Origin of the sequence: Listeria aquatica FSL S10-1188 (assembly GCF_000525795.1) — a bacterium.
Lineage (GTDB): Bacteria > Bacillota > Bacilli > Lactobacillales > Listeriaceae > Listeria > Listeria aquatica.
The window spans coordinates 1-57262 of record NZ_AOCG01000011.1; the positions used below are offsets into that span (position 1 = coordinate 1).

The following is a 57262-nucleotide window of genomic DNA, read 5'->3' on the forward strand; positions in this document are numbered from 1 at the left end:
GGCACGCCGCCAGCGTTCGTCCTGAGCCAGGATCAAACTCTCTTTAAAATAAATGGAATTTGAATACTTATCCAACACCGTGAATAAGTCTCCTTAGCGTCAAAATTGACTTTGCTAGCTTTCTTGCTTGTTTTTTGGAAATCGCTCTCGATTTCCTGTCCTGCGAATTGATTGGTGAAACATATTGTCTCATCGCTTTTTCGTCTTCTTTTTGTTCAGTTTTCAAAGGTCGATTTTTTGAGTTGGCGTTGCGTGTTTAGCGCATCAGCAACGTTTATTAATATACCAATTTTTAAGCCTCTCGTCAATAGATTTTATAATTTTTTTTGAATAAAAATCTTCTTCATTCATATATGACTCCACAAACCCTCACTTTTCAGCCTTTAAGCAGACTTAAGCACATATTATGTTAAATAGATATAAACGCCTTTTTCTTCAAATTGCTTCAGTAAAACTTGATCAAGCTCCTTTCCAGTAACAATACAGGAAATTTCATCCAAATCAGCATATTTAAAGAGAGAAATTCTTCCAAACTTTGTATGATCTGTAATCAAGATGACTTCATCAGCTGAATGCAAGATTCCTTTTTTCACAGAAACCAAATATTCATCATAATGCATCAATCCCTTGTCTACATCTAATGCTGGCGTCGTAACAAACGCTTTATGCACATGAATATTTTGAATCGTTTCATCCGCAATCATACCGTTTAGAATATAAGTTTCTGGATAGATAACTCCACCAGTTACGATGATTTTCGATTTTGAAAAACGTAAAATTGAAGCAGCACGAATGTCATTTGTGATAATCGTCAGCCCTTGTCGTTCTTTCAATGCTTCCGCAATATACCCTGTTGTCGTTCCTGCATCTAGTAAAATCGTATCTCCATCTTCTACCATTTCAGCCGCATAGGTAGCAATGCGGCGCTTTTCTTCATAACGAACTTCACTGCGTTTACTCCAGTCTGGCTCAGAAACCACTTTTTCTTCAAGCATAACTCCGCCGTGTGTGCGTTTTAACTTTTTGTCTTTTTCTAAAGCCGTTAAGTCACGTCGAATCGTCGCCTCATGTACATCAAAATGCTTAGCGAGCTCAGAAACAGTAGCCACTTTCCTTGATTTCACATAGCGCACAATCGCTCTTTTTCGCTCTATTGATAGCATAAAGTTCCCATCTCCTTTCAAAGAAAAAAGCCCTCAAAAAATTGAAGGCTTTGTATCTCTTGTTTTTAGTCGTTCAACCGTTTTTCAAGCTCAGCTTTTTTATCTTCAAACCCTGGTTTTCCAAGAAGCGCAAACATATTAGCTTTATACGCTTCAACACCTGGTTGATCAAATGGATTTACACCGTTCAGATAGCCACTGATACCAACAGCCTTTTCAAAGAAGTATACTAAGTAGCCGAATGTATAAGGATCAAGTGACGGGACTTCTACGACAAAGTTTGGAACTTCTCCATCTGTATGCGCAAGAAGTGTTCCCTCAAATGCTTTTGTGTTTACAAAGTCAACGGTTTCGCCTGCTAAATAGTTAAGGCCATCTAGGTCGACTTCTTCTTTATTAATAGTCAAGTCATGCCGCGGGTTTTTCACCTTCACAACGGTTTCGAATAAGTTACGACGTCCATCTTGGATATATTGTCCAAGTGAATGCAAATCTGTCGAAAAACTTGCACTTGATGGGTAAATGCCTTTTTTGTCTTTTCCTTCGCTTTCTCCGAATAATTGTTTCCACCATTCGTTGAAATATTGAAGACCTGGCTCATAACTGATCAAAAGTTCCGTTACTTTTCCTTTGCGGTAAAGTACGTTACGAGCTGCTGCATATTGGTAAGCAATATTTTCTTTCAAAGAAGGTTTTGCAAAGTCTTTGCTTGCAACTTCTGCGCCGTCCATCATTTTTTTAATGTCTACACCACTCGCAGCGATCGGAAGTAAACCAACAGCTGTAAGCACAGAAAAACGTCCACCAACATCATCAGGCACAACAAAGGTTTCATAGCCTTCACTGTCTGCAAGGGTTTTTAGCGCGCCTTTCGCTTTATCAGTCGTTGCATAAATACGAGATTTCGCGCCTTCTTTCCCATATTTTTTCTCAAGCATTTCTTTAAATACTCGGAAAGCAATCGCCGGTTCTGTTGTTGTTCCTGATTTCGAAATAACGTTCACAGAGAAATCACGGTCACCAACTACTTCAATTAAATCATGAAGATACGAAGAACTAATGCTATTCCCCGCAAAAAACACTTGTGGCGTTTTGCGATCTTTTTTATCCAATACATTGTAGAAAGAATGGTTTAGCGTTTCGATAGCTGCGCGAGCTCCAAGATAAGAACCGCCGATTCCAATAACGATTAACACCTCAGAATCACTTTGAATTTTCTTGCTTGCTTTCAAAATGCGATCAAATTCTTCTTTGTCATAGTCGCTCGGCAAGTTCACCCAACCTAAATAGTCGCTTCCCGCACCAGTTCCATTATGTAGCATATCATGCGCGACTTTAACAGCAGGTTCTAGATAGTCTAGCTCGTGCTCGTCAAAAAAAACGCAACGCTTTGGAATAATCAAAATTAATATGAGTCATTTTATTCCCTCCAAAAATTAAAAAAGATTCTGCATTAACTTTATATCATATACCCAACTTTCGCAAGGATAGTCACTGATTTGCTGGAAACTCGTTACAATGATCATAATGTGCTCCTGTGGCATCTAGTAAAAAGCTAAGCGAGGAATATTCGAGAGGCAGCATATCATCTGCTAGAGCAACAGATAGCCATTTTACACGAAAAGCAATTTCTTCCGTCTTTGGAACTACAAAATCACCTTTTGGAAAAGCACGAAAAACAAATGTGCAAACATGCTCCCACGCTGTTCTTCTTTCCCAGCAGTGCAACAAATTGGCCACAGAAATATCAATATTGGTTTCTTGTTTTATCGCACGTATCAATGCTTCTTCCATTGTTTCATCGGGTTCTACTTCACCACTTGGAAGTCCCCAAGATAAATCTCGTTTTCGTACTGCAAGAATTTCATCCCTTTTTCTATTATAAATAAAACCCTCCACTTTTATTGTCTTTTTCATGGCGCACTCCCTTTCCACTCAAATTCATTCATTTTCTTCTTAATAGCCTAACTAGAATAAATAGTCTAAAAATTTACTTTAAAAAAATCTTTTAATCTTAGACTCAAAGTATTAATTAAAAATAGAATTGTCAGACATCTTAAGTGAAGCACGGATTCTCGCTTCGTCTCATACAACGACCTAATTTAATATTCATTTAAACGATTAAGTGCTATTATAAGAAACCTTGCAAGAAAATTGTTTTATACTTTTTAAAAAAATACTATTTACCTGCGATAGACTCTTTCGTCTAACTGGTTCATTAAAGTATTGTTTTTATCATACCGCTGTCTGTTCATTTACGCAACTACTACTCCTTATCTATTTGTTCCCCTCCCAAAAAAAGAGAAGATATAGTTTAAAAGTGATTACTTTTAATTGCAAAAGCTTACCTATAGTTTCTCAATAGACACTATCCCTTCCTATGAAATAATATTACTTCCCAATTCCAAACTACATGGCGTTATGAATAAGAATGCCATAAATACACCTTCAAAAGAAGAATTTTAATGTAAAATAAAAAGAACAGAATCGCTAAGAAGCTATCTTGTAAATAGTTTCGTTTAACGGTTTCTGTCCTCTTTTTTCGGAATTGACCACACTTTCTTACGTTTTTACAAAAGGCACTATGTTACCTTATATGAATACGGACAAAGAAACAATTGAAATAGGTATAGGTATTATTTATTAAAAACCCAGCGATTCTCTTTCACCCTTTATAAAGATGCCTTTTAATAGTAACCGTATCTGATATTTGATAGAGACCTCAACTTCTTAAGTTTATTCGATTGAGTTTGTGTTAAAGAAATTTCACCTTTTCTAATCACACCAGAAATATCTATATTCATTCGACTCAAAATCAAAGGCACAGCAGACTCTTTTCTTTCTAACTCGCTTTTGTAATGATCTAATATCTTTAATAAAGATGCATTTTTTGGATTGCTGCTTAATTCACTCAACAGCTCAACAATAAAAACTATCACTTGATCACTTCGCTCATCTCCGCCTGAATACCATTTTAATTTCCCCATGATACTCCACTCCTTAAATTATTTTATTGTAGCCATTACTTTATTCTCAAATCAATAATTCAGCTATATACTGCAGGTTCTTCCATTGTCCAGATTAAAGATAGTATCACATTACGGTATTATCAGCCTTATACGCCTCACAGTTTATACCTAGTTTTTCAAAACCGTTGACCATTCCTAAAGCACCAGTTCCTTCTTGATCAGTATCTGTTATATCCCTCAAAGTTTCTATCGAAACCCTTGATTTATAATTATTTAATATCATCTGCATACATGCGATTTCGCAATCCACTTCATTACACTGTGTTATTAATTTTTGTCTCAAAAGATCACCTATAAAAAAATACCCCTCCATAAATACTATGGTCGGGCATTCTCATTAATTTTTATTTGTTCCAACCAGCAGCTCCACCAGTCGCCAAATTGGCCGCAGAATTATTACCAATAATTCCAATGGTTTTTCCCCAATCTACTGAACACTTCTTTTTATTACAGGACACCCCATTACCATAGTATTTCCCGCCAATCGTTTTTGCCATCTCTGTAGAATCTAATCTCGTCATGTTTTTCATAAAACATCACTCCAATCATGTAGTAGCATGTGAAAAGTTTTTTATTTAAAAAAAAATAAAAAACTTTTCGCATAATTACAATATCACTCTATCAACTGAAATGCAATTTTTGCAACATACATCATAATTGATAGAAATCTAATTATAAAAAAATAAACTCCCCCATGATTAATAGGGAAGCGTTTTTCAGGAAATCAAAGCCTCAATTCAACTGAGGAAAAGAAATCCCAACTTGGGGGAAAATCCTGTTTATCACTTGTTTAGCGATCTGCTTTTTTTGATCCACTCTTCTAGCTTATCACGAAGCGTGTTAAAGCCCTCGTCTGCATTTTGTGATTCTTTTTTAGATGTCGTTTTTTTGTGCTGGTTTTGTTTTTTCAAGGGCACGCATTGATAAACTAATTTTGTTTCGCTCTGAATCAATTTCGAGTATTTTGACTTGCACTTCTTGACCAATTTCAAGAAAATCATGAATGTCTTTAACAAAGCCATGCGTAATTTCGGAAATATGAACAAGACCTTGTGTTTTGTCATCGAGCGCAACAAAGGCTCCATAACCTTGGATGCCAACAACTTTGCCAGTCACAACATCTCCAGCTTGAAAATTACTCATCTGAACAACACCTACTTTCTCATTTAATGGATAAAAATTATTATAACACTCGTTCGCCTTTCCTGCCATCTTCTTCTCTTTTTTCGGTTCATTCTTTTCTTGCAAAAAACGCGGGTATGTTACAATGAGAAAGGAGAATTTCGATAAATAAGGGAGGATTTAACATGAGTCAATTTGATGAGGTTATATCGCGTCTCGGCACAAATTCTGCAAAATGGGATGGCGCAAAGGAATTGTTTGGTCGTGAGGGAGTAATCCCAATGTGGGTTGCTGATATGGATTTTAGAGCTCCAATGCCAGTTTTAGATGCTTTTAGAAGTCGAATTGATCACGGGGTGTTCGGTTATACAAATTCTGTAGAACCAATGCTTGATGCACTCATTGATTGGAATAAAAAGCGGCACGGGTTTAAAATTGACCGTTCGGATGTGCTTTTTAATGAGGCTGTCGTTCCTTCCATATCGCTCGCAATTCGTTCACTTACTGAAAAGGGAGATAAAGTTTTAATGCACTCGCCGATTTATCCGCCATTTTTCCGAGTAGCTGGCGAAGAGCTTGAGCGCGAGGTTATCACAACTCCATTAGAATTTCGTAATCACCGTTTTGAAATTGATTTTTCAGATATGGAAGCTAAATTAAAAAATCAAGATATCAAACTTTTTCTACTATGTAATCCACAAAACCCAGGTGGGCGAGTCTGGCATCCTGATGAGCTAGAAAAAATGGTAGAGCTTTGCAAGCGTCATGGGGTCCTGATTGTTTCGGATGAAATCCACTCCGACCTTGTGATGGAGCCTTTCATACATACACCACTCATGAAAGCTTGTCCCGAATATCAAGAACAAATCATCACGCTTATGGCACCAACAAAAACCTTTAATCTCGCAGGTTTAAAAGTCTCTTATTTGATTGTTCCAAATAAAAAATATCGCGAGAAAATCGAAGCTTGGCAGAAATACGTCCATGCTGCAGGAATCAACGAGTTTGGTCAAATCGCACTTTGTGCGGCTTATCGCGAAGGTGAGGCTTGGCTTGATGAATTGCGAGCTTACGTACTTGAAAACTACCACTACGTCAAAGATCAATTTGAGCGCTATGCGCCAGAAGTGGAAGTTGCTAATTTAGAAGCTACCTATTTAATGTGGCTAGATGTCCGAAAAGTCGCTAAGTCTGACGAGAAGATTTATCAAGATATCATTGACGCTGGTTGCGGTATTCAAATGGGATCTGATTTTGGTGAAAATGGAAAAGGATTTATCCGCCTAAACATTGCCTGCCCAAGATCTACCTTAGAAAACGGGATCACGTGCTTGATTAAAGGGATCCAAAAATAAAATATTCAATCACACGGTTTCCCGATGAACAAAACGGGAAACCGTTTTATGTTATCAAGCGATTGCACTACTTTTTCTAAGCATTCCTTGTTATACTTTAAAGTGAACATTTTTACAAAAACTGGAAGCTAGATTGCCGATTTTCAATTTAAAGGAGTGAATTTTTTATGCGTTTAGGACTTCTCGAGATGCGATACTCGAAACTCCGCTACATACTTGTAACTGGAATCATGGTTTTAATTATGCTTTTATCGCTTATCTTATCAGGACTTGCAAACGGACTCGCTTATGATAATGCTTCGTCTGTATCAGATAACAATGTCCCTTACTACGCCATCGCAAAAGATGCACAAGGGAAAGTTTCTCGTTCTTTATTTGAAGAAAGCAAACTTTCAAAAGTTAAGGAACAAGAAAACGTGGCTGATGCTGCTGTACTTGGACAATCCATGCAAACTTTAAAACGGGAAAAAGATGATAAAAAATTCAGTATCGCTTTTTTCGCCATTCAACCAGGGAGTTTTCTCGACCCTAAGATTTCATCAGGAAAAGGACTTGAAGTCAGCAAACCAGATGAAATCGTCGTCGATACTTCGTTAAAAAAAGAAGGCATTAAACTTGGCGACGTGCTCATGGATGACATCTTAAACCGAGAACTTACAATTGTTGGTTTTACGGAAAACCAAAAAATATAGTCATGCGCCAGTTGTTTACATCAACATGCCCACTTGGCAAGCTATTAATCCTATTTTATATCACCAAAAAACGCCGGAAGTAAGTGCCATCCTGATTAAGCCTGAAAATAGCGACAAAAAAAGTTTCGCTTTCCGGATTGTCACTTGAAGTGCTTGATCAAAAGGCTTTCCTAGATCAAATCCCCGGATACTCTGCTGAACAAATGACGCTTAACATGATGATTTACTTCTTGATTGTCATCGGCGGCTTTATTCTTACAGCATTTTTCTATGTTATGACGCTACAGAAAACAACGCAGTTTGGAATCCTCAAGGCGCTTGGAACGAAAGCTAGTTATATCGCGATGAGCATTGTTGCACAAGTGGTCGTTATTTCACTAATCAGCATCATTATCAGCGTGGGTATCACATTGCTATTACCAAGCGTTCTTCCAGATGCGATGCCATTCGAGCTTTCTCTTAGCACCATCGTCACTTACAGCTTGATTTTCTTTATTGTCGCTTTGATTGGGTCACTACTTTCGATGTGGCGCATCAATAAAGTAGATCCACTAGATGCTATTCGCGGAGGTGATGAGTAATGTCGACTATTTTAAAATTTGAAGCTGTTGCTAAGAATTATAAGTCTGGCCCAGATACTGTGCACGCTTTGCATGCAACTGATTTCGAGGCAAATCAAGGAGAATTAATTGCGATAGTCGGCCCCAGCGGTTCTGGCAAAAGTACTTTTCTTTCGCTTGCCGGGGCGCTTCTTTCACCGAGTTCTGGAAAAATTTTCTTGAACGGAAAAGATATTTCAGGTCTTTCAAAAAAAGAGCAAACGGCACTTCGCCTGCGAGAAATCGGATTTATTTTTCAAGCCGCTCATCTCGTCCCTTATCTAAAAGTGAAGGACCAAGTTAGCTTTTCTGCTGAACGGGCTGGAACTTCTAAAGAGAAAGCGGGCAAGAAAGCGTTGGAATTGCTTCACGAACTTGGTCTTGATTCACGTTCCAAGTTTTACCCGAAAGATTTATCGGGCGGTGAAAAACAGCGAGTGGCTATCGCACGTGCGCTCATTAACTCGCCTGCTATCATCCTTGCTGATGAACCCACTGCAAGCTTAGACAGCGAACGCAGCCGAGAAGTTGTAGAGTTGCTACGAAAAGAAGTAGAAGGAACGGAACGCGCTGCCATCATGGTTACTCATGACGAGCGAATGCTTGATTTGTGCGATCATGTTTACCGAATTGAGGACGGTCAATTACGAAAGGATCGTTAACTTTGTCAAAAAGCGAAGCCACTGCCTTTTGGGAGTGGCTTTTTCGAATAAAAAAACTAGCAAATTGAGCATTTGCTAGTTTCATTATTATTGCTTAGAAATCTATTTCTTATTGATGTTCATCCATCAATTTCACAGCTTGACTATAAACCGCATCGCCATTCATTGTACCGTAATCTTGCATGTTGATAACATCAACCGGAATACGACCATCAACAGCTTTTTTCACGTTGCCTTCTTCATAGCGAATTTGTGGGCCAATAAGAACAATATCTGCATCTTTAATTTTTTCATTGAGCTCGGAAATGGAATAAGCATCGATATCCGCTTCATCACCTTTTTTCTCTGCTGCTTCTCTCATTTTTGTGACCAGTAAACTTGTAGACATACCAGCTGAACAGAATAAAACGATCTTTTTCATTTTTATCTTCCTTTCAAATTGAAACGCTTAATGATTACCTTTTCATTATACATTATTCTAGCATCATTTCTCAAGCAAAAGAACTTAAAAAGTATATACTTTTTCAAAACGATTTCATTATTTTCCAAGAAGTTGATTTATTCAAACAAAAGAAATTGCACTTTTGTGAAAAAAGGGACATAATAAAAAAAGAACTATTGCGAACAGGAGTGAAGACATGAAAGTAGTAAAATTTGGTGGGAGTTCGCTAGCTTCAGCCGCTAATTTTGAACAAATTTTCCAAATCATCACTGCAGATTCTAGCCGAAAAATTGTGGTTGTTTCAGCGCCAGGCAAACGTTTTAAAGAAGACGTCAAAGTAACGGATTTACTGATTGATCTTGCTACAAAAGCATTACTGAAAGAAGAAACTGCGGAATTATTTGAGCAAATCGTTGCCCGCTATCAGGAAATCGCTTCAAATACTGGAACCGAGCTCGCGGTTATCAAGTCGATCCGTTCTGATCTCCAGGCGATTCTTGCAAGTGACAAATCGAATCCTGATCGGTTCATGGACCGAATAAAAGCAAGTGGTGAAGACAACAACGCCAAATTAGTTGCTGCTTTTTTTAATGCGCGAGGTATACCAGCACGCTATCACAACCCGAAGGAAGCTGGGCTATTTGTAACGGCGGAACATGCGAATGCTCAGGTTTTGCAAGAATCTTACGAGAACCTTTACAACTTACGTGAAGCAAACGAACTCGTTGTTTTTCCTGGTTTTTTTGGCTATACAAAATCTGGAGAAATCAGCACATTTTCTCGCAGTGGGTCAGATATTACAGGCGCGATTCTTGCAAACGGGGTGAAAGCTTCTCTTTATGAAAATTTCACTGATGTTGATGCCGTTTTCACCGTAAATCCTGCGTTTGTCCATAATCCTCAAGAAATTCACGAATTAACTTACAGGGAAATGCGCGAGCTATCTTATGCGGGTTTTTCCATTTTCCATGAAGAGGCGCTCCTTCCAGCCTTCGAAGCGGGCATTCCTGTTCATATCAAAAATACGAACAACCCTACTTGTTGTGGTACGAAAATTGTCAACGCACATGAACAGGTTGCGCGCCCAGTCGTCGGAATTGCAAGCGATAACGGCTTTAGCCAAATTTATATTAGCAAATACTTAATGAACCGAGAAATCGGATTTGGACGACGCGTGTTATCTATTTTGGAAAAATATCAACTTACTTTCGAGCACATGCCCTCAGGTATTGATGATCTCACGGTTATTTTGCGTGATAACCAACTAAATCCAGACCTTGAACAAACTTTAATCAAGAATCTCACAGAGGAGCTTCAGGCTGATTATGTTAATATTGAGCGTGATATCACGCTTCTTATGATCGTTGGCGAATCGATGCGGCACAACATCGGAACGACTTATCGTGCTAGTCGGGCGCTTGCTAACGCAGGGGTCAATATCGAAATGATCAACCAAGGTTCTTCTGAGGTGAGTATTATGTTCGGCATCAAAAAAGAATTTGAAAAAACAGCAATCCGTGCACTTTACGAAGAATTTTTCAAGTCTCATTAAAGAAAAAAGGCACACCGACTGCGGTGCGCCTTTTCGCTATTATTCTTGAATGTTGATTTTTTCAATCACAACATCGTGCACAGGTTTGTCTTGAGCCGCCGTTTGAACGGAAGCGATGTTATCTACAACATCCATGCCTTCAATCACATGTCCAAACACCGTATGACGACCGTCAAGCCAAGGAGTTCCCCCATCTTTATAGGCTTCAATGATTTCAGTTGGGAATCCAGCTTCTTCCATTTGACCAATCATTTCTTCAGGCATATCCGGCTTTTGAACAATGAAAAATTGGCTTCCGTTTGTATTTGGACCAGCATTCGCCATTGATAAAGCGCCACGTAAGTTAAAAGCATGACGTGAGAATTCATCTTCAAACGGTTCGCCCCAGATGCTTTCACCGCCTGTTCCGTTTCCATTTGGGTCTCCGCCTTGAATCATGAATTCAGGGATAACACGGTGGAAAATCAAACCGTCGTAATAGCCATTTTTAGCATGAGTTACAAAGTTTTCAACCGTTTTTGGTGCGACTTCTGGGAAAAGTTTAGCTTTCAACGTTCCGCGATTTGTTACAATTTCCGCGAGGATTTCATTCTCTGCGATTTCTTTCGATAATTGAGGGTATGTCATAATTATGCTCCTTTGTCTATTTTTAATTTCCAAACCAGATGATAAGCAAGTTGATAAATACAGCAACCATGTATAAAACAAGCAACGTTGCCACAATCCAAATGATAATTTTTTTAACCATGAGTGCTCCTTTTTCCGCAGTCCATGCTGCTCTGATTTTTCAATTCCTACTTAATTCTAATATGAATCGGCTAGTTTTTAAACTAAAAAGAATGGAGTGAACAATTTTGTCGACTGAAAAACGTAATTTATATATTTTAATGCTCGCAAACTTATTGATGTCGGCGAGCACCACGATGATCATGCCATTTCTATCCCTTTACATTGAAACCTTTGGTAAACACTCACCCGCTTACATACAAAAATGGGCGGGGCTGATCTTCGGAGTAACCTTTCTTATCGCCTTTATTTTCTCACCGATTTGGGGAAGAATTGGCGATAAATATGGGTACAAGAAAATTTTGGTTTTTACTTCATTCGGAATGTCCGTTAGCATCTTCCTGATGGGATTTGCCCAATCTGTTGGCTACTTATTGATCCTCAGGATCTTCATGGGGATTGTAACTGGATTTATCGGTATCTCGAATGCCTTTATCGCTCGGCAAACGTCAAAACAAGAAGCTGGAAAAATCCTCGGAACGCTCCAACTGGGCGGTGTTACTGGGATGCTATTTGGTCCACTTTTTGGCGGTGCTATGGCTGATGCTTTTGGTTTTACAAATACATTCACCATAACTGGTATCGCCATTCTACTTTCTTCCATCATTGTAACCTTGGGCTTAAAAGAGAATCGCGATGCACAAACCGGAACGAACACCATGATTTATTCTCGGCGAGCCGTTTTAAAACGAATGTTTAACATGCGGGTTTTACTTACAGTGATGATTATTACTGCGCTCATTCAAATTGCTAATTTTAGTGTCCAACCGCTTCTCGCCCTTTATGTTGGAAAAATGACGCATTCAAGCAATATTGCTTTCATGTCTGGACTTGCCTTTTCAGCCACTGGATTCGGGAACCTTGTGATGACAAGAAAATGGGGTAAACTTGGTGATCAGTATGGCTATGAGAAAATTTTAAATATCCTATTGATTCTTGCAGCATTATTTGTCATTCCCCAAGCCTTCACAACAGAACTTTGGCTCTTCATTTTATTCCGTTTCCTATTTGGAATTGCACTTGGTGGCATGGTTCCTTGCATCACTGCTTATATTCGTCTCGCAGCACCAGGTGCCATGCAGGGCGAAATGTTAGGTTACAATCAAAGTGCACGCTTCCTTGGCAATGTGATCGGCCCTATCCTCGGCGGAAGCCTTTCTGGCTTCATCGGCATCAATAATGTATTTCTCTTTATGAGTGCCATGTTTTTTTGTCGCTTTTTTCATTTTGCTTTACGCGCTACACTCCGACCGAAAGCGCCACCTCAATGTGGACTAAGTCACAGTACTTGCAGAGAATTCCTTTAAGATATTGAGTTCTCTGCATTTTTTCTTGCAAAAAAATATGCTATACTTATACTAGTATTTTTTTTTAACACGAAAAATGTAAGTACTTGCTTTAAAAAATAACGATTCTCGTTAATTGATATAAAAAGGAGGAACTGCTATTGTCTTTACTTCACGTTGCAATTCTTTTGCCCTTTGTTGCGGCACTCCTTATTCCGCTTTTCTACCGGTGGACTAAGAAACTACATACGGGATGGCTTGCGCTTCCGATTCCCGTGGCTCTCTTTATTTATTTTCTAACTTTCATTCCAAAAACGGCTCAGACAGCAACAACAGCGACACTTGAATGGATTCCACGCTACGGTATCAATTTCACAGTCGTGCTTGACGGGCTAAGCCTCTTATTTGCACTCCTCATCACTGGGATTGGTTCACTCGTTGTCTTTTACTCCATTTTTTATTTAGGAAAAAACAAAGAGCGATTAAATAATTTTTATGCCTTTTTACTCATCTTTATGACTGCCATGCTCGGCGTTGTTTTGAGCGATAATTTAATTGTCCTTTATTTATTCTGGGAGTTAACATCGATCAGTTCATTCCTACTTATTGGCTACTGGTACCACCGCGAACGCTCTCGTTATGGGGCAAGAAAATCAATGATGATTACAGTTTTCGGTGGCTTGATGATGCTTGGTGGCTTCTTGATGCTCCACATCATGACTGATAGCTTTTCAATTCGTGAGATTCTAGGCAGTGCTTCGTCAATTTCTGAAAATGTCTTCTTCATCCCTGCGATGATTTTGATCCTTCTAGGAGCGTTCACAAAGTCCGCTCAGGTTCCCTTTCACATTTGGCTGCCTGATGCAATGGAAGCTCCTACGCCTGTCAGTGCCTATCTTCATTCCGCTACCATGGTTAAAGCTGGTCTTTATATTGTCGCTCGGTTTACGCCTCTTTTTGCCGTTTCGGGAGTTTGGTTCAGCGTAATTTCCATCGTCGGGATCACAACGATGTTATGGGGCTCCATTAACGCAACGAAGAAAACCGATTTGAAAGCTATTTTGGCTTATTCTACGATCAGTCAACTTGGAATGATTATGACACTTCTTGGAATTGGATCAGCGAGTCTTCATTTCGATTCAATGAACGATAATATCTATGTTGCAGCAATTGTTGCTGCTATGTTCCATTTGTTCAATCATGCGACCTTTAAAGGGAGTCTCTTCATGGTTGCGGGGATTGTCGATCACGAAACGGGAACTCGGGATATCCGCAGACTTGGTGGCTTGATGCGAATCATGCCGATTACAGCAACGATTGCTTTTATCGGAACGTTCGCTATGGCCGGAATCCCGCCTTTTAACGGCTTTTTAAGTAAAGAAATGTTTTTTGAAAGTTTAACTGAAATTATCCATCTTAATCTTTTCAACTTAGAAAGTTGGGGCATCATTTTACCAGTTGTTGCTTGGATTGCGAGCGTGTTTACGTTTGTTTATAGCATGATGATTTTCTTCCGCACTTTCACGGGCAAAACAAAGCCGTATTTGCTGCCTAAGAAACCACATGAAGCGCCGCTTGGTTTGTTAGTCCCACCGAGTATTCTTGCCTTATTTGTTGTTGGGGTTGGACTTTTCCCTAATCTAATCGCTGCACCGCTCTTAGAGCCCGCGGTTAAAGCTATCTTGCCAACGCTTTCTCACGCAAGTAGCTTCCACATCCATATTAGTTTCTGGCACGGCTTCACGCCAGCGTTACTCATGACTATTGGTGTTATTGTGTTTGGGATCCTTTTGTACAAGACACAGCGCAGTTGGAAACCGTTTATCTCAAGCAAAGTTCCAAAGGCGCTCCGCATTGGGAAAGCCTATGATAATGGCATGTTTTATCTGGAACAAGGCTCTTATCGCTTAACGATGTATGTGATGACGGGCTGGCTTAGAACCTATCTAAACTACATGCTATTTGCCTTCATTGTGCTTGTACTAGGAACGCTTTTCATCACTGATTCGCTAAACTTTGACTTTGCCAACTTAACTCAAATTACACTGGTTGACGGTGTTCTCGCAGCTGTTATTTTTGTCACCTTGATTGGGATTGTGTTTTCAAGGTCGCGAATAACGTCGATTATTCTACTTGGGGCAATGGGATACACGATTAGTATTTTCTTTGTCATCGCAAGTGCGCCAGACTTAGCGCTTACGCAACTTGTGATCGAGACTATTTCGGTTGTTCTGTATCTGCTCGTGTTTTATCACTTGCCACAGTTCAGTAATATCGAGGAAAAACCAAAGCTGTTTTCTACAAAAACATTGCTCAGCATTGGCGTTGGGGTCACTGTAACACTTATCGCTTTGTCGGCTTATGACACTACTTTTTATGACTCGATTTCGAAGTATTATATTGATAATGTTTACAAAGAAGCCGCTGGAAAAAATATCGTAAATGTCATTCTAGTCGACTTCCGTGGTTTTGATACCCTCTTTGAAACAGCAGTACTCGCCATTGCCTCGATTGGTATCTTCGGTATGATCAAACTAAGATTAACGAAAAGGAGGAAGAAAAATGAAAACGAATGACGTTCTGCTCAGAAATGTCACGAAAGTAGCAGCCTTCATTATCTTTTTATTTTCACTGCATTTGTTTTTCGCTGGACACTATAATCCTGGCGGCGGTTTCGTAGCCGGACTTACAAGTGCAGGGGCGATTACGCTTACCCTCCTTGCATATGATATTAAAACGGTGAAGAGCATGCTCAATATCAATACACTTATTATTACTGGAGTTGGTTTGCTGTTCGCTGTTGGGACGGGCTTTATCGGTATTTTTCTTGGCAAGCCGTTTCTAATGCATGTTTATACGTATGTACATTTACCTGTGCTTGGAAAGGTTTCTTTGCATACAGCTACTTTGTTTGACTTAGGCGTTTATCTTGTCGTCGTTGGCGTAACGCTTACAATCATTCAGTCGATTGGGGAGAGTGATTAATATGGAATTACTAATGTCTATCCTGATCGGATTCATGTTCGCAGCGGCGGTTTACTTGATTTTATCGAAAAGCTTACTACGAATCATTATTGGAACTGCTATTCTCAGTCATGGCGTCAATTTATTCGTTTTGACGATGGGTGGGATCAAACGTGGAAATGTCCCGATTCTTGGGATCAAAGCCACTTCACTTTATAATGATCCTTTGCCGCAGGCGCTTATCTTAACAGCTATCGTCATCAGTTTCGGCGTCACCGCCTTCTTTTTAGTCCTTGCATATCGAGCTTATCAGGAGCTTGACAGTGAGAGCATATCCAAAACGAGAGGACATGAAGCCGATGATGAATAATATTGTTTTAGCACCTATTTTAATTCCATTTTTGTTTGCAATTTTCTTGATGCTTTTACCGAAGAAAATTATTTTGCAACGAATTGTCGCCCTTACTGGTAGTCTTATCCTGATTGTTGCTGCCGGGTTCTTAGTTTTCCATGTGCGTACAAATGGAATTACAACGGTTAACGTTAGTAATTGGAAGGCTCCATTTGGAATTACCATCGTAGGTGACATGTTCGCGAGTTTGCTTGTCTTAACGACGAGCATCATTCTTGCTTGCGTCATTGTTTATTCGTTTTACTCAATCGGTAAAGCACGTGAGAAATTTCTTTATTACCCGGCCGTTTTGTTTATGATCGTCGGGGTAAATGGCTCCTTCCTCACAGGTGATATTTTCAACTTATTTGTATTCTTCGAAGTGATGCTAATGGCTTCTTACGTCCTGCTTGTTATCGGCGGAACAAAAATCCAGCTTAAAGCAACGATCAAATATTTATTGATTAACGTTGTTGGGTCAGGCTTTTTCGTTGTCGCAATCGGCATGCTTTACTCGATGATTGGTACACTCAACATGGCGGACATTTCACAAAAAATTGACGCTCTCCACGGTCAGAACACCGGGATGTTAAGTGTTGTTGCTGTGCTTTTCCTATTTGTTTTTGGACTGAAGGCTGGACTATTTCCACTTTATTTCTGGTTACCTGGTTCTTATTTTGCACCGCCGATTCCAGTTCTCGCTCTATTTGGAGGCTTGTTAACAAAAGTTGGAGTTTATGCCATCGTTCGGACATTTAGCTTGTTTTTCACCAAAGAAACTACTTTCGTGATGCCACTACTTGGTATACTGGCCCTGATTACGATTGTGCTCGGGGTGATTGGTGCCATTAGCTATTACGATTTAAAAACGATTGTCATTTACAATATCTTGATTGCCATTGGTGTGATTCTATTCAGCATCTCGATCATGTCTCGTGAATCCGTGATGGGCGCCGTCTATTATTTGATACACGATATGTTGATTAAGGCTGTTTTATTCCTAATCGTTGGCATCATTATGGCAATTACTGGCACGTCATCCGTTAAGAAATTTAGTGGACTAATGACCGAGAAACCCGGGCTTGGATGGGCATTCTTTATTGCCATCATAGCACTTACTGGGATTCCTCCACTAAGCGGCTTCTTTGGGAAACTGTTGATCGTAGAAAGTGCTTTTAGTGCGCATGAAATCGTAGGGGGCATCTTGATCTTACTTTCAAGCCTGTTCGTGTTGATGTCGCTCATCAAAGTCTTCACCCGCGGGTTCTGGGGAGAAAAATCGGGGACCTTTACGCTTACGATCCCTTACCGAAAAATGATGCTTCCGGTCATTATTCTACTTTCGCTTTCGGTGCTTTACGGTTTGTTCTCCAACGCGGTATTCCCGTTCATTGAAGATGCTGTTAATCCAATTGTTGATCCAAAAGTCTATATCGATGCCGTGATAAAGGAGTGATGAAATGGCATTTCAGTTAATTATCAATGTAATTCTAGCTTGCCTCTGGATGTTTCTTGAATCGTCGTTTACATTCGGAACCTTTGTGATCGGCTTTTTCATCGGAATTGTATTATTATTCTTCATGCGGCGCTTTCTTGGATCTACATTTTATATCTTTCGACTTCTAGCGCTCGTGAAATTGCTTTATAATTTTTTCCACGATTTGGTGCTTTCAACGGTTCATGTCAGCCGGATCGTGCTTAAAAAGGATATGAATATTCGGCCAGGAATCTTCCGTTATGATACGCTTCTTGAGACAGACTGGGAAGTTACGATGCTGGCACTTATGATCACACTTACGCCTGGTACGCTTTCGATTGATATTTCAGATGACTATAAATCGATTTATGTCCACTCTCTTCACGTACCGAATATTGAAGAAGAAATTGCTACCATTCGAAAATCGTATGAAGGTGCAATCATGGAGGTGTTCCACGGATGATTATCAAAATTGCCTTATCAATTGGTCTTTTGCTTTATTCGATCTCCACTTTTCTCTACTTGTATCGAATTTTAAAAGGGCCAACAACTTCCGATAAAGTTATCGCTCTTGATTCCATTGGGATGAACTTAGTGGCCATCGTAGCGCTACTTTCGATGTTTTACAGGACCAATGCCTATCTCGATGTCATTCTTTTGATCGCGCTACTTGCTTTCATCGGAACAGTTTCATTCTCCAAGTTCATTGAGAAAGGAAAGGTGATCGATCGTGAACGTGATAATTGAGATCATTGTAGCCATCATGATCCTACTTGGTGGACTCCTAAGCATTCTAGCAGCAATTGGCGTTATCCGCTTACCTGATGTTTACACACGAACACACGCAGCTGGTATTAGCAACACGTTTGGCGTCAGCCTGATTTTATTTGCGACGGTCGGCTTTTTCCTTCATTCAGGCGAAGGTTTCCATCCGCGTGTTCTGCTTGCTATTCTCTTTATCTATCTCACTACACCCGTTGCTTCACACTTAATCAATCGTGCCGCGTATGACACTGGGGTCCCGCTTGCCATTCGAATTCGTGACCAGTTACGTTCTGTTAAGAAAGACGATATCAAAAAACGTCGTAACTTGATTATTCGCCAAGAGCAAATCGAGAAAGCACGCCAAGAAAAAGAAGAACTTGAAGACCGGCTCGACTGGGAACTTCGCGAGGAACAAATTGATCAGCGCGAGCGAGATGAAGATCAAGAGCGTGAACAAGATGAAACCGCAATTAACGAGGAATCAGATGACTCAGAAAACCAAATCATTGAAGAAGATGACGAGAAAAGTAAGAAAGATGATGAATAAAAAAAGCTGGATGCGGCTCCCCCGCTCCAGCTTTTGTTTTATCATTTTGTGCGTTTTGTGCGAACAGCGATCGTGCAGCGACTAATGCAGATAAGTTCTTCCGCATCATTTGTAATCCGAACTTGCCAGACTTGTGTAGAACGTCCAATATGTATCGGCGTCGCTTCCACATGAATGAAGCCTTGTTCCACACTTTTTATATGATTCGCATTGATTTCTTGTCCGAAAACCAACTGGTTTTTTGCAACATTTTCTCCTGCTCCAAGACTGGCTGCGTGTTCTGCAAGCGCAACAGAAACACCACCATGCAAGTAGCCAAAGGGTTGTTTGACCTGATCTGTTATTTCAAGCGCCAGTTCCACTCGTTCTTTTGAAACAGTTACTTCGTTAATTCCAATATGTTCTCCAAAATCCATGTTTTCACCTCTTTGTTTCTATTATATCCGAAAACTCGGTTTTTTGCGGGCTTTTATGTGGTAATATAAGAAGAGAATATATGTAGTAGACTGGGGCGATTTTGATGGTGTTTGAAAATGTGCCACTCGTGGCGTCGATCGTAGCAATTTTATTTGCGCAATTTGTGAAAGTACCAATTCGGCTAATGATTTCACGTAAAGTAGAATGGGGCTTGATGTTCTCAACCGGCGGAATGCCAAGTTCTCACTCAGCAGCAGTAACAGCTCTTATGACAACCCTTGCGATCGAACACGGATTTGATTCTCCGTACTTTGCCATCGCGGTCGTGTTTGGCATTATTGTAATGTTTGATGCGACTGGTGTAAGACGACAAGCCGGCGAGCAAGCGGCTGTCCTCAATAAACTTGTTTCTGACTTCCAAGAATTTGTGGAACATGCAAAGGGCCTCACTGCTCCTGAACAAGCAGAAAAAACAAAAAACATTTGAAAGAACTTCTCGGCCATAAACCGATGGAAGTGTTTTTTGGTGCTATTACAGGGATTGGCATCGGGCTCTTAGTAGCTTGGTTAATGGGCAGCTTTTAATTTATTATTCACCAAACTGTCACACACTTTGTTTTCCGAACATGCTACAATAGTTTTATAAACGAAAAGGAAGTGAATCTTGTGACATTCGTTATTCGTTTTTTAGAAGAACATTCAGACGAACTCATTAATTACTGGTTTAGCACTTATTATGTTAAATCAAAAGAATATCAGGAGCGAAAATACATTCCCGGCTATTTGGATGCGCAATACTCTGAAGCTAAGCGTTTATTCGTTCAATCTCTAAAAAAATGTTCTACTGAAGATATCACCGCCTCCGTCCGGAATATTGGTGAAGACAGGCGCGACATGAATATTGATTTCGAAGATATGCTAGTAAGTCACTTTGATTTTTATACAGCTCTAATGGAATTCATTACGATTCATCACGATAAGAAAAATTTGAATTGTTCTGTAAAAGAAATTTTTACAACCTTACTCGAACTGCGGAGAATCGAAACTTCATCTGCGCTTGAGCTCTACAAAGGATATACGCTTGAACCAAGTTCTACACGTTTTTAATGCTTATTTTTATTGAAACACTTTCCTTTATTGGAAAGTGTTTTTGTTTCTAGATAGAGTTTAGTGGTTAAAATCGACTTGGCTCACTTTCCAATGATATTCATACACCGTACTTTCTATGCTACAATTAACATATGTGAGAAAGGGAGATAGCCTATGAAAATACCAGTTTATGTTGCCAGTGCATTTAGCAAAGGTAAAAAAGGGGGAAATAAAGCGGGTGTTGTGTTTGTTGAGGATTCATATACACTGTCTATCCCTCAAAAAATGGCAATAGCCAAACAGCTAGGTTATGCAGAAACTGCTTTTATATCAGAATCTAAAATAGCTGATTATAAATTGGAGTTTTTCACCCCAAAAGAAGAAGTCGATCTTTGCGGTCACGCCACAATCGGCTCTTTCGCAATACTCCTTCATTTCAATAAGCTTTCGAGAACTCATTATACAATGGAAACAAATAGCGGTGTTCTTACTATCACGATAAAAGAGGATATTTTATTTATGGAGCAAAATAAGCCAGCTTTCTATGAAACTATATCCAAAAATAGTTTCAGCGAGTGTATGGATATTGAATCTATCGATGATAAACACCCTATTCAAATTGTTTCTACTGGATTAAAAGACATTTTAATTCCTATAAAAAACGTTGCACAGTTAGAAGCATTACAACCTAATTTTGAAAAAAATAAAAAGAAATTAGTCAGCATTATGACGTTGTCGGTATGCATTTATATACATTCGGTGACAACCGAATTATAACTAGAAATTTCGCCCCACTATATGATATCAATGAAGAAGCAGCCACTGGAACTTCAAATGGTGCATTAGCCTGTTATCTTTACAAGCATCGCTACTTGCGACAAGAATCCTATGTATTTGAACAAGGATATGCTTTAAATTCGCCTTCTGAGATACTAGTTAAATTGGCTATTACAGCTGAAAAGGAAATAGAAAAAGTGTATGTCGGCGGAAGAGGTTACTATTGCGAAACGAAATATTTAAATATAGACTCCATTTGAATGACCATAAGAACCATTCTGACAAAAAGCTTTCATTTTTTTATTTCCGCATCTTATTCAAAACTAGACAAAAAAAACACCTTGTTCGATTGAACAAGGTGTTTTTTTCAAGTGTTTATTTATAGAATTTGAATTTCCCTTTACTCATCATTGTACCCATGCCACCGATCAATAGTAACGCACGGTCATCAATGACTTTCTTCATGAAGGAAGCTGGATAGCCTTTAATATTTTTGCCAAAGACTACACCAATTGCATCATTATCACCTAACGAGCAAACTGTTCCTTTTTCATGATATTCGAAATCAACAAGATCGCTTTCACCTTTGATAAGTTTAGCCAAATTAATTGCAGCAACATCTGCTTGTTGCATCGCAATTTGTGCTGTTGTCGGATACGGACGATCATTTGCCGGATTAATAATTAGTGAACAGTCACCAATGATTAAAATTTCTTCATTTCCAGGAACCGTTAAGTTGTGGTTTACTTTAACGCGTCCACGACCTGCTTCAAAACCAGAAGCATCAATTACACTGCTACCACGAACACCTGCAGCCCAAATAATAGTTCCTGCTTTGATTTCTTTTTCTTCAGTTTCACTTTCTGCGTAACGAACACCATCTGGAGTAGCTTCCTTAACAGGTTTACCCACAAGGAATTCCACGCCGCGATCTTCAAGCACGCCAACACCATAATCTACAAGAGTTTGGTCAAATTGTGGCAATACTTTTGGTGCAGCTTCTAAACAAATAATCCGAACTTTTTCACGCGGAACATCGTATTTTTTAACGAGTTCAGGAATCCGATTGGTTAATTCACCTAGGAACTCAATACCAGTAAAACCTGCGCCACCAACAATGATTGTAAGCAGTTCATCTTTTTGTTCTGTTTTCCATTTTGAAAATTGTTCTTCGATATGCGCACGAATTTCTTTAACAGATGGAATGCTTGTAATCGTAAGTGCATATTCTTTTAAACCTTTGATACCGAAAGTCTCAGCTTCTGAACCAAGTCCCACTAAAAGATAATCATAAGAAATATCTCCTTGGTTTTTCAGTGTTACGGTTTTTTCATCTTTATTAATCTTAACTACTTCATCTTGAATGAAAGTTGTTTTATTGGAATCTACAACTTTTGAAATTGGATAAACCAATTTTTCTGGTTCTAGTGTTCCTGCTGCTGCCTCGTGTAGCCAAGTTGTTTCTTGGTGATAGTCATTTTTGTTCACAAGAACGATTTCAGCTTCAGCATTTGCCTGCTGTAGTTTTCTAAGCGTCTTTAGTCCACCATAACCTGCGCCTAAAATGACAACTTTTGGTTTACTCATCTGTAATCACATCTACTTTCCCTTTATATTTTTTTCACAAACTACTATGCAAATGATTCCTTTTGGACAGTAAGCGTAGAGTCCTGCGCTGATACATCTACCCTGCGTGAAAAATACCACTTATAACTATAATGATAGACGTTTTTCAGATAGATTTCAAGCCATAAAACACTATAATTCAAAGGAATTTTAATGGTCTGGTTTTTTTGTGAGTAGAAAAGCCGCTAACTGATCATTTCGACTATTTTGTTACATTTTTAACAAATAGTTAATCTATACACAAAACTCTTTCTTTGTTATTTTATAAAAAGATTGTGAAAACAATAACTTATTTTCTTGCTAATTTTAAGATAAACTATCATCTTTTCAAAAGAGTTTGTGCTAGAATAGATGTATTATGTTGGTGCATAATATCCTTTGCAATTGGAGGGGAACATAGTTGGATAAAAATACTAAAATTTACGATATCACGATCGTCGGAGGCGGTCCAGTTGGACTTTTTGCGGCGTTTTATGGTGGCATGAGAAACGTCAGCGTTAAAATCATTGAAAGTCTACCACAGCTTGGGGGACAGCTCTCCACACTCTACCCCGAAAAGTATATTTATGATATTCCTGGCTTCCCAAAAGTTCGGGCGCAGGAACTGGTGAATAATTTAATTGAACAAATGAATCCATTTTCACCAGAAATCTGTCTTGGAGAAACCGTTACTTCGATTGAAAAAGAGGCAGATGGGACTTTTGAGATTTCAACGGATCGAGATACTCATTACAGTAAAACGATTATCATTACCGCCGGAAACGGTGCCTTCGAACCACGTAAACTGCAACTAGATGACGCTGTACAATATGAAGAGCAAAACTTGCATTACTTTATCAACGATTTAAATCGCTTTAAGGGACGTAATGTTGCCGTATGTGGTGGTGGCGACTCCGCTGTTGATTGGGCTTTAATGCTTGAACCGATTGCAAACTCAGTTGCGATTGTTCATAGACGAGCGGCTTTTCGCGCTCATGAACATAGCGTTGAACGCTTGCAAAATTCAAGTGTTGAAATTTTGACTCCTTTCATTCCCACCGCGTTAGTTGGAAATGACGCAGGTATTGAAAAGGTCATCTTAAATGAAGTAAAAGGCGAGCAAGAAAAAGAACTGGCTATTGATGATTTTATTGTCAATTATGGTTTTGTTTCCTCTCTTGGTCCAATTAAAAACTGGAACCTTGAAATAGAACGAAATTCGATTGTCGTCAATTCAAAAATGGAAAGTTCGATACCCGGTATTTACTGTGCAGGTGACATTTGTACGTATGACGGGAAAGTCAAACTTATTGCAACTGGTTTTGGTGAAGCTCCAACCGCTGTAAACAACGCAGTAGCTTTTATTGATCCTGGTACAAGAGCACAGCCGATGCATTCTACATCCCTATTTTCTTAACACAACTTAAAAAGGACTTGGCAGGTGCCAAGTCCTTTTTTTTCCGTAAAAGACTCTATCATGGTTTGGTTTTGCTTTTCATCTATTCTCTGGCTTTATTAAGCGTCTCTCTTTATCACTGTAAATCTGTTGTTGAATGCGGTGCATCCGGGCTCTAAGTTCTTGCAATTCCCGTTCAAGTGAAGCATTCTCTTCTTTTTGCTTCTTGTTTTGAAGTAACCCTTGCTTGATCCTCCTTAGCATCTCTTCATCACCTCATCTATTTATCTATCTCTCTATAACTAGATATTATCACAATTTGTGGTAGTATAACGAAAAATGTCGTAAAAAGTCCATTCTAGGTCATAAACGACTTTTGTAAGCGCTTTATTTATATTTTTAGAATAGTAATCGAAATAATCTGTTATTTTTTACGTTTTTAAATAAAAAAATTCGGGAAAAGTATATTATTCCTTATACGAAGGAAGGAGGAAAAAAATGAAAGTATTAGTTATCGGTGCTAACGGACAAATTGGTAAAAAAATCGTCCGTTTGCTTAGTCCAACTAATTTTGTACGAGCCATGGTGAGAAAAGCTGAACAAATGCCGAAATTAGAAAGCTTAGGTGGATATCCTATTATCGGGGACTTGGAAAAAGATTTCAGCTATGCTTATGATGAAATTGATGCGGTTATATTTGCAGCAGGATCTGGCGGTCATACCGGGGCAGATAAAACTATTGCAGTTGATCAATTTGGCGCGATAAAGGCGATAGAAACTGCAAAAGAATATGGTGTAAAACGATTTGTACTCATTAGCTCTCTTTTTGCTGGCGAGCCTGAAAAGGGACCAAAATCGCTTGAAACTTATCTTGAGGCAAAAGGACGAGCAGATGATGCTCTCATAAACAGTGGACTCGAATACACCATCTTGCGTCCGACTACACTTTCAGATGATGACCCTACCGGGAAAGTTTCTGATGTTACCGCTTTTGGCAAGTCGAGCGTTACCCGTTCTGATGTTGCTGCTTTTGTTGCTGCTGTTTTACCAGAAGAAAAGACCTATAAAAGAATCTATACATTTGCTAATGGCGATATTCCGATTAAAGATTATCTCTAGTAGCGCTTAAAAAGCATCCTTTAATAATTTGGAGGATGCTTTTTGTTTATTCTAACAGTAATGGTCCAAAAAGGTTAAGATTTCAATAGCCCTTTGTTTATAGGTCGCAGATAACTTCTGCACCTTTTCATACCCTTTTTGTCTAATTATTTCAACGATATCTGATCGCTTAGAATAAAAATCAATTTTAGCAAGCAACTCTTCTGTATCTGAAAAGAAATCAGCTTCTTCTCCTTCAATAAACAGTTCTTTATGTTCAACAGTCCGTTCGGCTAAGAGGAATCCTCCACTGGCTGGAATCTCAAAAGTACGCGCTGTGTGTTGTTCATCAGATAGGTGGGTTAAAAAGCCTAGTGAAATTTGACTTGCTCCGAATACTCTCGCCATATTTTGCATATATACCCCTTCATAGGTACAAAAATCTCGCAAAAAATTATCTTTAGGTAATCTATTCCAATTTGTTCCCCAAACTTTGACATCATACCCTTTTTTCGCAATTTCCTCAAGCCACTCCGATCGTTTCTTCTCCATTCTACCAACAAACGTTAACAGTGATCCATAATGTTGTTGTTCAACTTGGCTCATTTTAATAGGATGATGAATAAGCGGATCAAATGCATATTGAATTTGCATTACATGAGCACAGCCATGTTTTTTATATTTTATAACTTCTGTTATTTTAGGTGTAACAACTAGATCATATTGAGTAATGGCATCATTTAATACCTTTGATGTATGGTAATGATCATCAAATAGAAAATCCGGATGAAAATGAATAGTTTTAACACCCAATTTTTTGGCATAATCAATCGTTTCTGAATTCACCCACAGCCCTTTCGCTACAAAAAGAATGGAAGGAGTTACTTTCTTTAACGCATCCATAATTCTTTCATTAAATTGTTGATATTTCCACGAATAAGGTTTATTCATCATTCTCATGTACGCTCGTTCTGCATAAGTATAATTATAAAAATAATAATCCGTTGAAATAGTGATTACTTGAAAGCCAAGCGCTCGAAAGCCATCGAAAAAAGATTGACTATTAGCACCTGGAAAGGTAGCCCCTACACATAATATGGTTCTTTGATTCATGATTCACCTCTTATAACATGATTAAATTTTGAATAAAGTTTTTTATAGTAGTCAGACTGATAATGTGCAACAGAATGTCCAAATGGATAGCGAGCATCTCCAATGTAAGGTTCTCCCCGCATACTGATCACATTGGCTTTCGGAAATATTTTTTAAAAAAGTGCTGGTCTAGTTCCAACCATAGTTGATTGTACTTCATAAGCTGTGGAAGGTTTTTATAGGCCACTTTTTCTCCCCTTGCATCAAAGTAACTTGTTGTTAGCTCAGCTTGATTTAAAATAAGTTGTTCCTCAGCTAAATAAGGCGAAATTCTTTCTTTAAATAGCTGTACCGCACGAATCCATTCCTCTAAAAATTGTTGCCAGTTTTCTTGGCTCACTAATTTTTCGATGGCCAAATCCTGTCGAATTCGGCTTTGCTCAATAATTGGCGAAATGGTTACTGCTTGGTTAGCCTTTATAAACGCTATTTTTTTAAGCGCATCCGTGTATAAATCTATAATTAAAAAGTCTGGTGTCTTTTGTTTTAATTCTTGAAAAAAATGCTTTTCAAAATCGGCCACAACAAACTTCTTTTTTTCAGGTGGAATATCTTCATAGTGATCAATATTAAAGAAAAAAAGGTTCGGTTATAAGTGTAATCATGGAAGAATGAAACTGTGTAAAGGAGACGGAATAATGTTTTTTATATTCAGGATTAAAATAATCACTCGAATTTAAGAAGTTCCGACTGAAGCAAGTGCCTAATACTGCGATTTTTTGAACCATAATGCGTTTCACTCCTTTGTTAACTTTTTTTAGGCTTCTCTGTAAAAACGGCGGGAAATAAGTGGCAACTTCTTGATGTCTTAAATACTCATGTTCGTCTAAAATCAGAGGATAGCCACCTGCTTTTAAATCTTTAATCAAATCTGCAATATGTTCTTTATACGTATGCTCCTTCGTTGAGAAATGGACATAGAATTGTGTCTGACATCCCTTTTTCTCATAAATTTTATCCTTGAGCAATCGGTTTAAATCGGAAACGGAGTAAGTCGTGCCTTTCCCCACCATCCCTTCAAATGTCTCTTTTTTTTCAGGGATATCCGTTAAGTAATTTCCTAAAAAATATTGTGGGGCTCCAGAGATAATCGCATTTGCTCCTATTTTCAAGCCAAAATACATCGCCGCATAGCCACCTTTGCTCGTTCCAACGCAGATAATTTGCTGATAGTTTTTTTTTTGCTCGTATCTTATTTATGAGCTCGGTGACTATTTTCTCAGGATTATTGGAACCTTCGTGAAATAAATAATAGCCACCTTGCTTATTATGCCCAAAATCATCTAAAATAAAGAGCCGATCAGCCGCAACATCTTTTGTAGTAGCCATATAATTATAGGTTGCAGGGATCCCAGGACGTGAAAATGCACTAAAGACGATAATCAATTGGTCGTGTTTTCGCCTCTTTTTGAATGTGTATTGGACAATATTATCTTTTGAGCGATATTTTCTACTAATCATTTTAAAATATAGACTAATAAATTTTTTCTTCATATTCCTCTTCCTTCCCCCTCAAATTCAGATGAATGATTGCTAGAGCTATCCCAATGCCAAGCCATACGACACGCATTTCAAAAATGCTACTGCTGCCAATTGAAATAGCAATAAAAGCCATAAGAATACATAAAGGTACCCCTGCAAGCAACCCCTTTTTGCTTACAAACAATTTAACTGCAAAAAAGAATAACCATGAGAAGAAAAATAACACACAACATAAACCTAGGATTCCTACATCCGCTAAAGTGGCTAGCCAAAAATTATGGGCACTCATCGTCTGCTGCATTTGGATAGGAATATTAACCGTTCCGTAGAGCGCTTGGAAGATATAGTTTGGAACGACACCAATGCCTACTCCAAGAAAGTGACTGTCCTTTGCTACGTTTAAAGCCGTTTCATAAATAAGCATCCGCTGATCTGTTGATGTCTCTTTTCCAACTAAATAACTAAATTCCTGTTTTTCAATAAGTTTCATGAAAAGTAGATAGATACCTATTAAATTCATGCTAATAAATAGCAGAATACCTACGATTTGCTTTGAAAACAGCTTGATGACGATCAAAAGCAGCGTAACTCCACATGCCAAAAAGTCCTGTTCGTGATTCACTTGCCACCACCAAAGAAAATAAGACAGCTGCACTACTTAAAACAATTAGCCAACGCCACCATGAATTTTTTTTTAAGTAGTAAATAAACAAAAATTGGGAAGTAGATGGACAAGTAAGAACTAAAATCATTCGTATTGGTAAGAAGCCCAGTCGGACGGTAATCTGGGTACCCATTTTCGCTCAAACTCGAGTACCATAAATGATTTCCTGTCAACATTTCATAACACCCTACTCCAATGGATAAGAGAAATGGTGGCATAATCCAAAAAAAACAATTTTTCCAAATTTTTCACTTGCCTCACGTAGTACACAATAATAAAAATTAGATACAAACTTTCCAGTTGAAAATAAATAGCTCGTAAACTTAATTGCATATCCTGGCTCCAAATCAATGTGATTATAGAAAACAAGATCCATAAACTAAATGCAAGAAACGGAACCTTAAGTTTCGAAAGCCATGCCCAATCTTTCTTTTCAAATAAGAAAAGAACAAAATGGAGAAGAAGTGCTACTCGAAATAAAAACAATCCTCCAAACCCTGGAATACTCAAATAGGGACCAAATATGGCAGCAATAACGACGATGACAAATAAAAATCGAGTGATGCGTCTTAGTTGAACATCCATAATAAAAATGCAAAGTCCAATCAGAAGAACCGGCAAAATAATAAGTGGATAAATCGCACAAATGATGCTTATTAAAATAAATAAAGCTCCAAATAAAGTTTTTTTAATAGCCATAGTAATCATATTTCTTTTTATTATATTTAACGTTATTTAATACAGCTCCAACGGCTTTAACTCCTGAGTTATCTAATAATTTTTTCGCGTTAGAAAGTTCTTCTTCTCTAGTTTTATTACTATTGACAACTAGGATGCCTAAATCACATGAAGAAGCGACAAGCCTAGAATCTGTAAACAAATTAATTGGTGGACAATCGAAGATGATACATTCATAGTCAGTCTCTAATGCTTCCTGTATAACACTTTCCACACCTTGGACCCGTAGTAATTCAAGTGGATTCGGTGGAATCGTACCAATCGCTAAAACATCCAAGTACTCTGTAGCATGATAAATTGCATCATGAAAGTTTGAACGCCCTGTCAAAACATTAGAAAGTCCGGCTCTTCCTCTTAGTCTAAATTGTTTTGTCAGACTTGGAGAATAAAAATCTGCATCAATTAATAATACTTTTTGCTTGAAGTTAGCAGTCGTTTTGGCAAAATTTATACTAAAAAAAAGTTTTTCCTTCTCCTTTGTTCGAAGAAGTGATGGCAATGGTCCGAAATATATCATCTTGACTATGCATATACTGAATATTGGTTTGGATTGCCGAAAATTTTTCTTGAAGGATTCGATTCAAAGATTGTTGACCCATCTCTAAGTTTTTTTCCACGTATTACTCAGCTCCTTATTCCTTAACTTCGGGAACATCCCCTAGATAAGTGATATTCAATTGCGTGATTTGGTCCTGTGACTTAATTGTTCTGTCCATAAATGCCTTTAGTAAAATAAAGAGAGTCGCCAGAATAAGGCTGACAAACAAAGCTATTAAATTCATAGAAAATCCTTGGCTAACTAAGTGAATGCTTGGTTTTTCCAATATAATAACTGTGCTTCCTTTAAATAGCTTGGGAATTTCTTTTTCAACTGTTTCCACATATGCCTGACTGACTCGTTCTGCTTGTTCACGTTTTTGATCTGTATATGTGATGTGAAACACTAGTGAATTTTGATCAGAGCTAATTGCCAATTGCTTACTAAGTCCCTTACCGTCTTTCCCAGCAATTTTTTCTTCTGTATTAACTAAACTCATGATTTTACTGCTCTTTAAAACTGAGGAATAAGTTGTAATAAGCTGAATATTATTACGAATACCTTCTTGTGTATAAAGCACATTTTCTTCTTGCTCTACATTAATTAAGAGAGAGGTTTCTGCTTGATATTCATCAATATGAATATAATTTTGGTACACCCATACACTCATTTGTGCTACTAAGATAATCAAAACGAGCCATAATATGTTTTTTTTTAATGGTTTGAAGTAAGATTCCCACAGTCATATTTTTTTTTATTCATAAATCCCCAACCTTATTTTCTTTTTTTCGAAATTTTCATACAATCCAACTAATTTTTCAGATTCATGCTGCCAGCTGTATAGTTGTTCAAAAGCTCGGAAGCCTTTCTCTCCCATCTCTTGACTCCTATGTTTGTCTTCTTTGAGTTTCATTACAAGATCTGCTGCCCCTTCTGGATCAAAAGGGTCAACTGTATACCCGCAATCTGCCTCAGCTAAAATTCGTGTAAAATCTGGAAAATTGGAGGCAATTATAGGTAGTTTTGCTGCCATATACTCAAATAGCTTTGTGGAATGTGAATTCAAGTTGTTTGGAGTAGGATGTAATAAACATAGTCCAATATGACTTTGATAATAGTGACGCCAGATATCTTTATACTGCATCCGATCAAGTTGCTCAATATGATTTTCAAGTTTATTCCTTAAAATAAAATCCACAATTTTTTCTTCATTAGTAAAAATCGGTCCAATTAGTTTTAACTTAAAATCATGACAGCCCTTTTCCCGCAAAGCTTTAGCAAGCTCTAACATATTGAAAAGTCCTCTTTGTTCTGTTAAAACTCCTACATATATTAGTGTGAATTTTTCCGAATTTATTTCCTGGATTTCTGGTGGCATGACTGGGTAATTCAGTACGTCGACAGTTTTAGTTGCTTGATTCATTGCGTAATTTTGCTTATAGGAAACCTCTGCATAGATCACAGCGTCAACCCATTTTAAATAATATTTTTCAACTACTTCTACAAGTTTAGATACAATGGGACGACAAAAACGAGGAATCCACTGCTTGGTTAAAAGGGCTGCGGGTAAATGCTCGTGCATATCATAAACCGTTTTCACTTCATTTCCATATTTTTTTTTTGATTTTTTTTTGCTAAGAGCAAAAGTTCTGGATCATGAAAGTGAAAATTTTTCGCTTCTGATTCCTCAAATGCCTTTAATAAAACCCGCATATGCTGATATCGTTCTTTTCGAGAAAGCGCTGGTAAATAGTGCATTTCTAGATTAGGAATGTTTTCTTTTTCTCCTTCAAAGTCTAACGCATAAAATTCAACTTGAAACCCTTTATTGGCAAGCGATTTTGCCTCTTTAAAATAAATTCTTGTATCGGACCAAACATGTACTGAGCTACACATGAAAATCCGCTTCTCATCTCTTTTTTTCAATGCTCTTCATCCTTTACATTTTTTTTAATAAAGAATTATTCCATGTTTCTAAGTTGAAATCACAAACAATTGTGTTACGCGCTGCTAGTGACATCTCATTCCATTCTGACTGTTCCAATCGTAAGAGAGTCATGATGCTATTTGCGGCCTCTTTAGGATCATCTTCTGACACTAAAAATCCGTTTTCACTATTTTTAATCAGCTCTGGTATACCGCTATGATAAGTAGAAATCACTATTTTCCCCCGTGACATCGCCTCCATCAATACCATTGGAATCCCTTCCATGTCTCCATTTTGAGCTTTTTTACTTAACTGAATAACTACAGTAGCCTTTTCAACAGTCTCTTTGACAACTGTTTGAGTTTGCGCTCCATGAAGAGTTACAACATCATTGACCTGCAACTCATCAATCAGTTTGAGCAATTCTTTTTTCAGTTCCCCATCACCTAATATATCCAAATGAAATGGTACAGATAAACGGCTTTTCAAAAGTGCCATCGTATGAATAACCGTCTCCATCCCTTTCTTTTCCGTTAATCTTCCAATTGTCAAAAATCGTAGCGGATTTTGTTTTAGTGAAGGTTGATAATTAAATTCATCAGTATCGATACCCATATGATGAACAGCAATATTTTCTCTGCTCACACCATAGTTTTGTAGTTTCTCGGCAAAATAAGAACTGATAGGCAACAATTTTATATCACTAGCGAATAAATCAGTATAGACCACCTTCCCCCATTTTTTCACAAAAGAGGTAATATCTTGACCGTGAAAAAAAAACCATTGCCCGTTCGTCGAGAAGCCCTAACTTCCTATAAAAATTGGCGATATTTCCATTGGGACCATAATGAATTACGACAGCATCTGCCTGTTTGCGTGAAAGAAAATAAGGGGCACTATACAGCAAACGCAATGACGAAGACATTTGTCCGTATTTTCGCCACTTCAAAGTTTCTAATGCTACTTTTTTATTCCTAAAAAACAATTTCACAAACAATAGAGTAGCCTTTAAAATTCGTGTTCCTTTTTTTGATGGAATATCAAGAAACGTTGTCTTCGAAAGCAGATCATACTCTAAAACAGTTTGGTGATCCTTCTTATTTTTTGCTTTATTCCAAGCAAGAATCTCTACATCAACTCCACGATCAATCAGTCCAGTTATTTGATTTAAAATAAAAGTCTCTGATAGCTTCGGAAAGCTGGAAATAAAAAACAGTACTTTCATCGGTTTTTCCACTTTATTTTCCGAAATATATAAATCTTCTTTTTCATTTGCAATCATTTATCCCCCTCCTTTACTCCATTTTTCCTTTTCCTAGCAAAAACTTTCGAACAAATTTAAAATCCGTGATCGTTGTGAGTAATCCGTAGGTGATCACACCAATAATTACATAAATTCCTAAATTGATAATCTCTGATGAAAAAACAATCATTCCTTTCGCAATATATACAATACATGCCATGATGACAGCATTGAGAGCAACTTTCCCTGTCTCCTTGGCAATTACGATAAATTCATATTTGAAAGACATTTTTTTTGGCTAATACAATAACTGCTAGAAAAAGTGCAAACAAGGCTACAACTAATGGGGAAATCATTAGTGTAATAACACCCATTTTTAAGACACCTACGAGTAAAAACAAAACTTGGAAAATGATTGTTAACGTACTATTTACAACAGGAGTAACTGTATCTCCCAAGCTGTAAAATATCTTAAAAGTTAATTCTTTAAATGCTATGAATGGAAGGCTCAGCATTAAGAAAAAAAGAAATTGAAAGACATGAACGCTTGATGTACTATCAAAACTTCCCCGTTCAAATAATAGACTAATAACTTCTTGTCCCAATACGAGCATTCCAGCAACAACAGGGAGAATTAATAAAACCAGTAACTTCACATACTGAACAAATTTCGTTTTCCCAACTTGGATAGACTGTTGAAAATTTCTGCTCAGATCCGGGTAAATCATGGATAACAGATTCGTGACCAACAATACTTGAAAAATGCTTACAATTTGATTCGCATAGGTCATCATAGAAATGTAACCTGTCCCAAAATAACTTCCTAATAGATTAGGTAGTAAGATTGTTACTTGATAAAGAATAGAACCAAATAGAGACGGAAGGGTGAGACGTATTAAACGCCTATATTCCTCTGAACGAAAAGAAAACGAAAAATTGAATGCCCATTTTCGGTTAGAACATGCAAGTAGTACTGCCTCAATCAAAAATGAAATGGCCACAGAAATAGCAATTTGATATATGGTTAATTGTGAGCTATAAATTAGAAGAAATAACAAGTTGGAAAGCGCTGCAACAAATCCTGCTACTTTGATCCAAATAAATTTCCCTTCAACCTCTAAATTTGAGATCTGGAGCCATGAGTACATTCTAAATAATTGCCCAACCCCCATAATGAAGGTTAGTAAATAGGTCATATAATAAAATGGTTTGTCTACCTTCCATTGAAAGTACTCCATACTGATAAAGCCAATTAGATAAACAAGTAACAAGAAAAATACACTTACAGATAGAATTGTTACAAGATAGGAATTCAATACTCTTCTTGCTTCTGGTATTCGTTCATCCGATATATTTGTCAAAAATGGAATAACAACTGTGGGAATAGCGGCTCCTCCAATATTGACAATTGCTACCATCATTAAGTTGGCAAGATTAAAAGCATCCATCTCGCTTGAAACACCAAATTGCTTTGCGAGCAATGCTGTTCGCAACATCGATAGAATCTGAATGCCTACTGTGAAAACAATTACACTGTAAAAAACATGTATTACTTTGGCTTTCGGCAAATTAATCACAATCTTCCCGTTTAGATATTATAAGCATTGAATAAATCTAGTTCTTTTTTTGCGAGATTTGGCTACCGCTGGCGTTCCAATTGCAAGAGAATCGGGAGCTATATCATGGATAACTGTCGCACCTGCTCCAACTAAGCTTCTTTTCCCGACTGTAAGCCCCTGAATAATGGAAGATCCTGCACCAATAAAAGACACATCATTCACATTAACATTCCCACATAAAGTAGCATTTGGTGAAATATTCACAAAAGAGCCAATTTGGGATTCATATTCAATGATGCTTCCTGTCAAAACACTCGTATGATGTCCTACTTTGACCCCATGCATAATCGCTGCATTTGCTGAAATATATGTTCCTGCACCAATTTCCGCTGTTTGGTCAACATAAGCATGTGGATGAATAATTGTCGCGTAGCGTTCTAGGGGAATAGCAGGCAATCTCCTAACTATCTGAAACCGATCTTCAACTTTTCCAATAGCTAGAACAAAATAGATTTCCTCTTGAAGCAAGAATTCGCTATACTCTAAGGGAGCTTCAAATGTTTCTCCTTTTTTAGAAGGAAATTCAATTTGATCATCTAAAAAACCTAAAAATCGGTAACCAAGATCATACTGTTCGATCATATTTTTTAGCATTCTCCCCTGTGACCCACATCCGATGATTACAAGATTTTTTTTATCCTTTGAATCGTTCTGCTGTAATGGTTTCATTTTGATCAATCCCCTCCCTTAAAAGGACAACTCGAATGGTTCGAAATAGAATTTTGATATCTATCCAAAATGAAATAGAATTTACATATTGAACGTCTAACATAAACTTCTTTTTCCAACTAATTGTATTCCGTCCATTCACTTGTGCTAAACCAGTAAGGCCCGGCTTCACCTCAAGCCTTCTTTTTTCATCCTCCGTATACAAAGCCATATAATCACTTGTAAGCGGACGTGGTCCAATAAAACTAATATCTCCTTTTAAAATATTTATAAGTTGCGGGATTTCGTCAATGCTCCACTCTCTTAAAATTTGTCCAACAGGGCTAATGCGTTGTTTTTCTCCGCTTTCTTCACCCAAAACATCATCGTACATAGACTTAAACTTATATTGTCTAAATGAGCGTCCCGCAAGCCCTGCTCGTTCACAAGTATAAAATGGATTTCCTCGGTAGTAACAAGCTAAAAATAAAGTGAGAAAAATAAGCGGTATTGCTAGAACTACTAAAAAAGCTACAGCCATTATACGGTCTACTATCGCCTTCACCCATAAATAAGTTTTGCCTCTCATAATTCCTCTCCTTTATTTTAAAATCAATACTTTTTGCTCTCCTCCGCGTCCAATTGATTGATAATTGACCTCCAGTCGAAGCATCTCGTCTGGATCAAAACAATTCCTACCATCAAATACAACCGGGTGTTTCATCCATTTTTTAAATTCTTTTGCTTGTAGTGCTTTAATTTCTTCCCATTCTGTTACAATAAGTGCTGCATCCGCTTGATTGAGCGCATCCTCAATCGTATCTACTACCCTAATATTTTGTGGCAAAGCACTACTATGTTTTTTTACAACTGGATCATAGGCGTAAATAATCGCACCTTGATTTGATAGCTCTCCCATAATTTTTAACGCGGGCGCTTCTCGAACATCATCCGTGTTTGGTTTAAATGCAATCCCGAGAATCGCGATTTTCTTTCCTTTAACCGTGTCGAGCTTTGCTAACAACTTTTTAACAAGAATTTTTTGCTGTCTAGAATTCGTTTGAATAACTTCTTGTAAAAGCGGAAAATCCATGTCTGATTCTTTCGCAATTTGCAGTAATCCTAACGTGTCTTTAGGAAAACAAGAACCGCCGTAACCAATCCCAGCCTGTAAAAATTGACTACCAATCCGTTTATCGAGCCCCATTCCAAAGCTCACTTCCTGAATATCTGCACCCACACGATCGCATAGATTAGCAATTTCATTGATAAAACTAATTTTTGTAGCTAAAAATGCATTCGATGCATATTTAATGAGTTCTGCACTTTTAGAGCTTGTTGCAACCACTGGAATATTGAATGGAGAATTGATTCTTTCCATTATTTGGATTGACTCTTCATTCTCTGCCCCAATTACAATTCGATCCCCTTCAAATAAATCGCGAAGTGCCATACCTTCTCGCAAAAATTCTGGATTTGAAACAACCGATACTTTATGCTTCGCCTTTTCATCCATCAGTTTTTGCAAAGAAGCATTTGTTCCGACTGGCACTGTGCTTTTAATAACTACTACCGTTGGATGAATAATCGCCTCAGCAATTTCACTCGCTGCTTTATTAAAATAGGTCATATCAATTTGTCCATCGATTCCAGTGGGTGTCCCAACAGCAAGATAAACAACATCAGCAAAACGAGCACCTTCGGCAAAAGAGGCAGTAAAGTCTAATCTTTCTTCAGAGATGTTTTTTAAAATCAAAGATTCAATACCTGGCTCATAAATAGGTGAAATCCCCCGTTTTAATTTCCTTATCTTTTCTTCATCAATATCGATACAAGTAACATGATGACCAATTTCTGCTAACCCCACACCTGTTACCAGGCCAACGTAGCCTGTACCAACAATAGAAATATTCATCTTTTCCCACTCCATTCCTTAGTAACTCGTCCAAAAATCTTAGTTAAATTAGCAACTGCTCCATCAGCGCTATACTGCATTTTAGCTAGATTTTTTATTTTTTTCTTTTTAAACTTTTCAAATACTTCTTTTTTATCCTTTAGTTCGATTAACAATTTGGCTAGCTGTTCCGGTTTTTCTGCATCAACATAGTAACCAATCTCTTGTTCTTCAACGATATTTTTTGTCCAACCATTTGAATTGACGATAATTGGTTTTCCAGCTGCTAAAGCATCAAAAAATTTATTTGGGGAATTTGTAGCTAAAATCGGTTTTGGTAAAAAACTTGTGATTGTTATATTTGCCAAGTCTAAATACGTAGGAACATCACTTTTTTCAATACTGTCAATAAATATTATATTTTGTAAATTCCGCCTCTTACTTTCGGCAACAAGTGACGGTTTCGTTTTCCCACTCCCTACAATGAGAAATTTAATTTCTTGAGTACCTCGATTTTGGATATGCTCTGCTGCATTTAATAAATAATGTAAGCCATTTGCTTCTCCCATTGCTCCAATATGAGTAACAATGAATTTATCTTTAAGACCAAACTCCTCTACAATCTCCTGCTTAAATTCTTGATCGATATTTTCTTCTGAAAAAAGTTCCAAATCTGCTAAATTGGGAATAACCGTAACTTTTTCTTCTGTAATGCCTCTCGAGCGTACTCCATCTGCCATACCTGGTGATAAACAAACTATATGTTCTGCTTTTTTATAGATTCGCTTTTCTATAAGACGTAGAAAATGTTGGAGAGGTTTAAAATTTATATAACCCATTTGAATTGGAGCTTCTGGCCACAAATCACGTACTTCAAAAACAAATGGGGCATCTAATTTCTTACTTAATTTCATGGCTGGAATACCTATTGTTAGAGGTGTTGATGTAGCAAATATCAAATCAATACCACTTAATTTCCCACCAATACTCTCTGACTTTTTCATGAATTCCAAAAATTCTTTTATTCGTTCTTTTTTATTCAGAAAATTACTGTAACAACTATCAATAGCTAATATTTCTATACCTCTGATGTTATAATACTTTACATCTTCTACTATTTTGTATGGTTGTTCTTGTTTCATAAATGCATCGGTTGTGATAACTGTAACTTTATGTCCACTCTCAACAAGCCTCTTCGTAAAAACAAAACTTCTAATGGAAGTGGATGAAGATAAGGTAGCAAAGTATTGATGCAAATATAGGATATTCATTTATTCAACCCGCCCTTTTCACGTATATTTTAAAATGTTAGGTTTTTCCAAGTTGCTCGTTCCTTTGTATTAACTGGGCTGTATATTAAATCGGCCTTTTTCAAATCCTTGGAAATAATATAATATCCTTTTCCTTCTACCTCTTTTCCTGGCTTCACAACTTCATTAATATTTTTCAGACTACCTTTCGCATAAAAATAATGTTCATCATTATCTGACAAGAAGAAATCTGCTGCAACAATACCTTGCTCTTTTTTGGAAATGTTTTTTGCTTTATACGAAATTACGAGTTCCTTTTTTCCTTTTTTTTGAACTTTCTTTTACTTCTATTTCAGTAGGTGTAATTTCCCATGACTTCGTTTTTTTTACTTTCTATATTTTTTGATTGCGTATATCCCCCACAAGCTACTAAAATAACCAGCATGAACATTAGACTTGCTATGAGTCCTATCTTCTTCATAAAATCGCTCCTTTTACATATCTAATAAATCACTAATACTTTCTTCTGGGATCATTAACCCTTCTTCTTCTACGAAAATGTAGTTTTCATTTTTTAACTTACTCAATAATCTTGATACCGTAACTCTGTTGCAATTACAATATTTAGCTAAATTAGTCAGTTTGATTTCTTTTGGAAATATCAAATGAGGCAACTTAAAAGCTTGTTGATTAAGTCTAGAAATTTGCAACATACTATGAATGATTCGTTTATTTGAATTTAAGAAATGAAGCTTTAGAAAATCCATATCTTCCTCTGCCTTCAAATATTGCTCTAAAAACAAGTGAACAAGCAGACCATCTTTTTCCAACATATCGAAAATCATATTTTTATCGAGCACTGCAATGCGACCGTCTTTAATATTATCTAAATAGCATGTTTCATCATCTTCTAAGTTAAAAATAAAACCTCCTTCTAAATTAAAACTATATTGACGTATCTTCGATATCCGGTTACAGTTTTCTTTAACTAATAACCCACCCATTATAATAATAAATTCATTGGATTCAACACTATACGTTGCCCTTTTGCCTAAATCAATTTCTTTATACTCAAATTTATTTAACAGAAAATGCGAGAAATTGTTATGCTCTATGACTTTTTCATGTAAACTTAAAAAATCCATGACTATTATCCTCCTATAATTAGTATATCTAAAAGCTATTTATGAAAGAATAGTTTGAAGTGTAATAAAAACTACAAAAAAAGTTGAACCTCTTCACAAAAATGCCACTTCTAGACTAAGTGAAGGGTAAAACTACCATTAAAAATTAATTTTGAATTCTCGAAATTTCATATTTCCCTTTCAATCGTTTTCTTTCAGAACAGGCAATTCTCTTATCTCAAGAACTTGTTCGGTTGTTTTTTACTATTAAGCATGGTATAAATACATTGTAAAATAACAGTTCTCTTTTTTTTACTCCTTTGAGTTACAATTTTAGTACTTTTGGGAAAGGAATGAGTAAAGTTAATATTTACTTGGTTGAAGACAATTTTCTACACAGAGAGTTTATTGAGCAAAGTATCATAACTTCTGCTGAAAAACTTGATATTCGATACAGGATGCACACAACTTTTGATATTGCCAATTTTATAAATCAAATAGATACACATGTCATCATGGATAATGATATTTATTTTCTTGATATTGATTTAAATGAAACACTATCCGGGATTGATATTGCTGAAAAGATTCGAAAAAAAAAACCACCAATGTTATATTTACTTCATCACTTTTCATCAAGATAAGAGCTTAGAAATTGTCAATCGCCATATCCTCCCCTCAGGCTACCTCATTAAGGATCCTGACAATCTAGACAGTATTTCCGAGCAAATTCAACTAACCTTTGAAAAAATCCAACAAAGAGAAAAGCATACATTCACGGATAATATCATATTAAAAAATGGTTCTGAACAACTTTTTTTTGCCTAAGAAGAATATTATCTTTATCCAAACTTTAGCTGGTAGTAAAAATTATTCATTGATTCATCTGAAGAACCATACACACAGTGTCCGTTATCAAATTAGTGCACTAAAATTATTATTTGATGAAAATAATTTCTACACAAATTTAAAATCTTTTATTATTAATACGGATGAAATCACTTCAATTGATCGGAAACTCGGCATTATCCATTTTAATTATGGTTATGAATTATATGCTAGTAAAAAAATCATTAACAAATTGCTTAACCATCTAACAGGTTAAAAGTTTCAACTGAAAATTAAACAAAAAGGAAGAATTTTCGATTTTCTTCTCAAATTCTTCCTTTCTTTTTTTATCCAAATATTATTTTTTATTCAACCACATCAACTGAGATACGGTTAATTTCTTGATAAAGAGAATTGACAAGTACTAGTTCTACTTTATCTCCTGAAGCAATATTTAATGCTTTTAAATTATTAAACGTAAACTCACCATCAGCATTGTTAGCTTGTTTTTTTACTACTCCATTTACAAACAGGCGAACTTTAAATCCTAAAACACCATATGTGCCGCTTAAAGTATCTGTACCTAACTTGTAATTACCTTCATTCACTGTAAGTCCATTTAATTCAGCTGCATTAATGACATTGATAGTCATTCTCTTCACTTCTTTATATTGCGAATTAACCGCTACAAGTTCTACTTTATCATTTGGATTAGTAATAAAGTTTGCTGCATTGTTAAACTTAAATGTCTGTGTAGCCTCATCCATAGTAGCCTGCGTCTTCACTTCTCCATTTACAAAAAGACGAACTTTGAAAATCCCTTCGCCATATGTTCCGCTCAACACTTGATCACCTGCATTATAAGCATTTGCAGTTAACGTATATAATACACCTTTTAGCTGAACATCCTTACGTGCAATTTCTTGATAAATGGAGTTAACAGCCACAATTTCCACTTTCGCTTGATTTGACGTGATTAACTTATCCACATTATTGAATGTGTATGTGCCATTATCGTTGATTGCTTGCGCAACAATTTTCCCATCAACAACTAAACGAACTTTCGAAATCCCTGTTCCATATGTTCCTGTTAATGTAGTACTTCCCATTTCATACGGCTGTACTGCAAGCGTATTCGCTGCAGAATTTTCAACAGTAACATCCGTACGGTAGATTTCTGCATATTGTTTATTTACTGCGACAACTTCCACTTTATCTGTTGGACTTGTAATTAAACTTGTTGCATTGTTAAATGTAAACGTATGTGTTGTAGCATCCATTGTTGCTTGAGCTTTAATTTCTCCATTAACAAACAAACGGATTTTATATGCACTATCCTCATATTTACCTGTCAATTTGCTTGTTCCGTAGCCATACGTATCTGGTGTCAAGACCTTAGTTAGGTTACCTTTTACGTTTACCTCTACTCGTTTCACCGTTGCATACTTACTGTCAACCCCTACAACTTCTACTTTATCTGTTGCAGAAACGACAAATTTATCTACATTCTCAAATGTATAGGTTCCGTTCGCTGTTGTAGCTTGAGAAACAACTGCACCGTTCACAAAAAGACGTACTTTCGAAATGCCTGCACCAAATGTACCACTGAATGTACTTGTACCAACATTTAATGTTTCTGGAACCGTTAAATCAAATTTAGTAGAACGTGTAACGGTTTTACTTACAGCAGCCGATGTGTTTTTCGCTGCATCTTCAAGAACAACGCTCACAACAGCATTTTCAGCTTGTGGTTGGATCGCAATTTGGAATTGTCCATTAGCCCCAACTGTTGCGTGTCCAATTTCTTGATCATTCACTTTCGCAATAGCTTTTGCTCCTGCTTCACCAGTACCTGTAATTACTTTATCATCTGCTGAAATTGCATTGACTACTGGTGCTTCTGGTGCTGTTACATCTTTCACTTCAACAACTTTTGGCTTACTTACTTGATCACCTTTTGTTAAAGTCATTGTAATGGTATAGTCAGAAGACAATTTATCTACTAGGATTGAGAATTTACCTGTTGAATCTACTGTTCCAATGTATGGATTGGAAACTGCTGTTCCCTCTTTATCCTTTACAATAATTCTAAAATCAGCATTTGGCGTTGCAGTACCTTCAATTTTTGTAGATTGATCCGTTACTTCTTTGATAATTGGTTGCGGTAAATCGCCAGGCTGTACAGTTTTAACCGTTGCATCGCCTTTTAATCCAGAAGGTTTGATTTGAGCTATACTAATCTTTGCTCCCACTTCCTGTGCTGGAATAGCAATCTTAAACGAGCCATCAGCAGCAACTGAAACTGGATCTAAAGCACCTGATGGTAATGTCACTTGTATTTTATTCCCCGCAGTTCCTTGACCTTTAAGTTCAACTGTATCTGTATAAAGATCCTCAACGATAGGAGCTGCTGGCTTAATTGCATCGCTGACTGTTACTTCACCTGTAGGGCTCACTTTACCATTTCCAGAAGTCACAACTTGCACTTTATCTCCATATTCAGGTTTAACAATTTCTATTGAGAAATGTCCTTTAGTATCTGTATTTCCTACATAAGCTTTTTCTGTACCATCTTCTTTGATCACTTTGACATTAACATTAACAGCTAGATCCGCTTCTCCACTAACGGTTGTACTCGCATTAGTCACTTTATTAATTACTGGCTCGCTTAATTCTCCTTGTCTTACAGGTAAAGAAGTTGTCGAATCACTAATGTTTCCTGCAATATCTTGGTTTGCAACTGAAACAATATGTCCCATAATTTGACGAGGGAGTTGGACAGAGTAATTACCATCCGCATCTACACTTCCTTTAACACTCTCTCCATCTTCAGTTGTTAAAATAACTGTCGAATTTGGCTCTGCTTTACCAGTAGCAAGATTCGCATCTGTGTAGATGGGATTAATGGTCGGTGCAGCTGGTGGCGTTACATCCGTATTCTTAAACTCTAGGTTTGTTAGCGACATAGCTGCTGAATTTGTACCAAGAAAATTCCCACCTCTTAGCATCCCAACAGTTACATCGATATCTCCTGTTTCAGTGGCAGTATAATCATAGTTAAGATCTCCAACATTCTTGGCCGCCACACGGGTTTCTTCAGTTCCAACTTTATAATAAAAGTCTGCACCTGCATCGAATAGTCCACCAACATCTTTTACGACCGCACTTAAACGATAGGTCTCTCCTTTAATCACATGCACTTTTTGTGTAAGTGTTCCTTTTCCTCCAGCTGACCAAAAACGCAAGCCGCCAGATTCGGACCCCACAGTAGCACTATTTATTCCAAAAATAAAATAACCCGAATTGTCCTTGCTCATTCCGCCCGTGATCACTGTATCATCATAAGCGGGGGTCCAATCATCAAACCCTAGTGCGTTTGGTGTAAAGCCGGGATTCTTGAGTAAATTTACTGGCGTTACAACAGTTGAACGCGCACTTGCAGTTGTTTTTTCAGTTGTTGTAGCTGCACTTGCAGTTGTGGATAACAATGATGTCACAGATGTGGAAGCAATCACATTAAACGCAATAAGAGCCACTGCACCTTTTTTTTAAAATTTCTTTGTTTTTCATTTTTTCCTCCTATATTACGCAAATATTTTGTATAGTGAATTTTTTTACTCTCCTTTCTTCCCTTCATTAACTATTCACTATTCTAATACTAATCTTACAGCATACGAAATATTTTTTTTTTAACTTTTTTTTGTTTACTTGACTACAATTTAGATTTTTTTTTTTCTCATTTTTCACGATAATGACAAAAAATTTTATTAGTAAATTTCTACAAAAAAAAGACCAGTCATGAAATTTAATAACTGGTCAACCATTTATGTGAGATTCTTCCATTCTAACTTTGTTGTTCAAATCGGATTTTCCTCAATAAATTGATAAATATTTTTCACGAGTTCATCTGGTGTTTCCCCACGTACCACTTCACCATCGACAAGTGCGAATAAACTCATCGCGCATAAATCGCAATACGTCAGACAATCGTATTCCACCACGTCAAGATTTGGATCTTCATTCAACTTATCAAAAGCTTCCTGCGAACCGCTCGCCAGATTATTGACGCAGAATTCCACAATTGGATTCATTTCTTACTTCCCTTCTAATCTTCGGAAAGGTACGCGTGCTTAGCTATTCTTACATCGTTGCCTCGTAACCTCGGTCAGTCATCACTTGATAGATATCTTTAAGCCGCGGATTCCCTTCCGCAATAATTTCGCCATCTACTGCTACAACGGGATACATATAATCCTCGTCAACAATTTTTCTTGCTAATTCACGAACCTCAGGATTCGTTTGCTCGGGATCGTAAATATCGACATACTCCACTTCAAATGGCTGATCCGCAAATTTCCGTCCAATTGCAGCTCGGAGCCATTCTTCAGTTTCTTTGGAAGACGGTGCACCAACACAACTTGCACAGATTACTGTGGAACCATAGACATACAATTTTACTTGTTTTTCCATCGCTTCCTCACCTCAAGCTCATTGTAACCAATATCAATTGAAAAATCGAGTTTATTGTTTGTGTAGTCACTCACAGGAATTTTATTCTTGCAGAACAGGTTCGTCTTTTTCACAACTGCTAAAAGCTGTGTTATAATGAGTTATATTCTATTTAAAGGAGTCCGTTTTGTATGGAAGAAATCAGTTTTGATTCAGTGGACAAAGCGCTGAAGAAGTTTCGGCCATATTTACTGCGTGACGGCGGCGATTATGAACTTATCGAGGTGACGCCAGACGGTATCGTAAAAATCCGCTTGCTTGGTGCTTGTGTTTCATGCCCAAGCTCAGATATGACTTTAAAAATGGGAATTGAGCTGACACTCGCTGAAAAAATATTCGGTTTTAAAGAAGTTGTTCAGGTTTATTAATTTGCATAAGAGACGCGGCGAAGTTCGTCGCGTTATTTTTAATTGAAAGGTTCGCCTTAGAGGAGGTTTTTTGATGGTTGAAAAACAAAGTATTTTAGAAAAAAAAAGCACGTAGTTGGCTAAAAGAACGTGGCGTTTCAATAGATGACATCGCGGATCTTGTTCTTTTCTTGCAAAAGCAATATCATCCTGAACTGAAACTTGAAGTCTGCCGGGAAAATGTGGAACATGTGCTTCGCAAAAGAGAAGTTCAAAATGCGATTTTAACTGGTATTCAACTAGATGTAATGGCAGAAAAGGGAGACCTTGAACAGCCCCTTCAAAATATTATTTCTGAAGATGAGGGCTTATATGGTGTGGACGAAATTTTGGCCTTGTCTATCGTCAATGTCTATGGATCCATTGGCTTCACAAATTATGGTTACATTGACAAAGTTAAACCAGGAATTTTAGCTAAATTAAATGAGCACGATGGCGTCAATGTTCACACCTTTCTGGATGATATCGTGGGCGCTATTGCCGCTGCAGCAGCTAGTCGACTCGCACATAGCTATCACGATGATATTGTGCAGTAAACAAGGAGGGAATTCTGAATATGAAAATTGCGGTTTATTGTGGATCGGCTTTTGGCGCGAAGAAAATTTATCAGGAAAGTGCTGAAAAAATCGGTAACTGGATTGGAGAAAATGAATACACACTCGTTTATGGGGGTGGGAATGTTGGCTTGATGGGGGTCGTAGCGGATACAGTGCTTTCTCACGGGGCTGCAGCTTACGGGGTGATGCCTACATTTCTTGAGGAACGCGAAATCGCACACCGCGGGCTTACAAGACTTATTCAAACAAAAGACATGTATGAGCGCAAGAAAACGATGATGGAGCTTGCGGACGCTTATATCGCCCTACCTGGCGGCCCAGGGACGCTCGAGGAAATTAGTGAAGTGATCTCTCTTGGTAGAATCGGTGTGCATAAAAATCCGTGCATCCTTTATAACGTGGATGGGTATTATGAGCCGCTTCGCTCTTTTTTTGACGAAATGGTTACGGCGGACTTTTTAACGGAAGCGGCTCGGGAGCAGTTTTTATTCAGCGATTCGCTTCCTGAAATAGAAGACTTTATCGCGAACTTTAAACCAAACAAGCCCAAAACTTATCAAAAAAGAAAAACTAACTGAAAAAGCAGTGGAGCCTCCCGGCTCCACTGCTTTTTCTCAATCACCGTATTTTCTTTACTTCCACTTGGCGAACGGAGTTTTATTCATCGACTGAACCTTGAAAGTCCAGCCATCTTGCTCAACTACATCTCCTGTATCGATATTGAAGTTTTGCAAAAATAGCCAGCCAGATAGCGTATGTACCCCCACGCTTTCCAGTTCAAATCCCAGCACTTCTTCCACACTCACAAGTGGCTCACTTCCTGAAATAACAAAGTGATTTTTCCCGATTTTACGAATTCCTTTTGGACCGGAAACTTCTTCCAAATCGCCCACAATAATCTCCATGATATCTTCGATTGTCGTGATTCCTGAAGTCCCGCCGTATTCATCCGTCAAAATTACAAATGATTCCCCTTTTTCCTGCATTTTTACAATTAATTCTTCCAAAATCGTTCCCTCAAAAACTTCCATTCCTGTACGAACAAATGGTTTGATGGACTGATTTAAAATCGTTTGATCCATCCCAAGCCCCGCCATAACACTGCTGACTTGCAAAATCCCTACGATTTTATCTTTATCATGATCTGTCGTCACTGGAAAAATATGATACGTGTGCTTGGAAGTAAGTTTTAGCAAGTCGAGCACCGTCGCAGTTTCATCGATTGCGATCACTTCCATTCGTGGAATCATTACTTCTTGCGCTGGAACATCGCCTAATTTAAAAATATTTTTCATGTATTTAAATTCTTGCGGATTTAAAAGTCCTTGTTTGTAACTATCTTCAAAAATAATTTTCAGCTCTGTCGGTGTCATCTGGTCCGCATCCACATTTTCTTTCGCGCCAAATAGTCGCGTAATGAAATTAGCTGAATGATTGAGTATCCAGTTGAGAGGAAACGTGAAATAATACCAATAAACTAACGGCCGAGCGATCAGTAAGGCGACTTTTTCCGTACTTTGAATCGTCAACGTTTTTGGTGCCAGCTCTCCTAAAACGACATTTAAGAAAGTGATCAAAATAAAGGAAACAAAAATGGCAACGGGGCCTTCCACTGAAGCTGGAAGCGGAAGAAGTGCAAAGACTGGCTCCAACCAACCGCGCATCGTATCTTCGCCGACCCACCCCATCGCGAGAGCGGCAAGCGTATTTCCAAGCTGACAAGCAGCAAGGTAATCATTCATATTGGCGGTGATTTTTTGGACGTAATGAGCTCGCTTATCGCCTGATTCAACAAGACTTTTCACAGTGGGTTTCCGAATGGCAACAATCGCAAATTCAGAAGCCACGAAAAAAGCAGTCCCGATAATCAACACGACAACAAAAAGATCATTCAATATTTCCACTTTCTTCCCTTCCTTCTTACAAACTAGAACAAAGAAAGCACCTCACAAGTGCTTTCTAAAATTCCCATTCTGTTAAATCATTTACAACATAAGTTGGTTGAACCGCTTTTTGCTGCAAGGCCGGACGAGTTGTAAAACCAGTCAAAACGAGCAATGTATCCATTCCAGAATGAATTCCTGCAGAAATGTCCGTTTCATAATTATCGCCCACCATAATCGCTTCGTCTTTCGTTACCCCCAAACGAGCAAGAGCCTGATCCATAATCACACGCTCGGGTTTTCCGATCACAACAGGCTTCGTTTCACTTGCCACCGAGACAAGCGCTGTAATCGAACCATTTCCAGGAAGTAACCCTCGCTCTGTTGGAATGGCCGCATCTGCATTTGTCGAAATAAACGTTGCCCCGCGCCGAATCGCAAGCACTGCTTTCGCTAATTTCTCATACGTCAGCTGCATATCCATACCAACAACCACATATTGCGGATTTTCCTCTTCAACTTCAAAACCATTTTCTGCAAGAACCTGTTTCAGTCCCACTTCACCGATCGGGTACACTGTTTTCACTTGATTTTGCTCGAGCATATAGGAAACCGTTGCATCTGAAGACGTAAAAACGTCCTCCGGCCGTGCCATAATCCCCATCTTGTTTAACTTTTGCGCAACTTGTTCGCCCGTCTTCGTAGAATTATTTGTGACAAATAAATGCGGGATCTCAAGTTCATTCAACTTCTGGATAAACGCAATTGCTTCCGGGATAACGCGATCCCCATGATACATTGTTCCATCTAAATCAATAAAATACGCTTGATACTTTTTCAAAATTACTCGCCCTTCTCTTTCTTTCCTGCTTGTTTTACTTTCTTTAAAACAAAATAAGAACATCCAAAGTTGCAGTATTCATATAAATATTCCTTTAATGTGCTAATTTTATTGTCGTAAGCTGCTTTTTTGTTTTGATCCTCAAAAAAGCCCTTCAAACGAAGCTGGTCATACCCAAAATCGCCTACGATATAATCATACCGCAATAAGATATCACTAAAACGCTCATTCAGTTTTTCTTCATCAAAACACTCGCGATAGTCTTCCATCAACTCGTATTCCTGACCTTGAATCGTAATCATTCTTTTTCCTCCCCGTACAGTTGTTTCAGTTTCCATGCAAAAATATCTCGTAAAAGCTCCGGTGTATAAACTTCCTTTTCACTACTTTGTTTAATAATCGGGAAAAATGGCGCGAACACAAACGTATCATGCGTCACAATCCGGTATTTTCGAAAGGCTGAAATCGGCTCGCCATCCCAAAGTGGAATCCCGCGAATCGTATCAAAGCTAGCACGTTTCATAAGCACAGAGCCAAATACCTCGCCGCGAAAGCCAAAACCTCGGAGTGGCAGTTCCTTAAGCTCATCTCGCTTACGAATAATCTCATGGATCAACACTTCAAGTTCGCTTCCAGAAAGCGTTACGGCAATTAAATTGAGCGGATGCGGCAAGAGCTGGTGCACATCAAAGGCTGTCACATCTCCCGGTCCAATATCTGTCATAAAAATACCTGCATTCGTCAGGAAAGCATCTCCTTCCGCCCATTCTGTCGCGGCTGCGTATAAGATCTCTGCGATGCTAGAGTCGCCAAACCAGTTCGTTTCAATTTTTTCTGGCAAGTGCACAATTACATCAGAAAGCTCTTCTTTTCCTTTTTGAAAAAAGCCCTGAATTTGTTCAGCTTCATCTTTCGGCGGGGTTAACTTAGACGTCTCATGAACCCTTGCTTTTTTCTCGCTTAATTCACAAGCATCATTCCAAGTGAGCGTCACTTCACCAACGTATTCGCCCCATCTTCCAGCCGCCGCGAGCAGTGTTTCGCCAACTTGTTTGCCCGTCTCAAGCAAATGGTGCGTGTGTCCGCCTAAAACGACATCAATCTTAGGTAACTCGACAGCGATTTGCTCATCAAACTGCAAACCCAAATGTGAAAGTAGAATGATCAAATCGGTATCAGCATCAAGCCCCGCTAGTTCTCGTCTTAACGCCTGTATGGGTTCTTCGATCCCCCAACCAAGCGATTCATAATACTCTCTAAATGCTGCGGTTGCACCTAAAACAGCAATTTTTAAACCCGCTTCGTATTTATAAACGACCGGAACCGCCCAGTCTGTCCGTTTCGTTCGTTCTGGATTTCCATAAAGGTTCGCACAGACGACAGGAAACTTGGCTCGATCATAGAGCGTTTCTAATCCGTTATGCGAAAGCGTTGTACCTTCATTATTTCCAATGGTTACAGCATCAAAGGGCAGCTCATTTAGAAGTTCAACATTCGCTTTACCAGCAGTTCCTTCCGTAAGCGGATGAACGCGGTCTAAAAAATCGCCAATATCGAAAAACAAAACATTTTCTCCCGTTTCTTGTGCCCGTTTCTTCTTTGCTTTTAAAAAAGAAGATATTCTTGGCCAATGTTCCAAATGGCTATGGATGTCATTTGTATGCCAAATTGTTAACTGTTTCATAAAAGCATCCCCTAAAAAAGCATTTACTTCCTCTATTGTAGCTTAAAATTTCCATTTTGACACGCAACAAAGTCAAATTCTACTTTTCAAGTCGTTCTTTTTGGCGTATGATAAAAAGACAAAAAGAGAGAAGGAAGTGATCAATTCTTGGATATCACACAAACACTTGAAATCCTCTTGATTGCCATATTCGCGGGTATCATTGGCTCCATTCTTGGACTTGGTGGAGGCATCATCATGACACCTGCCCTAACCCTTATTTTCGGCATCGACATCCAGTATGCGATTGGGGCAAGCATTATCTCCGTTATCGCAACAAGTAGCGGCTCAGCAATCGCCTACATTAGAGACCGGATCACGAATCTTCGGGCCGGAATGTTTCTTGAGATCGCGACAACGCTCGGAGCAATCACTGGGGCATTCATTGGCGGACTACTTTCCGCAACAGCACTCTACATAATTTTCGGGCTCTTACTCCTTTATTCCGCCTTTAATATGATTAAAAAAGTCGGTTCAGAATTCCCACAAAACGTCAAACCTGACCCAATCGCAACCAAACTTAAACTTCACGACAGTTACTATGACAAAGCATTACGCAAAGAAGTCCCCTACGAAGTCGCTAACGTGCCAGCAGGGTTCGGAGTGATGTACGGGGCAGGAATCGCAAGCGGACTTCTTGGCATTGGAAGCGGCGCGTTCAAAGTCATGGCACTGGACGTCTTCATGAAACTTCCGCTCAAAGTCTCAAGTGCCACAAGCAATCTCATGATGGGCGTTACGGCTGCGGCAAGCGCAACCGTCTATCTCTTTAAAGGCGACATTGACCCAACCATCGCTGCTCCCGTTGCAATCGGCGTCTTAATTGGCGCAACATTAGGTACAAAAGTGATGCAGCGCTTAAAAAGCAAAGTCATCCGCCTCGTCTTCATCCCTGTCTTGCTCTACGTTGCCCTACAAATGATTCTTGAAGGATTGGGGTGGGTTTAAATGAACACTAAAAAAAAGCAAAGATGAAGAAATGTATCAAGTCGAAGCCGTAGTTGGCGGCTTACTTCGCATTGGCGTCATCGTGAGCGCAGCCATCATCATCCTCGGTCTCATTCTTTATATCGCAACCGGCTCAAGTGGCTATCCCGGAACTACTTACCCGACTACACTCGCAAGCATTTTCTCGGGACTCGTCAAACTTAAACCTTTTGCCGTGATCATGTTCGGACTATTTTGCCTCATTTTAACACCTGTTTTCCGTGTGGTCGTCTCACTCTTTACCTTTCTTAAAGAAAAAGATTACCTTTACGTCGGTATCACAGGCATCGTCCTCGTCATCCTCGTCATTAGTTTTTTAATTGGAAAAGGGTGAGTGTTGCATAGAAAAAGCCAGATGGAGCTACTTTCCACCTGGCTTTTTCTAATCATTTAAAACTCCGAAAACAAATCCATTTGCATGGGAGCTAGACCATCAAAATGAATCTCTAACTCTTTCTGAAGTGCCTTCGCATTGTCAGCCGCATCCCCGCCGCTGTTATTATTGAAAATCACTACAATTTCTTTTGAATGATCCCCGAGATGCTTGATATAATCGGCCCATTCCGCGATTTCTTCCGCATTATAGCGATACAGCGTGCGCACTTCCCGCCATTCAGGACTATTCGCTTTCATCCAGCCATATTGATTGCGACCATGAAGTCGCACAAGCGTCACGTCGGGATTCGTCGCCCGGAGCACAATTGGAACACTCCGTGTTCCAATTTGCGGCTCATCGACAACCACGTGAATGAATCCAAGTTCAGTCAGTAGCGCTAGCGTTTTTTCATAATTCACATCACTATACCAGCTGCTATTCCGAAATTCAATCGCAACTGGCAAATCGCCCATTTGCTCTTTCACATGCCGCAAATACTGAACATTTTCTTTTGTACAATTAAAAAATGGCGGAAATTGAAATAAAATCGCTTTGAGTTTCCCCGATTCACTAATTGGCGCAATCGCATCCATATAGCAACGGTACATTTCTATTTCCGAATCATAATAATCTTTCCATTCTTTATGCATCGTCATCGCTTGGAATGCTTTCACCACAAACCGAAACACATCTGGCGTGCCACTTACCCAATTGGCTGTCGTTTTCGGAGAAGGGATCGCATAAAAACTCGTATCCACTTCAACAAGTGGAAAATGAGCCGCGTAATCGGCAAGTTTATGCTTAGAAGACAACTGCAACGTATCATGATCGCTCCAGCCCGTTAGTCCAATTGTAATCATCGTTTTCCCACCTTCCTTGCAAACCTTTTCTTCATTATAGCGCATCTTAAAAAGCGACTCAAAAAAAGAGAACGGAAAAATCCGTTCTCTTTTCTAGAATAAGAAAAACCGTTTCTTTATTTCTGTCGGCTCATCAAAATCAATTTGCTCATTTTGCAGAACAAGTCTCGCATTTTCTAAAAGCAAATCCGCTTGTTCTACCCCAATGTTTTGTTTTAAGCTTTGCACCGCTTGGTCTACTTCCATTGAGCGCCCTTCGTAAAAATGGGCGTCTGTCGCCATAAAATGTACGAGGTTCGCTTCAAGTAGCTGGTCGCTGAACTTTTTAATTTTCTTGCCCAGTACACCAGCAAAGCTACCCCAAGTCAGTTGCGCCAGCGCACCGCCTTCTACAAGCCTGTACAATACTTCATAATTTTTTCGAATTTCCACATTTCGCTCGGGGTGGGCAATAATCGGAATATACCCCTTCATCTGCAAATTAAAAAACAATTCTTGTGCGAAAAACGGCACAGATTCTGTTGGAAATTCAATTAAAATATATTTGGAGTCCGCAAGCGTTAATACAGACCCATTCGCCAGATTCTCAAGCATTTCGCCATGGAGACGCACTTCCTGCCCTGGATGGACGACTAGCGGAATATTTTCCTCCACGAGTTTGGTATTTAAATCTTCTACCCGTTTTCTGACCTCATCACCTGGATTCGAGAAACGCCCTTTCAAGTGATGCGGCGTTGCAATGACATCTGTATAGCCTTGATCAACAGCTTGTCTTGCCATTATCAAGCTGTCTACTAATTCTTTGGGACCATCATCGATTCCATTTAAAAGATGGCAGTGAATATCAATCATTTTGTAAAACCTCCTTCACCTTAAAAAAGCGGATGAAGCGATTTATTTTCCTGCACGCCTCTAATGGCCTGCGCAAGTAAATCACTGATGGTAATCATTGTTAATTTATCATCCAATTTTCCTTCTGGTATATCAATCGAATCGGTCAGCACAATTTCACTAATTCTCGATTCATTCAGCCGCTCTGCTGCCTGGCCTGCCAAAACGGCATGGGTTGCGCACATCACAACTTTTTCTGCCCCCTCTTCAAGCAACTTATCACAAGAAGTGGTTGCCCGGTAAGCCGTGTCAATAATATCATCTACGACAATTGCAAGCTTTCCTTTTACTTCACCAATGACGGATGAAATTTCCCGTTCATTCGGACGTGGTTTCCGGTTCAAAATCGCAATCGGAGCATGAAGTTTGTCAGCTACTCGGCGCGCACGAACAACCCCGCTATGATCTGGAGCAACGACAACAACATCTTCGTTACTATATTTTTCTTCAAGATGATCAGAAAGAAGTGGAACAGCCGAAACATGATCAATTGGGATATCGAAAAACCCCTGAATTTGGGCTGCATGCAAGTCTACTGAAATGAGCCTTGTTGCACCTGCTTCCTGCAAAAGATTTGCAATCAATTTTGCCGTAATCGGTTCACGGCTTCTGGCTTTTCGGTCTTGTCTCGAATAACCATAATATGGAATCACAAGTGTGATAGAAGCGGCAGAAGCACGCTTTAGTGCATCAACCATAATCAGCATTTCCATAATCCGTTCATTTACATTGGCATCCATTGATTGAACAACGTAACAGTTCATCCCCCGGACACTTCTACCAATGTTTACCTTCACTTCGCCATCACTGAATTTTTGCAGATCAACTTCGCAAAGTGGTACATCTAGCTTTTCAGAAATCTTTTGTGCAAGCGGGCGTTCATTCGTTACTGAAAAAAGCCTCATTTCATTCGACATTTTGATCTCCTTTCAAATGTAACAATTCATCTAGCTCTATTATATAAAACGAAACAGCTCGCCGCAATGAGTTTGGTTATAAGTTTTAAAAAAAAGACTCTCTAAAACCTGTTAGAGAGTCCTTTACCACACATTTATTTTCATTTAAGCATTTAATTCGGCTTTTATATCTTTTAACTTTTGCGGTGTCACATCATCGCCAAGCGGATCAATGATGGTCACATGATGCAAATTGTCTTGAACAGTTCCGCGAATCATCGCACAATATTCTTTGCGAAGTTCAGCTTGATGCTCCTTTTTCGCTCGCCGTTAGCTCGCCTTTCTTTTGCTTTGCAGCATAGTTATTGATTTTTGCCAACAGTTCTTTCATGTGATCCCTCCTCTTATTAGTTACTATTTGTAAGTAACTACGAAAATCATAACACATTGGTCAAAAAAAAGTCAAACCAGTTTGCTTAAGGCTTTTTAAGCAGAAATAATAAAATTTAGCGTTATTCTTGTAATATATTTCATAAAATTTTAGTCTGATGACTTTTCGTGCTAAAATAAAAAATATGATTTAAAACCAGTCGAAAGAAGGAATGAACTTGAAAGAGTTTTTTCAACTACTCAAGCACGGAAACACCTCCGCTCTCACCGCGGCTATTGTAAATGGAATCGTCTCACTCGTTAAAGGAATAACTTATTTTTTTACAGGAAACGTTGCCATGTTTGCTGAAACGCTTCACAGCTTGGGAGATGCGGCGAACCAACTCTTTGTGTTCACAGGATCTGCACTTAGTAAAAAGCGACCTACAAAAAAGTTTCCAAAAGGCTTTGGTCGAATCGTTAATCTTGTATTGCTCTTTGCGGTCATTGTCGTCGGCATTATGGCCTACGAGACTGTAAAAGAAGGGATATCCCATATTTTTCATCCAGCCGAATCTACTGGTTTTCTGATCAATTTGATCGTTTTACTTGCTTGTACGGCACTTGAGTCTACGGTCCTTTTAAAAGCTATGCGAGAAATTGTTGCCGAGTCTGGTGAAGAAGCCTCTGGATTTAAGATCATTCCTGTTGCTGTGCGTAATTTAAAATCGGCTAAAGCTGCGACAAAACTTGTTTTTATGGAAGATTCCGTTGCAACCGCTGGCGGTTTACTTGCTGCGATTGCTGTTGTTATTTCTCATTTTACGCCTTTCCATCAAGCAGAAGGAATCGCTTCAATCTTGATTGGTCTTCTCATGTTCATCGTCGTTGGTGAAGTTTTCCTTGATAATGCAGGTGGGGCAATTGGAAAATCTGATGAAGGCATGAACCTCCAAGTCGGACAAAGGATTATGTCAGACCCAGATGTACGAGACATTCAAGTTTTGACCGTTATCAAAGAAGGCGATACTTTCCATGTCGATGCCGAAGTGGAACTGGACACCACTTTAACACTCGCTGAAATTGATGACATTCGAGATAGAATTGAAGATGATGTTCTTAAAATCAAAGGAGTTTCTGATGTTGTCATCACTTTTGACGAAGTTGACAATACACTTGACTGGCAATATGGTGATGGTCGCTAACTTATCATCTCCGTCCCCCAAAAAAAAGCCATGACTGCAAAGTAGTCATGGCTTTTTTCATTTATTCAATATGCTCCAAAACTGTTCGTCCATTAAGCGGTTGTATCTTACGATTATTTGAATCATAGTATTTATTAAATGCTACAATCTGCGCTTTCGAGACTTCAACTGGATTTTTCATGACATACCATTCTACATTTTCAGAAAGTGGCGGCGTTGTGAGGGAACCAATGTAATGGTAATAGGTTTTATTAGCTGGGATCATTTGAGTAGCATTGACTTCATCTGCTACATCCGCTTTCTCACCAGCCTTGATATTATCTAAAACCGTTTGAAAAGCAGCATTCTCCTTTCCTTCCTTAAAGAAAACGGCAATAACTGCTAACCGTCCATCTTGTGCTTGATTTACAAAATGTACTTCAATCGGATAATGCTTATCATTTACAGTATGCTCACTTTTAGCATGGAAATGAAATTGCACTAAATCAAATTTCCGTCCGTCAATAACAGCTGAACCCGTGTCATCAACTTGTATGCTATGGCCATTATCCACCTCATCCACAACTGTTTTGCTGTAATTCAGTTCAATTTTTCCCTCATCTTTCATTTGTTCCGTTTTTGCCGTTTCAATATTAATCGGAGATTGTGAATCCCCTGCCTCGAATTTCCATCCTTTTTGATCATTATAGTCAAGATGGTCTTCAGATTTTGCCTTGGCTTTCTTTTCTGTTTTGTTTTCATTACTTGCGCTTGATTTTTTTGCAGTATCATCATTTGAACAACCTGCAAAAAGAAGCGAAAACGAAAGAACAGACGCTGTTACAAGTGTTGTTTTTTTTCAAAATATTTCCTCCTCAAAATTTATTATTGCGTCAATACTATACCGCTTAGATATTAAAAAAGCTATGGATAAAATATTAAAAAAAAAAAGAAAAAAACTATCGCTTTTGCATATAAACTAACACTTGACATGAAGCAAATGATTTGCTTATAGCCAAAAAAATTGCCTGTATCAATCATTTTTCTCAACTTGTTTACTTGAATTACCTTTCAAGAAACAAAAAAAAGCACTAGCCATCCATCGGCTAATGCTTCAAATCTTAATTAAATAACCTCTTCTTCAAACCAGTTCAAATCGTCCAAGAAATAAACCACATCTTCTTCCAAAATATCTTTTTCTCCATCATTCACGATATCATGTCCGCTACTTTGGTAGAAACAAAGCTGTTTATCTGGCGTATGAATGTGTTTAAAAATATAATTTGCGTCATCTGCTTCAATTTCCTCATCTTGGCAACCTTGGCCAATCATTGTTGGAACTTTGATTTTTTCAATATCTTTTGCAACCTGCTTATAAAAATCCGATCGCGCATTTGCCATTGTGTCGATTTCAGGTTCATAGCTTTTCAGCATCGCTTCCGCTTCATCACCTGAAAT

General features: G+C 38.3%; 60 protein-coding genes and 10 pseudogenes (1 of these 70 cut by a window edge). 25 read left to right on the forward strand and 45 right to left on the reverse strand.

From position 1 onward, the window contains the following. Positions 1-404: 404 nt before the first annotated feature. The 7 genes and pseudogenes from MAQA_RS08005 to yugI form a co-directional block, all read right to left on the reverse strand. Complete coding sequence (locus MAQA_RS08005) at positions 405-1163, reverse strand: DeoR/GlpR family DNA-binding transcription regulator (RefSeq protein WP_036072951.1); 759 nt, start codon at positions 1161-1163, stop codon at positions 405-407. Positions 1164-1228: 65 nt separating this feature from the next. Further along, positions 1229-2582: pseudogene (locus MAQA_RS08010) on the reverse strand (glucose-6-phosphate isomerase). Between the two features lie 72 nt (positions 2583-2654). Then, positions 2655-3080 carry an NUDIX hydrolase gene (locus MAQA_RS08015; protein WP_036072953.1) on the reverse strand — a complete coding sequence of 142 codons (426 nt, stop codon included), beginning with the start codon at positions 3078-3080 and terminating at the stop codon, positions 2655-2657. Between the two features lie 770 nt (positions 3081-3850). Next, the gene (locus MAQA_RS08020) at positions 3851-4150 is read right to left on the reverse strand and encodes a bacteriocin immunity protein (RefSeq protein WP_036072956.1); all 300 of its coding nucleotides are present in this window, start codon (positions 4148-4150) and stop codon (positions 3851-3853) included. Positions 4151-4256: 106 nt separating this feature from the next. Further along, positions 4257-4505, reverse strand: coding sequence for a cysteine peptidase family C39 domain-containing protein (locus MAQA_RS16605; protein ID WP_077913584.1), 249 nt, complete (start codon positions 4503-4505; stop codon positions 4257-4259). Between the two features lie 31 nt (positions 4506-4536). After that, a complete protein-coding gene (locus tag MAQA_RS08030) occupies positions 4537-4722 on the reverse strand; it encodes a leucocin A/sakacin P family class II bacteriocin (protein WP_036072961.1) in 186 nt (61 codons plus the stop codon). 252 nt (positions 4723-4974) lie between these two features. Then, positions 4975-5335 (reverse strand): annotated as a pseudogene (gene yugI / locus MAQA_RS08035) (S1 domain-containing post-transcriptional regulator GSP13). Positions 5336-5499: 164 nt separating this feature from the next. Here yugI and MAQA_RS08040 point away from each other — a divergent pair. The 3 genes and pseudogenes from MAQA_RS08040 to MAQA_RS08050 all read left to right on the forward strand — a co-directional run bounded on the left by MAQA_RS08040 (position 5500) and on the right by MAQA_RS08050 (position 8622). After that, complete coding sequence (locus tag MAQA_RS08040; protein WP_036072962.1) at positions 5500-6669, forward strand: MalY/PatB family protein; 1170 nt, start codon at positions 5500-5502, stop codon at positions 6667-6669. A 167-nt stretch (positions 6670-6836) separates the two neighbouring features. After that, positions 6837-7942 (forward strand): annotated as a pseudogene (locus MAQA_RS08045) (ABC transporter permease). Further along, a complete protein-coding gene (locus MAQA_RS08050) occupies positions 7942-8622 on the forward strand; it encodes an ABC transporter ATP-binding protein (RefSeq protein WP_036072964.1) in 681 nt (226 codons plus the stop codon). The pseudogene MAQA_RS08045 and the gene MAQA_RS08050 overlap by 1 nt, the downstream one beginning before the upstream one ends. Positions 8623-8731: 109 nt before the next feature. On the opposite strand, the gene MAQA_RS08055 is transcribed toward MAQA_RS08050, so the two are convergent. After that, entirely contained in the window at positions 8732-9043 is a 312-nt protein-coding gene (locus tag MAQA_RS08055) for a PTS sugar transporter subunit IIB (RefSeq protein ID WP_036072966.1), read from the reverse strand. Positions 9044-9260: 217 nt separating this feature from the next. On the opposite strand from MAQA_RS08055, the gene MAQA_RS08060 reads away from it, so the two are divergent. Further along, positions 9261-10616, forward strand: a complete 1356-nt coding sequence (locus tag MAQA_RS08060) for an aspartate kinase (RefSeq protein WP_036072968.1) — start codon at positions 9261-9263, stop codon at positions 10614-10616. Positions 10617-10655: 39 nt separating this feature from the next. On the opposite strand, the gene MAQA_RS08065 is transcribed toward MAQA_RS08060, so the two are convergent. Then, positions 10656-11243 (reverse strand): peptidylprolyl isomerase, encoded by a 588-nt coding sequence (locus MAQA_RS08065; RefSeq protein WP_036072971.1) that lies wholly within the window; start codon positions 11241-11243, stop codon positions 10656-10658. A gap of 227 nt (positions 11244-11470) precedes the next feature. On the opposite strand from MAQA_RS08065, the pseudogene MAQA_RS08070 reads away from it, so the two are divergent. The 8 genes and pseudogenes from MAQA_RS08070 to mnhG all read left to right on the forward strand — a co-directional run bounded on the left by MAQA_RS08070 (position 11471) and on the right by mnhG (position 18832). After that, positions 11471-12680: pseudogene (locus MAQA_RS08070) on the forward strand (lmo2377 family MFS transporter). Positions 12681-12849: 169 nt separating this feature from the next. Next, entirely contained in the window at positions 12850-15264 is a 2415-nt protein-coding gene (locus MAQA_RS08075; protein WP_036072974.1) for a Na+/H+ antiporter subunit A, read from the forward strand. Beyond that, the gene (locus MAQA_RS08080; RefSeq protein ID WP_036072978.1) at positions 15251-15673 is read left to right on the forward strand and encodes a Na(+)/H(+) antiporter subunit B; all 423 of its coding nucleotides are present in this window, start codon (positions 15251-15253) and stop codon (positions 15671-15673) included. Before MAQA_RS08075 ends, MAQA_RS08080 begins: the two co-directional genes overlap by 14 nt. 1 nt (position 15674) lies before the next feature. Beyond that, the gene (locus MAQA_RS08085; protein WP_036072981.1) at positions 15675-16022 is read left to right on the forward strand and encodes a Na(+)/H(+) antiporter subunit C; all 348 of its coding nucleotides are present in this window, start codon (positions 15675-15677) and stop codon (positions 16020-16022) included. Then, positions 16015-17499: a Na+/H+ antiporter subunit D gene (locus tag MAQA_RS08090; protein ID WP_149023345.1), complete on the forward strand. Its 1485-nt coding sequence runs from the start codon at positions 16015-16017 to the stop codon at positions 17497-17499. The genes MAQA_RS08085 and MAQA_RS08090 overlap by 8 nt, the downstream gene beginning before the upstream one ends. A 4-nt stretch (positions 17500-17503) precedes the next feature. Next, entirely contained in the window at positions 17504-17983 is a 480-nt protein-coding gene (locus tag MAQA_RS08095; RefSeq protein WP_036072984.1) for a Na+/H+ antiporter subunit E, read from the forward strand. Further along, positions 17980-18267 (forward strand): Na(+)/H(+) antiporter subunit F1, encoded by a 288-nt coding sequence (locus MAQA_RS08100; RefSeq protein WP_036072987.1) that lies wholly within the window; start codon positions 17980-17982, stop codon positions 18265-18267. Before MAQA_RS08095 ends, MAQA_RS08100 begins: the two co-directional genes overlap by 4 nt. Further along, positions 18251-18832, forward strand: a complete 582-nt coding sequence (mnhG, locus tag MAQA_RS08105; RefSeq protein WP_036072989.1) for a monovalent cation/H(+) antiporter subunit G — start codon at positions 18251-18253, stop codon at positions 18830-18832. The genes MAQA_RS08100 and mnhG overlap by 17 nt, the downstream gene beginning before the upstream one ends. 41 nt (positions 18833-18873) lie before the next feature. On the opposite strand, the gene menI is transcribed toward mnhG, so the two are convergent. Continuing rightward, the gene (gene menI / locus MAQA_RS08110) at positions 18874-19248 is read right to left on the reverse strand and encodes a 1,4-dihydroxy-2-naphthoyl-CoA hydrolase MenI (RefSeq protein ID WP_036072991.1); all 375 of its coding nucleotides are present in this window, start codon (positions 19246-19248) and stop codon (positions 18874-18876) included. A 104-nt stretch (positions 19249-19352) separates the two neighbouring features. Between menI and MAQA_RS08115 the strand changes: the two are divergent. From MAQA_RS08115 to MAQA_RS08125, 3 genes and pseudogenes are all read left to right on the forward strand, one after another. Next, positions 19353-19834: pseudogene (locus MAQA_RS08115) on the forward strand (divergent PAP2 family protein). An 81-nt stretch (positions 19835-19915) separates the two neighbouring features. Then, positions 19916-20356, forward strand: coding sequence for a hypothetical protein (locus MAQA_RS08120; RefSeq protein ID WP_036072992.1), 441 nt, complete (start codon positions 19916-19918; stop codon positions 20354-20356). Positions 20357-20512: 156 nt separating this feature from the next. Beyond that, positions 20513-21375 (forward strand): annotated as a pseudogene (locus MAQA_RS08125) (PhzF family phenazine biosynthesis protein). A gap of 115 nt (positions 21376-21490) precedes the next feature. Here the strand turns inward: MAQA_RS08125 and MAQA_RS08130 are convergent. Further along, positions 21491-22702 (reverse strand): NAD(P)/FAD-dependent oxidoreductase, encoded by a 1212-nt coding sequence (locus MAQA_RS08130; RefSeq protein ID WP_036072994.1) that lies wholly within the window; start codon positions 22700-22702, stop codon positions 21491-21493. 439 nt (positions 22703-23141) lie between these two features. On the opposite strand from MAQA_RS08130, the gene MAQA_RS08135 reads away from it, so the two are divergent. Then, complete coding sequence (locus tag MAQA_RS08135) at positions 23142-24137, forward strand: NAD(P)/FAD-dependent oxidoreductase (RefSeq protein ID WP_036072997.1); 996 nt, start codon at positions 23142-23144, stop codon at positions 24135-24137. A gap of 477 nt (positions 24138-24614) precedes the next feature. Next, the gene (locus MAQA_RS08140; protein WP_036072999.1) at positions 24615-25235 is read left to right on the forward strand and encodes an SDR family oxidoreductase; all 621 of its coding nucleotides are present in this window, start codon (positions 24615-24617) and stop codon (positions 25233-25235) included. Between the two features lie 51 nt (positions 25236-25286). On the opposite strand, the gene MAQA_RS08145 is transcribed toward MAQA_RS08140, so the two are convergent. The 21 genes from MAQA_RS08145 to MAQA_RS08225 form a co-directional block, all read right to left on the reverse strand. Next, positions 25287-26327, reverse strand: coding sequence for a CgeB family protein (locus tag MAQA_RS08145; protein WP_036073002.1), 1041 nt, complete (start codon positions 26325-26327; stop codon positions 25287-25289). Positions 26328-26454: 127 nt separating this feature from the next. Next, the gene (locus MAQA_RS08150; protein WP_241463161.1) at positions 26455-26889 is read right to left on the reverse strand and encodes a DUF6270 domain-containing protein; all 435 of its coding nucleotides are present in this window, start codon (positions 26887-26889) and stop codon (positions 26455-26457) included. A 46-nt stretch (positions 26890-26935) separates the two neighbouring features. Next, positions 26936-27490, reverse strand: coding sequence for a hypothetical protein (locus MAQA_RS14695; RefSeq protein WP_193786420.1), 555 nt, complete (start codon positions 27488-27490; stop codon positions 26936-26938). Continuing rightward, entirely contained in the window at positions 27402-27860 is a 459-nt protein-coding gene (locus MAQA_RS14700) for a hypothetical protein (protein WP_193786421.1), read from the reverse strand. The genes MAQA_RS14695 and MAQA_RS14700 overlap by 89 nt, the downstream gene beginning before the upstream one ends. Beyond that, positions 27841-28470, reverse strand: a complete 630-nt coding sequence (locus MAQA_RS08160; protein WP_036073005.1) for an O-antigen ligase family protein — start codon at positions 28468-28470, stop codon at positions 27841-27843. The genes MAQA_RS14700 and MAQA_RS08160 overlap by 20 nt, the downstream gene beginning before the upstream one ends. Before the next feature lie 32 nt (positions 28471-28502). After that, positions 28503-28688: a hypothetical protein gene (locus MAQA_RS08165; RefSeq protein WP_036073008.1), complete on the reverse strand. Its 186-nt coding sequence runs from the start codon at positions 28686-28688 to the stop codon at positions 28503-28505. Between the two features lies 1 nt (position 28689). Next, positions 28690-29211 carry a hypothetical protein gene (locus MAQA_RS08170; RefSeq protein WP_036073010.1) on the reverse strand — a complete coding sequence of 174 codons (522 nt, stop codon included), beginning with the start codon at positions 29209-29211 and terminating at the stop codon, positions 28690-28692. Continuing rightward, positions 29201-29749: a tyrosine-protein kinase family protein gene (locus MAQA_RS08175; protein WP_159099969.1), complete on the reverse strand. Its 549-nt coding sequence runs from the start codon at positions 29747-29749 to the stop codon at positions 29201-29203. The genes MAQA_RS08170 and MAQA_RS08175 overlap by 11 nt, the downstream gene beginning before the upstream one ends. A 133-nt stretch (positions 29750-29882) precedes the next feature. Next, positions 29883-30458 (reverse strand): YveK family protein, encoded by a 576-nt coding sequence (locus MAQA_RS08180; protein ID WP_241463162.1) that lies wholly within the window; start codon positions 30456-30458, stop codon positions 29883-29885. Positions 30459-30542: 84 nt separating this feature from the next. Next, entirely contained in the window at positions 30543-31388 is an 846-nt protein-coding gene (locus MAQA_RS08185; RefSeq protein WP_052008541.1) for a glycosyltransferase, read from the reverse strand. Further along, positions 31385-31714 carry a hypothetical protein gene (locus MAQA_RS13770; protein WP_052008542.1) on the reverse strand — a complete coding sequence of 110 codons (330 nt, stop codon included), beginning with the start codon at positions 31712-31714 and terminating at the stop codon, positions 31385-31387. Before MAQA_RS13770 ends, MAQA_RS08185 begins: the two co-directional genes overlap by 4 nt. A gap of 13 nt (positions 31715-31727) precedes the next feature. Then, on the reverse strand, positions 31728-32444 hold the full coding sequence (locus MAQA_RS15620; protein WP_241463163.1) for a glycosyltransferase: 717 nt from the start codon (positions 32442-32444) through the stop codon (positions 31728-31730). Beyond that, positions 32431-32997 (reverse strand): glycosyltransferase family protein, encoded by a 567-nt coding sequence (locus tag MAQA_RS15625; protein ID WP_241463164.1) that lies wholly within the window; start codon positions 32995-32997, stop codon positions 32431-32433. The genes MAQA_RS15620 and MAQA_RS15625 overlap by 14 nt, the downstream gene beginning before the upstream one ends. 13 nt (positions 32998-33010) lie before the next feature. Further along, entirely contained in the window at positions 33011-33247 is a 237-nt protein-coding gene (locus tag MAQA_RS15630) for a hypothetical protein (protein WP_241463165.1), read from the reverse strand. After that, positions 33231-34454: a lipid II flippase MurJ gene (locus MAQA_RS08195; RefSeq protein ID WP_241463166.1), complete on the reverse strand. Its 1224-nt coding sequence runs from the start codon at positions 34452-34454 to the stop codon at positions 33231-33233. The genes MAQA_RS15630 and MAQA_RS08195 overlap by 17 nt, the downstream gene beginning before the upstream one ends. Positions 34455-34553: 99 nt before the next feature. Further along, positions 34554-35246 carry an acetyltransferase gene (locus MAQA_RS08200; RefSeq protein ID WP_036073014.1) on the reverse strand — a complete coding sequence of 231 codons (693 nt, stop codon included), beginning with the start codon at positions 35244-35246 and terminating at the stop codon, positions 34554-34556. Then, positions 35212-35814: a sugar transferase gene (locus MAQA_RS08205; protein WP_036073016.1), complete on the reverse strand. Its 603-nt coding sequence runs from the start codon at positions 35812-35814 to the stop codon at positions 35212-35214. Before MAQA_RS08205 ends, MAQA_RS08200 begins: the two co-directional genes overlap by 35 nt. Positions 35815-35826: 12 nt before the next feature. Continuing rightward, positions 35827-37140, reverse strand: a complete 1314-nt coding sequence (locus MAQA_RS08210) for a UDP-glucose dehydrogenase family protein (RefSeq protein ID WP_036073018.1) — start codon at positions 37138-37140, stop codon at positions 35827-35829. Then, complete coding sequence (locus MAQA_RS08215) at positions 37137-38390, reverse strand: glycosyltransferase family 4 protein (protein WP_036073019.1); 1254 nt, start codon at positions 38388-38390, stop codon at positions 37137-37139. The genes MAQA_RS08210 and MAQA_RS08215 overlap by 4 nt, the downstream gene beginning before the upstream one ends. Before the next feature lie 29 nt (positions 38391-38419). Further along, entirely contained in the window at positions 38420-38674 is a 255-nt protein-coding gene (locus tag MAQA_RS15635) for a DUF4352 domain-containing protein (RefSeq protein ID WP_338151626.1), read from the reverse strand. 189 nt (positions 38675-38863) lie between these two features. Further along, on the reverse strand, positions 38864-39514 hold the full coding sequence (locus MAQA_RS08225; RefSeq protein ID WP_036073022.1) for a cyclic nucleotide-binding domain-containing protein: 651 nt from the start codon (positions 39512-39514) through the stop codon (positions 38864-38866). 332 nt (positions 39515-39846) lie between these two features. Here MAQA_RS08225 and MAQA_RS15640 point away from each other — a divergent pair, with 332 nt between their 5' ends. Together MAQA_RS15640 and MAQA_RS15645 are read left to right on the forward strand one after the other, a co-directional pair. Then, the gene (locus MAQA_RS15640; RefSeq protein WP_241463167.1) at positions 39847-40137 is read left to right on the forward strand and encodes a response regulator; all 291 of its coding nucleotides are present in this window, start codon (positions 39847-39849) and stop codon (positions 40135-40137) included. Between the two features lie 155 nt (positions 40138-40292). After that, a complete protein-coding gene (locus MAQA_RS15645; RefSeq protein WP_241463168.1) occupies positions 40293-40598 on the forward strand; it encodes a LytTR family DNA-binding domain-containing protein in 306 nt (101 codons plus the stop codon). 88 nt (positions 40599-40686) lie between these two features. Here MAQA_RS15645 and MAQA_RS08235 read toward each other — a convergent pair whose 3' ends face one another. The 3 genes from MAQA_RS08235 to MAQA_RS08245 form a co-directional block, all read right to left on the reverse strand. Beyond that, positions 40687-43857 (reverse strand): Ig-like domain-containing protein, encoded by a 3171-nt coding sequence (locus tag MAQA_RS08235; protein ID WP_036073024.1) that lies wholly within the window; start codon positions 43855-43857, stop codon positions 40687-40689. 321 nt (positions 43858-44178) lie between these two features. Next, the gene (locus tag MAQA_RS08240; protein ID WP_036073026.1) at positions 44179-44412 is read right to left on the reverse strand and encodes a YuzB family protein; all 234 of its coding nucleotides are present in this window, start codon (positions 44410-44412) and stop codon (positions 44179-44181) included. 49 nt (positions 44413-44461) lie between these two features. Further along, positions 44462-44791 (reverse strand): YuzD family protein, encoded by a 330-nt coding sequence (locus tag MAQA_RS08245; protein ID WP_036073029.1) that lies wholly within the window; start codon positions 44789-44791, stop codon positions 44462-44464. A 170-nt stretch (positions 44792-44961) separates the two neighbouring features. Here MAQA_RS08245 and MAQA_RS08250 point away from each other — a divergent pair, with 170 nt between their 5' ends. From MAQA_RS08250 to MAQA_RS08260, 3 genes and pseudogenes are all read left to right on the forward strand, one after another. Next, positions 44962-45198: a NifU family protein gene (locus MAQA_RS08250; protein ID WP_036073031.1), complete on the forward strand. Its 237-nt coding sequence runs from the start codon at positions 44962-44964 to the stop codon at positions 45196-45198. A 73-nt stretch (positions 45199-45271) separates the two neighbouring features. After that, positions 45272-45773, forward strand: a pseudogene (locus MAQA_RS08255) (phosphatidylglycerophosphatase A family protein). Between the two features lie 20 nt (positions 45774-45793). Then, entirely contained in the window at positions 45794-46372 is a 579-nt protein-coding gene (locus MAQA_RS08260) for an LOG family protein (RefSeq protein ID WP_036073033.1), read from the forward strand. 40 nt (positions 46373-46412) lie between these two features. Here MAQA_RS08260 and MAQA_RS08265 read toward each other — a convergent pair. The 4 genes and pseudogenes from MAQA_RS08265 to MAQA_RS08280 all read right to left on the reverse strand — a co-directional run bounded on the left by MAQA_RS08265 (position 46413) and on the right by MAQA_RS08280 (position 50202). Further along, positions 46413-47698: pseudogene (locus tag MAQA_RS08265) on the reverse strand (hemolysin family protein). Between the two features lie 55 nt (positions 47699-47753). After that, positions 47754-48518, reverse strand: coding sequence for a TIGR01457 family HAD-type hydrolase (locus MAQA_RS08270; protein WP_036073036.1), 765 nt, complete (start codon positions 48516-48518; stop codon positions 47754-47756). Between the two features lie 2 nt (positions 48519-48520). Beyond that, complete coding sequence (locus tag MAQA_RS08275; RefSeq protein ID WP_036073039.1) at positions 48521-48820, reverse strand: YutD family protein; 300 nt, start codon at positions 48818-48820, stop codon at positions 48521-48523. Continuing rightward, a complete protein-coding gene (locus MAQA_RS08280; protein ID WP_036073041.1) occupies positions 48817-50202 on the reverse strand; it encodes a bifunctional metallophosphatase/5'-nucleotidase in 1386 nt (461 codons plus the stop codon). The genes MAQA_RS08275 and MAQA_RS08280 overlap by 4 nt, the downstream gene beginning before the upstream one ends. Positions 50203-50349: 147 nt before the next feature. On the opposite strand from MAQA_RS08280, the gene MAQA_RS08285 reads away from it, so the two are divergent. Then, a complete protein-coding gene (locus tag MAQA_RS08285) occupies positions 50350-51189 on the forward strand; it encodes a sulfite exporter TauE/SafE family protein (protein WP_036073044.1) in 840 nt (279 codons plus the stop codon). A 31-nt stretch (positions 51190-51220) separates the two neighbouring features. Further along, positions 51221-51562, forward strand: coding sequence for a DUF1634 domain-containing protein (locus MAQA_RS08290; protein WP_036073047.1), 342 nt, complete (start codon positions 51221-51223; stop codon positions 51560-51562). A gap of 56 nt (positions 51563-51618) precedes the next feature. On the opposite strand, the gene MAQA_RS08295 is transcribed toward MAQA_RS08290, so the two are convergent. From MAQA_RS08295 to MAQA_RS08310, 4 genes and pseudogenes are all read right to left on the reverse strand, one after another. Further along, complete coding sequence (locus MAQA_RS08295) at positions 51619-52464, reverse strand: DUF72 domain-containing protein (protein WP_036073270.1); 846 nt, start codon at positions 52462-52464, stop codon at positions 51619-51621. Between the two features lie 93 nt (positions 52465-52557). Then, the gene (locus MAQA_RS08300; RefSeq protein ID WP_036073049.1) at positions 52558-53316 is read right to left on the reverse strand and encodes a tyrosine-protein phosphatase; all 759 of its coding nucleotides are present in this window, start codon (positions 53314-53316) and stop codon (positions 52558-52560) included. A gap of 20 nt (positions 53317-53336) precedes the next feature. Continuing rightward, positions 53337-54272, reverse strand: coding sequence for a ribose-phosphate diphosphokinase (locus MAQA_RS08305; protein ID WP_036073051.1), 936 nt, complete (start codon positions 54270-54272; stop codon positions 53337-53339). A gap of 144 nt (positions 54273-54416) precedes the next feature. Continuing rightward, positions 54417-54642, reverse strand: a pseudogene (locus MAQA_RS08310) (DUF896 domain-containing protein). Positions 54643-54859: 217 nt separating this feature from the next. Between MAQA_RS08310 and MAQA_RS08315 the strand changes: the two are divergent. Continuing rightward, positions 54860-55825 carry a cation diffusion facilitator family transporter gene (locus MAQA_RS08315; RefSeq protein WP_036073054.1) on the forward strand — a complete coding sequence of 322 codons (966 nt, stop codon included), beginning with the start codon at positions 54860-54862 and terminating at the stop codon, positions 55823-55825. A 61-nt stretch (positions 55826-55886) separates the two neighbouring features. On the opposite strand, the pseudogene MAQA_RS08320 reads toward MAQA_RS08315, so the two are convergent. Together MAQA_RS08320 and MAQA_RS08325 are read right to left on the reverse strand one after the other, a co-directional pair. Beyond that, a pseudogene (locus tag MAQA_RS08320) lies at positions 55887-56486 on the reverse strand (carbonic anhydrase); the annotation flags it as partial. 443 nt (positions 56487-56929) lie between these two features. Continuing rightward, a protein-coding gene (locus MAQA_RS08325) for an alpha/beta hydrolase (RefSeq protein ID WP_036073057.1) crosses the window boundary here: on the reverse strand, positions 56930-57262 show its 3' portion. It continues 411 nt past the right edge of the window; 333 of the gene's 744 nt are visible here — the last part of the coding sequence; the start codon falls outside the window, past its right edge; the stop codon is at positions 56930-56932.

Excerpts from the sequence above, each read along its gene's own strand:
- MAQA_RS08005 (WP_036072951.1), bottom strand. The coding sequence starts at position 1,163 with ATGCTATCAATAGAGCGAAAAAGAGCGATTGTGCGCTATGTGAAATCA.
- MAQA_RS08015 (WP_036072953.1), bottom strand. The coding sequence starts at position 3,080 with ATGAAAAAGACAATAAAAGTGGAGGGTTTTATTTATAATAGAAAAAGG.
- MAQA_RS08020 (WP_036072956.1), bottom strand. The coding sequence starts at position 4,150 with ATGGGGAAATTAAAATGGTATTCAGGCGGAGATGAGCGAAGTGATCAA.
- MAQA_RS16605 (WP_077913584.1), bottom strand. The coding sequence starts at position 4,505 with ATGGAGGGGTATTTTTTTATAGGTGATCTTTTGAGACAAAAATTAATA.
- MAQA_RS08030 (WP_036072961.1), bottom strand. The coding sequence starts at position 4,722 with ATGAAAAACATGACGAGATTAGATTCTACAGAGATGGCAAAAACGATT.
- MAQA_RS08040 (WP_036072962.1), top strand. The coding sequence starts at position 5,500 with ATGAGTCAATTTGATGAGGTTATATCGCGTCTCGGCACAAATTCTGCA.
- MAQA_RS08050 (WP_036072964.1), top strand. The coding sequence starts at position 7,942 with ATGTCGACTATTTTAAAATTTGAAGCTGTTGCTAAGAATTATAAGTCT.
- MAQA_RS08055 (WP_036072966.1), bottom strand. The coding sequence starts at position 9,043 with ATGAAAAAGATCGTTTTATTCTGTTCAGCTGGTATGTCTACAAGTTTA.
- MAQA_RS08060 (WP_036072968.1), top strand. The coding sequence starts at position 9,261 with ATGAAAGTAGTAAAATTTGGTGGGAGTTCGCTAGCTTCAGCCGCTAAT.
- MAQA_RS08065 (WP_036072971.1), bottom strand. The coding sequence starts at position 11,243 with ATGACATACCCTCAATTATCGAAAGAAATCGCAGAGAATGAAATCCTC.
- MAQA_RS08080 (WP_036072978.1), top strand. The coding sequence starts at position 15,251 with ATGAAAACGAATGACGTTCTGCTCAGAAATGTCACGAAAGTAGCAGCC.
- MAQA_RS08085 (WP_036072981.1), top strand. The coding sequence starts at position 15,675 with ATGGAATTACTAATGTCTATCCTGATCGGATTCATGTTCGCAGCGGCG.
- MAQA_RS08090 (WP_149023345.1), top strand. The coding sequence starts at position 16,015 with ATGAATAATATTGTTTTAGCACCTATTTTAATTCCATTTTTGTTTGCA.
- MAQA_RS08095 (WP_036072984.1), top strand. The coding sequence starts at position 17,504 with ATGGCATTTCAGTTAATTATCAATGTAATTCTAGCTTGCCTCTGGATG.
- MAQA_RS08100 (WP_036072987.1), top strand. The coding sequence starts at position 17,980 with ATGATTATCAAAATTGCCTTATCAATTGGTCTTTTGCTTTATTCGATC.
- menI (WP_036072991.1), bottom strand. The coding sequence starts at position 19,248 with ATGGATTTTGGAGAACATATTGGAATTAACGAAGTAACTGTTTCAAAA.
- MAQA_RS08130 (WP_036072994.1), bottom strand. The coding sequence starts at position 22,702 with ATGAGTAAACCAAAAGTTGTCATTTTAGGCGCAGGTTATGGTGGACTA.
- MAQA_RS08140 (WP_036072999.1), top strand. The coding sequence starts at position 24,615 with ATGAAAGTATTAGTTATCGGTGCTAACGGACAAATTGGTAAAAAAATC.
- MAQA_RS08145 (WP_036073002.1), bottom strand. The coding sequence starts at position 26,327 with ATGAATCAAAGAACCATATTATGTGTAGGGGCTACCTTTCCAGGTGCT.
- MAQA_RS14695 (WP_193786420.1), bottom strand. The coding sequence starts at position 27,490 with ATGTATTTTGGCTTGAAAATAGGAGCAAATGCGATTATCTCTGGAGCC.
- MAQA_RS14700 (WP_193786421.1), bottom strand. The coding sequence starts at position 27,860 with ATGAAGAAAAAATTTATTAGTCTATATTTTAAAATGATTAGTAGAAAA.
- MAQA_RS08165 (WP_036073008.1), bottom strand. The coding sequence starts at position 28,688 with ATGTTGACAGGAAATCATTTATGGTACTCGAGTTTGAGCGAAAATGGG.
- MAQA_RS08170 (WP_036073010.1), bottom strand. The coding sequence starts at position 29,211 with ATGGCTATTAAAAAAACTTTATTTGGAGCTTTATTTATTTTAATAAGC.
- MAQA_RS08180 (WP_241463162.1), bottom strand. The coding sequence starts at position 30,458 with ATGAGTGTATGGGTGTACCAAAATTATATTCATATTGATGAATATCAA.
- MAQA_RS15625 (WP_241463164.1), bottom strand. The coding sequence starts at position 32,997 with ATGATTGCAAATGAAAAAGAAGATTTATATATTTCGGAAAATAAAGTG.
- MAQA_RS15630 (WP_241463165.1), bottom strand. The coding sequence starts at position 33,247 with ATGTCTTTCAAATATGAATTTATCGTAATTGCCAAGGAGACAGGGAAA.
- MAQA_RS08195 (WP_241463166.1), bottom strand. The coding sequence starts at position 34,454 with ATGTTGCGAACAGCATTGCTCGCAAAGCAATTTGGTGTTTCAAGCGAG.
- MAQA_RS08200 (WP_036073014.1), bottom strand. The coding sequence starts at position 35,246 with ATGAAACCATTACAGCAGAACGATTCAAAGGATAAAAAAAATCTTGTA.
- MAQA_RS08205 (WP_036073016.1), bottom strand. The coding sequence starts at position 35,814 with ATGAGAGGCAAAACTTATTTATGGGTGAAGGCGATAGTAGACCGTATA.
- MAQA_RS08210 (WP_036073018.1), bottom strand. The coding sequence starts at position 37,140 with ATGAATATTTCTATTGTTGGTACAGGCTACGTTGGCCTGGTAACAGGT.
- MAQA_RS08215 (WP_036073019.1), bottom strand. The coding sequence starts at position 38,390 with ATGAATATCCTATATTTGCATCAATACTTTGCTACCTTATCTTCATCC.
- MAQA_RS08225 (WP_036073022.1), bottom strand. The coding sequence starts at position 39,514 with ATGGATTTTTTAAGTTTACATGAAAAAGTCATAGAGCATAACAATTTC.
- MAQA_RS15640 (WP_241463167.1), top strand. The coding sequence starts at position 39,847 with ATGAGTAAAGTTAATATTTACTTGGTTGAAGACAATTTTCTACACAGA.
- MAQA_RS15645 (WP_241463168.1), top strand. The coding sequence starts at position 40,293 with ATGGTTCTGAACAACTTTTTTTTGCCTAAGAAGAATATTATCTTTATC.
- MAQA_RS08240 (WP_036073026.1), bottom strand. The coding sequence starts at position 44,412 with ATGAATCCAATTGTGGAATTCTGCGTCAATAATCTGGCGAGCGGTTCG.
- MAQA_RS08245 (WP_036073029.1), bottom strand. The coding sequence starts at position 44,791 with ATGGAAAAACAAGTAAAATTGTATGTCTATGGTTCCACAGTAATCTGT.
- MAQA_RS08250 (WP_036073031.1), top strand. The coding sequence starts at position 44,962 with ATGGAAGAAATCAGTTTTGATTCAGTGGACAAAGCGCTGAAGAAGTTT.
- MAQA_RS08260 (WP_036073033.1), top strand. The coding sequence starts at position 45,794 with ATGAAAATTGCGGTTTATTGTGGATCGGCTTTTGGCGCGAAGAAAATT.
- MAQA_RS08275 (WP_036073039.1), bottom strand. The coding sequence starts at position 48,820 with ATGATTACGATTCAAGGTCAGGAATACGAGTTGATGGAAGACTATCGC.
- MAQA_RS08280 (WP_036073041.1), bottom strand. The coding sequence starts at position 50,202 with ATGAAACAGTTAACAATTTGGCATACAAATGACATCCATAGCCATTTG.
- MAQA_RS08290 (WP_036073047.1), top strand. The coding sequence starts at position 51,221 with ATGTATCAAGTCGAAGCCGTAGTTGGCGGCTTACTTCGCATTGGCGTC.
- MAQA_RS08295 (WP_036073270.1), bottom strand. The coding sequence starts at position 52,464 with ATGATTACAATTGGACTAACGGGCTGGAGCGATCATGATACGTTGCAG.
- MAQA_RS08300 (WP_036073049.1), bottom strand. The coding sequence starts at position 53,316 with ATGATTGATATTCACTGCCATCTTTTAAATGGAATCGATGATGGTCCC.
- MAQA_RS08305 (WP_036073051.1), bottom strand. The coding sequence starts at position 54,272 with ATGTCGAATGAAATGAGGCTTTTTTCAGTAACGAATGAACGCCCGCTT.